The sequence below is a fragment of the Microbacterium sp. genome, assembly GCF_047971895.1.
GTDB lineage: Bacteria > Actinomycetota > Actinomycetes > Actinomycetales > Microbacteriaceae > Microbacterium.
Window position 1 is genome coordinate 1 of sequence record NZ_JBKEAF010000105.1, and the last position, 41,398, is coordinate 41,398.

Sequence of the window (41,398 nt, forward strand, 5' to 3'; positions counted from 1 at the left end):
AGCGCCCCGCCGAGCACCTTGTCGAGGTCGTAGGACTTGTAGCCCGTGCGGTGGTCGGCGATTCGGTTCTCGGGAAAGTTGTAGGTGCGGATTCGCTCGGAGCGGTCCATCCCGCGGATCTGGCTGCGCCGGGCGTCGGAGGCCGCCGCATCCCGTTCCTCCTGCTGTTTGGCCAACAGGCGCGCCCGCAGCACTCGCATCGCCGCCTCGCGGTTCTGGATCTGCGACTTCTCGTTCTGCATCGACACGACGATCCCCGTGGGCACGTGCGTGATGCGCACCGCCGAGTCGGTGGTGTTCACCGACTGACCGCCGGGGCCGGACGACCGGTACACGTCGATCTTCAGGTCGTTCGGGTCGATGTGGATCTCTTCGGGCTCGTCGACCTCGGGGACCACGAGCACCCCCGTCGTGGAGGTGTGGATGCGCCCCTGCGACTCGGTGGCCGGCACCCGCTGCACGCGGTGCACGCCGCCCTCGTACTTCAGGTGCGCCCACACGCCCTGGGCGGGGTCGCTCGAGGAGCCCTTGATCGCGACCTGCACGTCCTTGTAGCCGCCGAGGTCGGACTCATTGCGCTCGAGCAGCTCGGTCTTCCACCCCTTCGAGGCGGCGTACTGCAGATACATGCGCAGCAGGTCGGCGGCGAACAGGGCAGACTCGGCACCGCCCTCGCCCTGCTTGATCTCCATGATCACGTCACGGGCGTCGTCCGGGTCGCGAGGGATGAGCAGGCGCCGCAGCTTCTCCTGCGCCTGCGCGGCCTGCTCCTCGAGCCCGGGGACCTCGGCTGCGAACGTGTCGTCCTCGCGCGCGAGCTCGCGCGCGGCATCCAGGTCGCCGGTCGCCGCGACCCACGCAGAGTGGGCCGCGACGATCTTCGACAGCTCGGCGTAGCGCCGGTTGACGCGCTTCGCACGCGTCGCGTCGGCGTGCACGGCGGGATCGGAGAGCTCAGTCTGAACGGCCTGGTGCTCGGCGATCAGCCCCTTGACCGACTCGAACATGCGCGTCAGCGGATGCTGTTGTCGTGCCCGTGCGAGTGCCCGCCAGCAGGCGGTGTCGGGATCGACTTCTGCATCTGCACGAGGAACTCGACGTTCGACTGCGTCTCCTTGAGCTTGCCGAGCACGACCTCGAGCGCCTGCTGCGGGTCGAGGCCGGCGAGCGCACGGCGCAGCTTCCAGGTGATCTTGACCTCGTCGGGGCTCAGCAGCATCTCCTCGCGACGCGTGGACGATGCGTTGACGTCGACGGCGGGGAAGATGCGCTTGTCGGCGAGCTGCCGCGACAGGCGCAGCTCGCTGCTGCCGGTGCCCTAGAACTCCTCGAAGATGACCTCGTCCATCTTGGAACCGGTCTCCACGAGCGCCGTCGCCAGGATCGTGAGCGACCCGCCGTTCTCGATGTTGCGCGCCGCGCCGAAGAAGCGCTTGGGCGGGTAGAGCGCCGAGGCGTCGACACCACCGCTCAGTACACGGCCCGAGGTCGGCGCCGAGATGTTGTAGGCACGGCCCAGACGCGTGATCGAGTCGAGCAGCACGACCACGTCGCGGCCCAGCTCGACCAGACGCTTGGCGCGCTCGATCGCGAGCTCGGCGACCGTCGTGTGGTCCTCGGCGGGGCGGTCGAACGTCGAGGCGATGACCTCCCCCTTGACCGTACGCTGCATGTCGGTGACCTCTTCGGGTCGCTCGTCCACGAGCACGACCATGAGGTGCACCTCGGGGTTGTTGATCGCGATGGCATTGGCGATCTGCTGCAGCACAATCGTCTTGCCGGCCTTGGGCGGTGCGACGATCAGGCCGCGCTGGCCCTTACCGACGGGAGCGACCAGGTCGATGATGCGCTGCGTCAGCTTCTCTGTCGCGGTCTCCAGGCGCAGGCGCTCCTGCGGGTACAGCGGCGTGAGCTTGCCGAACTCGACACGGCCTGCCGCGTCGTCGACCGAGAGTCCGTTGATCGAGTCGACCTTGACCAGCGCGTTGTACTTCTGCCGGCCGGTCTGCTCGCCCTCGCGCGGCTGTTTGATCGAGCCGACCACCGCGTCGCCCTTGCGCAGGTTGTACTTCTTGACCTGTCCGAGCGACACGTAGACGTCGCTGGTGCCGGGGAGGTAGCCGGTGGTGCGCACGAACGCGTAGTTGTCGAGCACGTCCAGGATGCCGGCGATCGGGATGAGGACGTCGTCCTCGCTGATCTCGGTCTCGAACTCGTCGCCCTGGCCGCCCTGGCCGCGACGCTTGTTGCGCTGCCGGCCACGACCGTTGCCCTGCTGCTCGTCGCCGTCGGAGTCCTGCTTGGCCGAGCCGTCCTGACCGGACGGCGCGTTCCCGCCGGCGTTGCGGCTGCGGTTGCGGTTGCGGTTGCGACCGCGACGGCCGGATGACTGCTGGTCACCGTCGGACGACTGCTCGGCCGCACCCTGTTCGGCCTCGCCCTGCTCGCTCGCGGCGTCGGCGTCGGCTGTCGTCTCGGCGTCGCCGCTCTTCTGATCTGCGGTGTCAGCGGCCTGTTTCTTGTCGGTGGACCTGCGGCCGCGACCCTGCTTCGCTGCGGGCTTGTCGTCGGCGGCCTCCGCTGTGGTGGCCGCCCCGGCGGACTCGACCGGTGCCTCCGCGGCGTCGGTCGTCGCGGGATCCTCGGCCTCGCCTGCAGCGGCGAAGGCGGCGAGCACCTGCTCGGCGAGCTCGACGGCCACGGCGGAGGCCGGGCTTGCCACCGGCGAGCCGAGCTCGGCCAGCTTGTCGAGCACGGTGCGCGAGTCGACGCCGGCCTCGGCTGCCAGTTCGTGCACGCGGCGACGGCGCGCAGGCTTCTTCGCCCGGGCCGGCTTCTCAGCGGCGGGCTCCGGCTCGGCAACGGGCTCAGGCGTGGTGACCGGCTCTGGCTCCGCGACGGGCGCAGCCTCGGCAGCGTGCTCCGGCGCCGGGTCGGTGGCGGGCTCCGGCTCGGGCTCGGGTGCGGGGGCCTCCACCGCGACCTCGGGGGCGGCGGTTACCGTGTCTTCGGTACGGGGTGTGGCGTCGGCCTGCTCGCCCTCGACGGGGACAGTGCCGGACGGGATGTCGGAGATCGACTCCACGAGTTCTCCTCTGTAGATACGTTGTCATTCTGCACGCGACGCGGGCGCGTCGACGCGCATCCTGCGTCGACCGGGGGTCAGCGGGATGGGTGTCGTGCAGAGTTCGCAGATTGCGACGAAGGCCAGATTCACGGCCGCGAGAGCGGCACGTGGAACCCTTCGCTTAGTCCCTAATTGTACCACCCTTGACGTCGACGGCGAGCATGAGCGCCTCCCAGGGGCTGTCCACGGCCGACGCAGCCAGCTCCGCCGCCTCCAGGCGGGCGCCGGGGCCGTCGGCCAGCACGAGCACACTCGGGCCCGCGCCGGAGACGACGGCCGCGAACCCTCGCGCACGCAGCGCCTGGACCAGCGCCGTGGTCCGCGGCATCGCCTGGGCACGGTAGTCCTGATGCAGACGGTCTTCGGTCGCAGCCAGCAGCAGCTCGGGGCTCTGGGTGAGCGCCGCGATCAGCAGTGCCGAGCGCGACACGTTGAACACAGCGTCCTCGCGCGGCACCTGCGCCGGCTGCAGGCTGCGAGCCACCTCGGTCGACATCGTGAAATCGGGCACGAACAGCAGCGGCGACACGCCGCGGTGCACCATCAGCTTCTTGTGCGCGGGGCCCGCCGGCGTGGTCCACGCGATCGTGAGCCCGCCGAACAGTGCGGGGGCCACGTTGTCGGGGTGCCCCTCGAGCTCGGTGGCCAACCGCAGCAGGTCGGCGTCGTCGAGCGGCACCTCGTCGGCGAGCAGCGCCTGTGCCGCCCGGACGCCGGACGCCACCGCGGCCCCGGACGAGCCGAGTCCGCGACCGTGCGGGATGACGTTGTGCGCACGCAGGTGCAGGCCCGGCATCCGTCGTCCCACGCGCTCGTACGTGTGCGCAATCGCCCGCACGACCAGGTGCGAGTCGTCGCGCGGGACATCTGCGGCACCGGAGCCTTCGACGTCGATGATCAGCTCGTCGCCGTCGAGCACCGTGACGGTCAGATCGTCGTACAGCGACAGGGCGAGCCCGAGTGTGTCGAAGCCGGGGCCGAGGTTGGCGCTCGTGGCGGGCACGCGCACGGCGACGGTCTGGCCCACCGCTTATGCCTCCCGGCGCTGCAGGCCGAGCACGGCGGCGACCTCGCTCGTGGCGGCGTCGACGACGGTCGGCGTGACCTCGCCGCCGTCGAGATCGCGCAGCGCCCACTGCGGATCCTTCAGGCCGTGCCCGGTGACGGTGAGCACCACGCGGGACCCGGCGGGGATGACACCGGCCTCGGCACGGTCGAGCAGACCCGCGACGCTGATGGCCGAGGCCGGCTCGACGAAGATGCCCACCTCGCCGGCGAGGATCTTCTGCGCGGCCAGGATGCGGCGGTCGTCGATCGCACCGAACCAGCCCTGGGTCGCATCGCGCGCCTCGAGCACGAGAGCCCACGACGCGGGGTTGCCGATGCGGATCGCGGATGCCACGGTGTCGGGGTCCTTCACGACCTCGCCGCGCACGAGCGGCGCGGAGCCCTCTGCCTGGAAGCCGAACATGCGCGGCACGCGCGCGGCGACCCCGCGCTCGGCCTCCTCGCGGTAGCCGCGCGCGTACGCCGTGTAGTTTCCGGCATTGCCGACGGGGATGAAGTGGAAGTCCGGCGCGTCGCCGAGCACCTCGACGATCTCGTAGGCGGCGGTCTTCTGCCCTTCGATGCGATCGGGGTTGACGCTGTTGACGAGGTGCACGGGGTAGTGCTCGGCCAGCTCGCGGGCGATCTCGAGGCAGTCGTCGAAGTTGCCGCGCACCTGGATGAGCTGGCCGTTGTGGATGACCGCCTGGCTGAGCTTGCCCATCGCGATCTTTCCCTCCGGCACGAGCACCGCGGCCGTGATCCCGGCGTGCGCCGCGTAGGCGGCCGCCGAGGCCGACGTGTTGCCCGTCGACGCGCAGATGACGGCCTGCGCGCCGTGCTCGACAGCACGCGAGAGCGCGACGGTCATCCCGCGGTCCTTGAACGACCCGGTCGGGTTCATGCCCTCGAACTTCACCCACACATCGGCTCCGGTGCGCTTCGACAGCGCCGGCGCGGGCAGCAGCGGCGTGCCGCCCTCGCCCAGCGTCACGACGGTCGACGTGTCGGTCACGCCCAGCCGGTCTGCATACTCGCGCAGGACTCCGCGCCACTGATGTGCCATGTCAGTCTCCTTCTACTCGCAGCACGGACACCACCCGCTCGACCACGTCACTGGCAGCGAGTCGGTCGACCGTGTCGCTGAGGTTCTGCTCCTGCGCCCGGTGAGTGCCGATGACCAGGTGGGCCACGCCTCCGCCGTGCACGGTCTGCTCGACCGTGGCGATCGATACGCCGCCGTCGCTGAGGAGGCCGGCGACGATCGCGAGCACGCCTGGGCGGTCGTCGACCTCGAGCGTGATCTGGTACCGCGTCACGACGTGCCCCACGGGTGCGAGGGGCAGGTTCGCGTGGGTGGACTCGCCGACGCCCACTCCCCCGGCGATATGCCGACGGGCGGCCGAGACGACATCGCCCAGCACGGCCGACGCCGTCTGCACGCCGCCGGCGCCCGCGCCGTAGAACATGAGGTCGCCGGCGGCCTCGGCCTCGACGAAGACGGCGTTGTTCGCACCGTGCACGCTGGCCAGGGGGTGCTCACGACTGACCAGCGCCGGGTACACGCGCACCGAGATCGACTCGACACCGTTCTCGGGGTCGGTGAGCCGCTCGCACACGGCGAGCAGCTTGATGACGAATCCGGCGCGGCGGGCCGTCTCGATCATGCCCTTGTCGATGCTCGTGATGCCCTCGCGGTGCACGGCGTCGAGCGGCACCGCGGTGTGGAACGCGAGGCTCGCGAGGATCGCGGCCTTCTGCGCCGCGTCGAAGCCCTCGACGTCGGCGGTGGGGTCCGCCTCGGCGTAGCCGAGCGCCTGCGCCTCGGCCAGCACGTCGGCGAACTCGGCGCCCTCCAGGTCCATGCGGTCGAGGATGTAGTTGGTCGTCCCGTTGACGATGCCCATGATGCGGCGCACCCGGTCGCCGGCGAGCGAGTCGCGCAGCGGGCGGATGATCGGGATCGCCCCCGCAGCGGCCGCCTCGTAATACACCTCGGCGCCGACCCGGTCAGCCGCCTCGAACAGCTCAGGCCCATGGGTGGCCAGCAGCGCCTTGTTCGCCGTGACCACGTCGGCGCCGGCGTTGATCGCCTGCAGCAGCTGCGTCTTGGCCGGCTCGATGCCGCCCATCAGCTCGATGACGATGTCGGCGCTCACGATGAGCTCGTCGGCATCGGTGGTGAGCAGATCGCGCGGCAGGTCGGCGTCGCGGGGCGCGTCGACGTCGCGCACGGCGATGCCGACGAGGTCGAGGGTGGCTCCGGCGCGGTCGGCGAGCTCGTCGCCGTGCTGCAGCAGCAGCGCGGCAACCTGCGAGCCCACGGCACCCGCACCCAGAAGCGCGACCCGCAAACGGCGGTGATCGGCAGTCACTTCGACTCCCTTCGGTCACTCAGTACAGGCATCGGTTCCCTTCAGAGGTCGGGGTCAGGCCTGCGTCGCGGGCGAGCAGGTCGGCGATCGTCTCACGGTGCACGATCACCCGCGCCCGTCCGTCGCGCACGGCGACGACGGCGGGTCGAGGCACGTGGTTGTAAGAGCTGGCCAGTGAGTAGCAGTATGCACCGGTCGCCGGCACCGCGAGCAGATCGTCCTCTGCGACGTCGCCGGGCAGGTACTCTGCGTCGACGACGATGTCGCCCGACTCGCAGTGCCGGCCGACGATCCGGGTGAGGGTGGGCTCGGCCGTGCTGGAGCGCGATGCCAGGCGCGCCGAGTACTGGGCGTCGTACAGCGCATGGCGCGCATTGTCGCTCATGCCGCCGTCGACGCTGACGTAGATCCGGGTCGCCTCGTCGCTCACGCGCACGGGCTTGACGGTGCCCACCTCGTAGAGGGTGACCCCGGCCGGGCCGGCGATGTATCGCCCGGGCTCGAACGCGAGCCGGGGAATCGGGATGCCGCGCGCCGCGCACTGGGCGGCGACGGCTGCGACGATGCCGTCGGCGAGCGCCTCGATGGGATCGGGGTCGTCGACGGAGGTGTAGGCGATGCCGAAGCCGCCGCCCAGGTTCAGGATCGGCAGCGGATCGATCTCGCTCAGCTCGGCGTGCAGCGCGACGATGCGGGCGGCCGACTCGCGGAAGCCGTCGATGCCGAAGATCTGCGAGCCGATGTGGCAGTGCACCCCGACCAACATGAGGCCCGGCTGTGCGCGCACGAGCGCCGCGATCTCGGGGGCGTCGGCGAGCGCGAAGCCGAACTTCTGGTCTTCATGGGCGGTGGCGAGAAAGTCATGGGTCTCGGCGTGGACGCCGCTGTTGACGCGGATGAGCACGGGTTGACGGATGCCGCGGGCCGCCGCGACGGCCGCCAGCCGCTCGACCTCGGTCACGCTGTCGACGATGACGGTGCCCACCCTGGCGTCGACGGCCGCCTCGAGCTCGACGCGAGACTTGTTGTTGCCGTGGAAGCCGATCCGCACGGGATCGACCCCGGCGGCGAGCGCGACGGCCAGCTCGCCGCCGGTGCACACGTCGAGGTTGAGGCCCTCCTCGGTCACCCAGCGGGCCACCTCGGCCGACAGGAACGCCTTGCCCGCGTAGTAGACGCGGGCCTCGGTGCCGCGGGTGGCCGCGGCATCCTGGAACGCATCGCGCACCCGGCGCGCGCGTGCCCGCAACTCGCCCTCGTCGACCACGTACAGCGGCGTGCCGAAGTCGTCGCGCAGCGCGGTGGCGGCGACCCCGCCGATCGTCAGCACGCCGTCCGCGTCGCGGCAGGCGGAGTGCGGCCACACGGCGGGGGCCAGGTCGTTCGCGTCGCGCGGAACGGCCAGCCAGGCCGGAGCGAGAGACGCGTTCAAGGACACTTCGACCCAATCGTGGAACGCCGCGGCAGCAGGCGGAAATGGATGTCACGGCCTCGGGATGGCACGGACCGGGGACTGGTGGAGAGTCTAGCGTCTCACTCGCAGGTGCCCTTCGCCCGCAGTTGCGGGTCGACGCCGATGCGTCCGTCGATGTCGGCGTGCGCGACGAGCGCGGTACCCGTGACGTCCACGGCGGTCAGGGTGACGCCCGCGGGCAGCTGATCGGCGATGCACACGCTCCAGTCCTCCAGCAGGGCGTCGGCGAGGGCGCCGAAGCGACCGCGCAGGTTGTCGGCGGTGATCTCCGCATCGCCGAGGACGAACGCACTCGGCGACAGCACGAGGTGCCCGTCGGCGGCGCTCGGTGCGAGCACCGCACCGACGGGCATCTCGACGCCGAGCGCCTGCAGCGTGTAGGTCATGCGCACCCCGGGCGCCTCGATGGTCGCCGAATCGGCCGGGAACCCCTCGACAGTGCTCAGCAGCGACCGCAGCTGGGCGGTGTCGAGCTCGATCGTGGCCTCGGCCGAGCCCATCGTCTGCTCGCCGCGCGTGGCCACGTCGGTGGCGTGCACACGCACGTCGCCGCTGACCTGGTCGAACGTGGCGTCGCCGGCCGTCAGCGTCACCTCGTCGAGGCGGCCCTGGGCGAGCTGGAGCAGGATGACGCCGGGCACCTCGACCTCGATGTCCTCGCTGTCGGCGACCCCCAGCTGCGACGAGACCGCGTTGCGGATGGTGTTGGTCGTCACCTCGCGCGCCAGCCACTCGCCGGCGACGGCGGCGATGCCCAGCAGCACAAGCAGCACGACGACGGCGATGATCCATCGGCCGGGGTGTCGTTCACGCCGGCCCGTGTCGGGCACCTGCAGCTCCCAGCGGTAACCGGGCTGGGGTTCGGGCAGTCCGGTGTTCATGCTTCCGTTCTACATGCGCTCCGGGGCCGACACGCCGAGCAGATCGAGTCCGTTGCGCAGCACCTGGCCGGTGGCGTCGTTGAGCCACAGCCGCGTGCGGTGCAGATCGGTGACCGGGTCATCGCCGAGCGGGATGACCCGACAGTTGTCGTACCAGCGGTGGTAGAGCCCGGCGAGCTCTTCGAGGTAGCGGGCGACGCGATGCGGCTCGCGCACCTCGGCGGCATATGCGACGATCCGCGGGAACTCCTGCAGGGCGCCCAGCAGTGCCGCCTCGGTGTCGTGGGTGAGCAGCTCCGGCGCGAACGCGGTGTGCTCGATGCCGGAGGCCGCGGCGTTGCGTGCGACGTTGTGCGTGCGCGCATGCGCGTACTGCACGTAGAAGACGGGGTTGTCGTTGGTGCGCCTGCGCAGGATCTCGGGGTCGAGCGTGAGCGGCGAGTCGGCCGGGTAGCGCGCGAGCGAGTACCGCAGCGCGTCGGTGCCGATCCAGTCGCGCAGGTCGTCCAGCTCAATGATGTTGCCGGCCCGTTTGGAGAGCCGGGCACCGTTGACCGAGACCAGCTGCCCGATGAGCACCTCGATGTCCTTGTCGGGGTCGTCGCCGGCCGCGCCGGCGAGCGCCTTGAGCCGGTGCACGTACCCATGGTGGTCGGCACCGAGCAGATAGATCTTGTGCGCGAAGCCGCGGTCCCCCTTGTTGAGGTAGTACGCGGCGTCGGCGGCGAAGTACGTGTACTCGCCGTTCGAGCGGCGGATGACCCGGTCCTTGTCGTCGCCGAAGTCGGTGGTGCGCACCCACACCGCGGAGTCGTCGTCGAAGATGTGCCCCTGCCGACGCAGCCGCTCGACGGCCTGATCGACGAGGCTGGGGCCGCCGTCCGCAGGGCGGGCGTGCAGCACGCGCTCAGAGAACCACACGTCGAAGTGCACGTTGAACTTCTCGAGCGAGGCCTGCAGGTCGCCGAGCTGCAGCGCATAGGCCATGTCGGTCGCGATCTCCCGCTGCTGTGCGTCGTCGAGCGCGAGCAGATCGGGCTGCGCGTCGAGCACGCGCCGCGCGAGGTCGCCGATGTACGAGCCGGGGTAGCCGTCCTCCGGCGTCGGCTCACCCTTCGCGGCGGCGAGCACCGATCGGCCGAATCGTGTCATCTGCGCGCCGGCGTCGTTGATGTAGAACTCGCGCACGAGGGTCGCGCCCGACGCCAGTAGCAGGCGCGCGATCGCGTCGCCGAGCGCCGCCCACCGCGTGTGGCCGATGTGCAGTGGCCCGGTCGGGTTGGCGCTGACGAACTCGAGATTGATGCTGTTGCCGCGCTGCGAGTCGTTCGCACCGAAGGAGGCACCGGCATCCACGATCTCCTTCGCAAGCGCGCCGGCGGCGGCCGCCTCCAGCCGCACGTTGATGAACCCGGGGCCGGCGACGTCCACGCTCGCGATGCCGGGGACGTCGGCAAGGGCCGCGGCGATGTCGCCGGCGAACTCTCTCGGGTTCGCGCCCACCTTCTTGGCGAGCTTGAGCGCCGCGTTGGACGCCCAGTCGCCGTGATCGCGGTTCTTCGGGCGTTCGAGCGGAAGATCGGATGCCTGCAGCCCGTCGGTCGACCCGGGTCGGCGCGCCTCGGCCAGTGGACGGACGACGTCGAGCAGAGCAGAGGCGAGGGCATCAGGGTTCATGGCCTCCCCAGTCTAGTTTCCGGTCATGATTCCGCCGCGCCATGGCTTGTGCTGTGCGGGATGGCGTCCGCGGCACCCGAACGTGTACGACGAGGGTCCGGTGGGCGAACGACCCCGGGTGCACGGTGATACCCTCAATCGGTACGCCTCCGTAGCTCAGGGGATAGAGCGTTGGTTTCCGGTACCAAAGGTCGCACGTTCGATTCGTGTCGGGGGCACAGTGCCTGAAGCGTGCCCATGGACGACATCCACGGCGATCCTGCCGTCGTCGCTCGGCTGCACGAGCTCGAAGCGCAGGCGGCCCCGGCATCCCGCGACCAGCGGACACGAAGAACGCCCCCGGTGCCGAAGCATCGGGGGCGTTCATCATGCGATCTGCGGTTTCCGTTGCCTGCTCTTGCGAGCCTTCTGTTTCTGTTTTCTCTTCGCACGAACGAATCTACTCGCCACGCCGATGACGTCAAGAGTTTCCCTCGAAGTCACCTCGACGTCATGTTGAAGGTGATACTCCGTCCCCTACTCGAACGCCTCCGGCGGCGGGCACGCGCACACGAGGTTGCGATCGCCCCACGCGTTGTCGATGCGGCGCACCGGCGGCCAGTACTTCCCCGTCACCAGTGAGCGCACCGGGTAGACCGCGACCTCGCGCGAGTACGGATGCGTCCACTCGCCGACGGCGATCGCCTGTGCGGTGTGCGGCGCGTTCACGAGCGGATTGTCGTCGGCGGGCCATTCGCCCGCGGCCACCGCGAGCGCCTCGGCCCGGATCGCGATCATCGCCTCCACGAAACGCTGCAGCTCGCCGAGGTCTTCGGACTCGGTGGGCTCGACCATGAGGGTCCCCGCCACGGGGAACGACATGGTCGGGGCATGGAACCCGTAGTCGATCAGGCGCTTGGCGACGTCATCGACCGTGATGCCGGTCTGCTCGCGCAGCGGACGCAGGTCGAGGATGCACTCGTGCGCCACCAGGCCGTTCTCGCCCGTGTAGAGCACCGGGAAGTGCTCGCGCAGCTGCGCGGCGATCCAGTTCGCGGCGAGCACTGCCGCGCCCGTGGCATCCCGCAGCCCTTCGGCCCCCATCATGCGCATGTAGGCCCACGAGATCGGCAGGATGGATGCCGACCCGTATGCCGCCGCCGACACCGGGCCGCCGTCGAACACGAACCCACCGGCGTGGTCGGCACGCTGCGACAGCGGATGCGATGGCAGGTATGGCGCCAGGTGCGCCTTGGCGGCCACCGGCCCCACACCGGGCCCGCCGCCTCCGTGCGGGATCGCGAAGGTCTTGTGCAGGTTGAGGTGCGACACGTCGCCGCCCAGGTCTCCGAAGCGGGCGTAGCCGAGCAGCGCGTTGAGGTTGGCGCCGTCGACGTACACCTGGCCGCCGGCGTCGTGCAGGGCCTGCGTGATCTCGACGACATCGTGCTCGTACACGCCGTGCGTCGACGGGTAGGTGATCATGAGCGCCGCCAGCTCTGTCGAGTGCAGGGCGATCTTGGCGCGCAGGTCGTCGAGTTCGACGTTGCCCGCGTCGTCGCATGCGACGACCACGACCTTCATGCCGGCCAGCACCGCCGAGGCGGCGTTGGTGCCGTGCGCCGACGACGGGATGAGGCACACGGTGCGCTCGGGTTCGCCGTTGGCGTGGTGGTAGCCGCGGATGGCCAGCAGGCCGGCGAGCTCGCCTTGCGAGCCTGCGTTCGGCTGCAGCGACACCGCGTCGTACCCGGTGACCTCGGCGAGCCACGACTCCAGCTGCTCGATGAGCGCGAGATACCCGCGCACGTCGGCCTCGGGCGCAAACGGGTGCACGCGGGCGAACTCGGGCCACGACACGGCGGCCATCTCGGTCGCCGCGTTGAGCTTCATCGTGCACGAGCCGAGCGGGATCATGCCCCGGTCGAGGGCGTAGTCCGTGTCGGCGAGGCGCTTGAGATAGCGCATCATGGCGGTCTCGCTGCGGTGCGTCGAGAAGACCGGATGCGTGAGGTACCCGTCGTCACGGCGCAGCCCGCCGGGCACGCCGGCCAGCGGCACGGCGTCGGCGTAGGGCAGCCCCGAGCCTGCCTCGCTCCCCGAGCCTGTCGAGGGGTCGAACGCCCACGCGACGGCGGCGAGGTCGTCGGCGGTCGTGGTCTCGTCGACCGACACGCCCACGCTGGCCTCGTCGACCCAGAAGAGCTGGTATCCCTTCGACCGCGCCCGGTCGATGACGGTCTCGGCCGGCCCCTGCGTGACGACCCGGACGGTGTCGAAGAACGCATCGTGCATGACCGTGAGCCCGTAGGATCGCAGCCGTGCGGCCAGCGCCTCGGCCTTCTTCGCGACGTCGACGGCGATCGCGCGCAGACCTTCGGGGCCGTGATACACCGCATACATCGCGGCCATGACTGCCAGCAGCACCTGTGCGGTGCAGATGTTCGACGTCGCCTTCTCGCGGCGGATGTGCTGCTCCCGGGTCTGCAGGGCGAGCCGGTAGGCCGGGTGTCCGGAGGCATCCTGCGACACTCCCACCAGCCGTCCCGGCAGCTGGCGCTCCAGTCCCGCGCGCACCGCCATGTATCCGGCGTGCGGGCCGCCGAAGCCCATCGGCACCCCGAAGCGCTGTGTCGTACCTACCGCGACGTCGGCACCGAGCGAACCCGGAGAACGTAGCAGCGTCAGCGCCAGCAGGTCGGCGGCGACCACGACGATGCCGTCCTGCGCGTGCACCGCCGTGATGACCTCGGACGGATCCCAGACCCGCCCGGACGCCGCCGGGTACTGGATGAACGCCCCGAACACATCGAGGCCGGACGGGACCGCATCGAGGTCGAACGCCGTGTAGTGCAGCGTGATCCCCAGCGCGGCAGCGCGATGTTCGAGCAGCGCCTTGGTCTGCGGCAGCGCGTCGGCGTCGACGAGGAACACGTCGCCCTTCGACCTCGCCGCGCGGCGAGCCAGCAGCATCCCCTCGACCACGGCGGTCGCCTCGTCGAGCATCGACGCATTGGCCGTGTCGAGCCCGGTGAGGTCGGCAACCATCGTCTGGAAGTTGATGAGCGCCTCCAGGCGCCCCTGCGAGATCTCGGGCTGGTACGGCGTGTACGCGGTGTACCACGAGGGGTTCTCGAACACGTTGCGCGCGATCACGGCGGGGGTCAGCGTGTCGTAGTAGCCCAGCCCGATCATCGAGCGCGCCGGCCGGTTCTGCGCGGCGAACGCGCGCAGCTCGGCCAGCGTCTCGGCCTCGGTCGCCGCGGGCGGGATCGACCCCTCGGCGGGCTCGGGGAGCGGGGAGGGAAGGAGGATGGATGCCGGCACGGCCGCCTCCACGAGGGCTTCGACGCTGTCGTAGCCCAAGGCGTCGAGCATGCGGCGCTGAGCCGCGGTATCCGTCCCGATGTGCCGGTCTGCGAAAGAGGCGGTCATGCGCCCTCGCCGGTGAGCGCGAGATACGCCTCGCGATCCATGAGCGCCTCGACGGCGGCGGCCTCGGCGGCGAGCTTCACGAGCCAGCCGGCGAACGCATCGGCGTTGATCAGCGACGGGTCGTCGACGACGGCGTCGTTGATCTCGGCCACCTCGCCGCTCAGCGGTGCGAACAGCTCGCCCACCGACTTCGTCGACTCGATCTCGCCGCACACCTCACCAACCACCAGAGCGGTGCCGACGGCGGGCAGGTCGACGTAGACGACGTCGCCGAGCTTGTCGGCGGCGTAGGCGGTGATGCCGACGGTGGCCAGCCCCGTGGCCGGGTCGAAGTCGACCCACTCGTGTTCGGCGGTGTACTTGAGGCTGTCGAGATCGGTCATTTCTTCCTCCGGTAGAAGGGTGTGGCGGTCACGGTGGCGGGAATGCGGGTGCCCCGCACGTCGATGGCGAGTTCTGTGCCCTCGGCGGCGACGGCGGGTGAGACGTAGGCGAGGGCGATGGGGTGTCCGAGCGTGGGACTGAGCGCACCGCTGGTGACCTCGCCGACGACGGTTCCCCCGGCGTCGGTCACGGGATATCCGGCCCGTCCCGCGCGGCGGCCCTCGGCGACGAGCCCGACGAGCACGGCGGCGTCTGCGGCGACGACCGTCTCGAGCGCCGCCTTGCCGACGAAGTCGTCCTTGTCGAGCACGACGACCCAGCCGAGCCCCGCCTGCGCGGGAACGATGTCGCGGCTCAGCTCGTGGCCGTACAGCGGCATGCCGGCCTCCAGTCGCAGCGTGTCACGGGCGGCGAGGCCGGCAGGCACGAGACCGGATGGCTTCCCCGCGGCCCGTAGCGCGTCCCACAGCGCCGCCGCCGCCTCGTTGGCGATGAGCAGCTCGAAGCCGTCTTCGCCGGTGTACCCGGTGCGGCACACGAGCACCGACGTGCCCTCGAACGCGGCGCCGCGGGCGGAGTAGTACGACAGGTCGCCGACCGTCCACGGGGTACCCTCGGCATCCACCTGCACAGGCGGGTCGACCAGCGCGAGCCCCTCCGTCGCGGTCAGGATCTCGGCGGCGCGGGGGCCTTGCACGGCGATGAGCGACAACGCGTCCGACACGTCTTCGACGCCCGCGTCGAATCCGGTGACCCGCTCGTCGAGCGCGGCAGCAACGGCGTCGTGGTTGCCGGCGTTCGCGATCACGACGAACCTGTCGTCGCCCAGCCGGTACACGATGACGTCGTCGACGATGCCGCCGTCGTCGGCAAGCAGCAGGGAGTACTTGGCCTTGCCGAGCCTCATCGTCGACAACCGCCCGGCGAGCGCGAAGTCCAGGAACGCGCCGGCGCACGCTCCCGTCACGAGGAACTCGGCCATATGCGAGATGTCGAAGAGCCCGGCGGCCTCGCGCACAGCGCGGTGCTCGGCGAGGTCGGACGTGTAGCGCACGGGCATCATCCACCCGCCGAAGTCGGTGAAAGAGGCGCCGAGCGCTTCGTGGCGGTCGCGCAACACGGTGGAGCGCGGGGAGGTGGGGGCTGTCATGAGTTCTCCGGAGTCGGATGACGGATGCCGGGGCGGCATCCGCGAACTCCCCCTCTGTCATTGGCCTGAGAGCTTCACCCGCGGCGGGGCTTTCACCTTCGGCAGATCCGCCGGGCATCGTCGCGCGCGCGGGTCTTTTCCAGAGTGGCCGGGCTCGTGCGGTATGCAGACCTGAGAGATTGGCGGGGAGGCTTGCTCCTTCGGTGCCCCGATGCGGCTGGGGCTCTCCCGCACGAGTCATGCGGCCATGTGTTCGGTTTGAGCACAGCATACCCGTCGACCCTGGGTTGCACTTCAGGTAGATGTGACTCTAAGATGCTCCACGGAGGTTAAAGTCACTATGACACGAACGCGAGGGATCGCACGTCCACAGACATCGCCGTCTGCGGACGACGTCGCGCGCCTCGCCGTGTCGACCGTGATCTTCAGCCTCCGCCGACGCCCGGGCGACGAGCTGCCGACCCTCGTCCTGCCGCTCGTGCCCCGCACCCGCGACCCGTTCGCAGGACTCTGGGCACTCCCCGGCGGCTGGCTGGACGGACAGGAGAGCCTGGATGCCGCGGCCAGCCGCACCCTCGCCGAGACCACCGCGCTGACCCCCAGCTACCTCGAGCAGCTGTACGCGTTCGGCGCCGTCGACCGCTCCCCCACCCGGGTCGTGTCCATCGTGTACTGGGCGCTGCTGCGCGCCGACGAGGTCGACGCGAGCGCCGCGGACGCGCCGGAGAACGTGGAGTGGTTCGCCGCGGCATCCCTCCCCCGTCTCGCCTTCGACCACAACGACATCGTCGACTACGCGCTGTGGCGCCTGCGCAACAAGGTCGGCTACAGCCGCATCGCGCACGGGCTGCTGCCCGACCGGTTCACCCTCGCCGATCTGCGCGAGGTGAACGAGGCGATCCTGGGGCGTCGCCTCGACCCGGCGAACTTCCGCCGGCAGGTGGAGAACTCGGGCACGTTGATCCCCACCGATGACTTCCGCACCGGCAGCCACCGGCCGGCGCGCCTGTACACCTACAACCGGGATGTCGAGCTGGCCGACCGCGGCCCGCTCGACATGCATTGACCGCGGTCCGGGCCACAGGATCCGCACAAGGAAGGACGCCATGCCTGCCACCAACATCGCGCCGCAGCCGGTCGATCCCAGCATCGACCACGAGATCCAGGCGATCATCGCCGGGGTGCTCGACGCCGAGGTCTGCAACACCGATCTCGTCGCCGCACCGTGGAACTTCGACACGCGCCCCGGGTACGGCCCGGGTTCGTCGATGGGCGATGTGATCCCCGTCGGCGCGCCGCGACAGGGCGAGCTGCCGCAGGAGTATCGCGATGCCTCGGAGGACGAGCTCGCCGAGCGCATCCTCGCCGCGAAGCAGGCTCTCGGCGACCGCGTCGTCGTGCTCGGGCACTTCTACCAGCGGCAGGAGGTCGTCGTGCACGCCGACTACGTCGGCGACTCGTTCCAGCTCGCCAACGCCGCGAAGGCGCACCCCGAGGCCGAGGCGATCGTGTTCTGCGGCGTGCACTTCATGGCCGAGACCGCCGACCTGCTGTCGGGCCCGGATCAGGCCGTGATCCTGCCGAACCTCGCGGCCGGGTGCTCGATGGCCGACATGGCCTCGATCGACGAGGTCGAGGAGTGCTGGGAGCAGCTTGCCGACGTGTACGGCCCGCTGGACGAGCCCGATGCGGACGGACGCGTACCGGTGATCCCGGTGACGTACATGAACTCGTCGGCGGCGATCAAGGGGTTCGTCGGCCGCCACGGCGGGATCGTCTGCACCTCGTCGAACGCGCGCACCGTGCTGGAGTGGGCGTTCGAACGCGGGCGCCGCGTGCTCTTCTTCCCCGACCAGCACCTGGGCCGCAACACCGCGAAGGCGATGGGCGTGCCGCTGGAGCAGATGCCGATGTGGAACCCGCGGCGGCCGCGGGGTGGTGCTTCGGTCGAGGGTCTGCGCGATGCGCGGGTGATCCTGTGGCACGGCTTCTGCTCGGTGCACCGCCGATTCAGTGTGGCGCAGATCGACCAGGCCCGGGCGGAGCACCCCGGCGTGCGGGTGATCGTGCACCCCGAGTGCCCGATGGAGGTGGTGGATGCCGCGGACGAATCCGGCTCCACCGACTACATCCGCCGTGCGATCGAGAGTGCGACCGAGCCCACGACCTTCGCGGTCGGCACCGAGGTGAATCTCGTGCAGCGCCTCGCCGCCGACAACCCGCAGCACACGATCTTCTGCCTCGACCCCGTGGTATGCCCGTGCTCGACCATGTATCGCATCCACCCCGGCTACATGGCGTGGGTGCTCGAGGGTCTCGTGCGCGGTGAGGTGCTCAACCGCATCACGGTTTCGTCAGACGTGGCCGACCCCGCACGCCTCGCGCTGGAGCGGATGCTGGCGGCCAAGCCTCCGGCCGGCACGGTCGACGTCGTCGCCCGCACCCCGCTCTCCGAGCCCGTGAGCCCGCTCTCCGAGCCCATGAGCCCGCTCTCCGAGCCTGTCGAGGGGGACGCATGACGCACGTCGTCGTGGTGGGCTCGGGCATCGCGGGCCTGATGACGGCCCTGCACGCGGTGCAGCACGACTGTCGGGTCACGCTCGTGACGAAGGACGTCCTCGAGCACGCCAACACCCGCTTCGCCCAGGGCGGGATCGCCGGTGTGATGTTCGACGACGATGCCGTTGACGACCACGTGCGCGACACGCTCATCGCGGGGGCCGGGCTATGCGACGAGGCCGCCGTGCGCGTGCTCGTCGAAGAGGGACCCGCGCGCATCCGCGAGCTCGTCGACCTCGGCGTCGCCTTCGACCGCGGCGCCGACGGGGAGTACGTCAAGGGCCTGGAGGCGGCGCACTCATACCCGCGCATCCTGCACGCCGGCGGGGATGCGACGGGCACCGCGATCGAGAAGGCCCTCGTGGCACGCCTGCGTGCGAGCGAGGTGCGTGTCATCGAGCACGCCTTCCTCCTCGACCTCGTGCTCGAAGGCGGGCGCGTCGCGGGTGTCGACCTGCTCATCGGCGATGTGCCCGGCGGCACCCCGCTCCCCGAGCCGGTCCCGCTCCCCGAGCCGGTCCCGCTCCCCGAGCCTGTCGAGGGGAGGCGCGAGACCATCGCGGCCGATGCGGTGGTGCTCGCCACAGGCGGCGCCGGGCAGCTCTACGCGCACACCACGAACCCCCCGGTCGCCACGGGCGACGGCATCGCCGTAGCGCTGCGCGCCGGCGCCGCGGTCGCCGATCTCGAGTTCTTCCAGTTCCATCCGACGATCCTGGCCGCGGGCGACGCGTTCCTCGTGTCCGAGGCGGTACGCGGCGAAGGGGCGACGCTGATCGATGAGCAGGGCCGCCGGTTCCTGCCCGAGGTGCACCCCGACGGCGAGCTCGCCCCCCGCGACGTCGTCGCCCGGGCGATGGCGGAGCGCATGGCTGCGCAGGGCGGACGTCCGGTGCTGCTGGATGCCACGCGCCTGCGTGCCACGCCCGAGCAGACGGCATCGTTCCTGGCGGCGCGATTCCCGACGATCGACACCGCGGTGCGCGACCGCGGCCTGGACTGGGCGCGCAGCCCCCTCCCTGTCACGCCGGCGGCGCACTATCTCATGGGCGGCGTCGTCACGGATCTGCACGGGCGCACGAGCCTCCCGGGGCTCTACGCGGTCGGAGAGGTCGCGCGCACGGGGGTGCACGGCGCCAACCGCCTGGCATCCAACTCGCTGCTCGAGGGCGCCGTCTTCGCGGCCCGCACCGCCACCGCCCTCGCCTCCCCGCCGACCGCGTCGCGAGACGTCTCCTGCGCGCAGAAGTCGCCGCGGAGCGCAGTGGCGGACGCGCAGAGGCCACGTCTCATAGAGCACCGCGGCACGGAGGCACCGACGTTCACACGGAGGGCGCTGCAAGAGCTGATGTGGCGGCGTGTGGGTCTCGTGCGCGACGAGGACGGGCTGCGGGATGCCGCGGCCACCCTCGCCGGGTGGCGCGCCGAGCCCCGCACTCCACACACGGAGCGCGAGTTCGAGGACGAGAACCTGCTCATCGTGGCCGAGGCGCTGGTCGCCGCCGCGCGCGCCCGGCCGGAATCGGTCGGTGCACACTTCCGCAGCGACGCCCCGGCCCTCATCGAAACCGGAGCCGCCTGATGCTCACCGCCGCCACGATCGACCGGGCCGTCGCCGCCGCCCTCGCCGAGGACGCCCCCTGGGGCGACCTCACGAGCGAGGCGTTCCTCGTCGAGACGGCGACCGCGCACGCGCAGCTGATCGCACGCGAACCGGGCGTGTTCAGCGGGGGCGAGGTGTTCGCCGCCGCGTTCCGGCTGACCGAACCGGCGATCGAGGTCGCGCTGCGCGCCGAGGACGGCGCCTCCTTCGAGAAGGGCGACGTGCTCGCCGATGTCTCGGGCCCCGCCCGGGCGGTGCTCACCGCCGAACGCATCGGCCTGAACTTCGTGCAGCGCATGTCGGGGGTCGCCACGCTGACCGCGCGCTACGTCGCCGAGGTCGCGCACACGGGAGCGCGCATCGTCGACACCCGCAAGACCACGCCGGGCCTGCGGGCGTTCGAACGGCACGCGGTGGTCAACGGCGGCGGCCGCAATCACCGCTTCTCGCTGTCGGACGCGGTGATGGCCAAGGACAACCACCTCGCCGTGCTCACCGCCAAAGGCGTGTCGGTGACCGAGGCAATCCGGGCCGCGCGCCAGTTGCTGCCCCATACGACGCGCATCGAGGTTGAAGTCGACCGGCTCGATCAGATCGAGCCGGTGCTCGCGGGCGGTGTCGACGTGATCATGCTCGACAACTTCTCGCTCGACGACCTGCGCACCGGTGTCGCCCGCATCGCCGGGCGGGCTGTCGTCGAAGCGTCGGGCGGCGTCTCGCTCGACACGGTGCGCGCCATCGCCGAGACCGGCGTCGACGTGATCTCGGTGGGCGCCCTCACGCACTCCGCGCACGCGGTCGACCTGGGCCTCGACATCCGGATCGCCGCCGGAGACTGACGTGCGCTACCTCGACCACGCCGCGACGACGCCGGTGCGCCGCGAGGTGCTCGACGCGATGCTGCCGCACCTCACGCGCTGGTTCGGCAACCCGTCGAGCCATCACACCGTCGGAGAGGCGGCGGCGAGCGCGCTCGCCGAGGCGCGAGCGCGCGTCGCACACGTGCTCGGGATGCGGCCGGGCGACATCGTGTTCACGTCGGGCGGCACCGAGGCGAACAATCTCGCGGTCAAGGGCATCGCCGTCGCCGCTCAGCAGCACCGAGGTGCCCGTCATCTCGTCACGAGCCCGATCGAGCACGAGTCCGTGCTCGAGTCGGTCGGCTACCTCCGCCGTGTGCACGGCTTCGACGTGACCTTCGTGCCGGTCGACGGTGAGGGCCGCCTCGACCCCGATGCCGTGGCGGCGGCGGTGCGCGACGACACGGCGCTGGTGAGTGTCGGGTACGCGAACAACGAGATCGGCACGGTGCAGGATGCCACGGCGATCGCCGCAGGGGTGCAGGGACGCGGCATCCCGCTGCATCTCGACGCCGTGCAGGCCGCCGGCTGGCTGCCGCTCGCCGGCACCGGCGCCGACGCGATCTCGCTCGCCGGGCACAAGCTCGGGGCACCGAAGGGCACCGGCGTGCTGGCGGTGCGCGGTCGCATTCCGCTCGAGCCGCTGCTGCACGGCGGCGGGCAGGAGCGCGGGCGCCGCAGCGGCACCGAGGACGTCGCGGGGGCCGTGGCGTTCGCCACCGCCCTCGACCTGGCCGAGGCCGAGCGCGCCGCGTCCGCCGAGCGTGTCGGCGCGTTCGTGCGCGCGTTCGTGGCACGGGTGCTCGCGACCGTGCCGACGGCGCGGCTCACCGGTGACCCCGTGCACCGGCTGCCGGGCACGGCGAGCTTCACATTCGCCGGCACGAGCGGTGAGGCCGTGCTGCTGCAGCTGGAGCGCCTCGGCATCGTGTCGTCGAGCGGTTCGGCGTGCGCAGCAGGCAGCGATGAGCCGTCGCACGTGCTCGTCGCGTGCGGCATCGCGCCGGAGGTCGCCCAGACCACCGTGCGCTTCACGTTTCCGCACGATCTCGCGCAATCGCTCGACGACGTGGCGACGGCCGTGGCCGCATCCGTAGCCGCTGTCGCCTCCTGACGTGCGACGTAGGATCTGCATGTGGCCGCTCCCGTCATCACCGTGATCGTCCCGGGCTTCGACGTCGCCGCGTACGTCGCCGACGCCCTCGGCTCGCTGCGCGCCCAGACGCGGCAGGACTGGGTCGCGATCCTGGTCGATGACGGGTCGGCAGATGCCACGGGTGCCCTGTTCGACGAGGCTGCCGCCGCCGACGCGCGCTTCCGTGTCGTGCACCACCGCGAGCGCCGCGGACTGGCGGCGGCGCGCAACACGGGGATCGGTCTCGTCGAGACGCCGCTGGTCGGCTTCCTCGATACCGACGACAGGCTCACCCCGACGGCGCTCGAGCGCCTGGTGGGCACGATCGAGCGCAGCGGCAGCGACATCGCCGTGGGCGCGTACGTGCGGCTGCGGCCCGGTGCCGACGGCGCCTACCGCGCGGGTGCGGTGCAGCCGTGGGTCGCCGCGGCCACCGACCCGGAGCGCACGGCCATCGCCCTGGCCGACCATCCCGCGCTGTCGGGCAACATCGTCGCGTGGTCGAAGGTGAGCCGCATCGACCTGTGGCGACGGCTGGATCTGCGCTTCCCCGAGGGGCGCCTGTACGAAGACCAGGTCGTCGCGCAGCGGATGTACACGCGGGCACGGGCGATCGATGTCATCCCCGACATCGTGGTCGAGTGGCGCGAACGCGCCGACGGCACGTCGATCACGCAGCATCAGGACGCCCTGCCGGTGCTGCGTGAGTACCTCGACGCGCTGCGCGGCGGCATCGAGGTGCTCGACCGTGCCGGACACCCTGCGGCGGTGCAGTCGCGCATCGCGCTCGTCCTCACGATGGACCTGCCGCCGCTCGTGCGCATCGGGCAGAGCCATCCGGATGCCGCCTACCGGCGGGCCGTCGGGGTCTTCGCGCGGGAGCTGTGGGGCCGTGCCGACGTCGCCCGCGAGGAGCTCGACGAGGTATCGACGACGCTGTTGTCGGCCGCGCGGCTGTGGTGACGCCGCCTCACCGGCCTGGTGGCACGACCTCGTCGGGGGCACGGTCGGCGCGACGCGCGGGGTGGTCGGCGGCGGCATCCCTCTCCTCGGTCTCGAGGATGCGCGACGCGGCGAGCTGTTCGGCCGCCAGTTCGGCGTAGAGTCCCCTGGCCGCCAGCAGCTCGGTGTGCGTTCCCGACTCGACGATGCGCCCGGCATCGACGACATGGATGACGTCTGCCCCGATCACGGTCGAGAGCCGGTGCGCGATCGACAGTGTCGTACGACCGCGGGCCGCGGCATCCAGCGCCTCCTGCACGACGCGCTCCGACACGGTGTCCAGTGCCGACGTCGCCTCGTCGAGCAGCAGCACGGGCGGGTCCTTCAGCAGCACCCGGGCGATGGCGATGCGCTGCTTCTCCCCGCCCGAGAGGCGATAACCGCGCTCGCCCACGATCGTGTCGTAGCCGTGCTCGAACCCTTCGACGATGTGGTGGATGTTGGCCGCGCGGCAGGCCTCCTCGAGCTCGGCGTCGGTCGCCTCGGGCTTGGCGTAGCGCAGGTTCTCGCGGATCGTCGCGTGAAAGAGGTAGGTCTCCTGCGAGACGATGCCGATCTGATCGATGACCGACTCCTGCGTGAGGCGGCGCACGTCGGCACCCGCGAAGAGCACCTCCCCCTCGGTCGCCTCGTACAGTCGCGGGGTGAGGTAGAGCACGGTCGTCTTGCCGGCACCGCTCGGCCCCACGAACGCCACGTGCTGCCCGGGCTCGGCGGTGAACGAGACGCCGTGCAGCGTCGCGCGCGCGTCGGGTGAGGCATCCGGGTAGCGGAACACCACGTCACGGAACTCGATACGCCCCAGTGGCCCGGGCGCCTGGGTCGCCGGCACGGCGTCGGGGGCGTCGGCGATCGCCGGCACCAGGTCGAGGTACTCGAAGATGCGCGCGAACACGGCGCTCGAGGTCTGCAGATCGAGGGCCACCCGCATCAGCCCCATGAGCGGCATCAGCAGTCGCGCCTGCACCGTCGTGAACGCGACGATCGTGCCGGCCGTGATCGTGTCGACCCCGCCGGTGACGAAGAACCCAGCGACCAGGTAGATCACCGCGGGCACGCTGGCCATCATGACCTGCACGACGGCGAAGAAGCCCTGCCCGCTCATGGCCCGCTTGACCTGCAGGTGCACCTGGTTGGCGTTCTCGTCCTGGTAGCGGGCGGACTCGCTGCGCTGCCGGTTGAACGACTTCGACAGCAGGATGCCCGACACGCTCAGCGTCTCCTGGGTGATGGCTGTGAGCTCCGACAGCGACTCCTGCGTCTGACCGGCGATGCGTGCCCGCACCTGACCCACGCGGCGCTGCACGACGACCAGCACCGGCATCATCACGACGGCGATGATCGTCAGCCGCCAGTCGATGAGGATCATCGCCACCAGCGAGGCGATCACCGTGACAACGTTGCCGAGGATGCTCGTGACGGTGTTCGTCAGCACTCCCGCCACCGCCCCGACGTCGTTCTGCAGACGGGATTGGATGACACCGGTCTTCGTGCGGGTGAAGAAGCCCAGTTCCATCGCCTGCAGGTGCTCGAAGAGCCGTACCCGAAGGTCGCCGGTGACGCGGTTGCCGACCGTCGAGGTGAGCCAGGTCTGCCCGACGCCGAGTGCGGCCGACAGCAGGAACAGCACGATCATCAGCGCGACGAGGCGGATCAGCAGCGGGATGTCGGGCCTCGCCGCGTCGACGGGGAACAGCGCGTCGTCGAACACCCGCTGGACGATGAGGGGCGGGATGACGGCGACCGCCGCGCCGACGACGACCAGCAGGCCGGTCAGCGCCAGACGCGTGCGGTAGGGCAGAAACAGGGCGACCACGCGGCGCCCGAGGTGCGCGACGCGAGGGGCCTGGGCGTTCAGTCTGCGCTGCGCGCGGGCGTCGACGCCGCGGAACTCCGCCCCGCCGCCCCCGCCTCGCCCTGCGCCCATGCTCACGTCCGTCAGCGTAGCCCCGGCGAGGAATCGGCGGGACGGGAATCGGATGTCGGTGCGCACCGTTAGGCTCGTATGGCGATTCCCGAGGGAGCGCCGTACCCTCAAGGAGCACACGCGTGAGCACCGACACCGCAAGCGATCCGCTGCCCGTGCGCGCAGACGGCCTGAGCCGCCGCGAGGCGAGCGTCATCTGGCTGCTGCTGGGTGCCGCCTTCGTGGCGATCCTCAACGAGACGACGATGGCGGTGGCCATCCCCCACCTCATCGCCGACCTCGGCATCACCGCGCTCATGGCGCAGTGGCTGACCACGGCGTTCATGCTGACCATGGCGGTGGTGATCCCGATCACCGGGTTCCTGCTGCAGATGTTCCCCACGCGGGGCGTGTTCCTCACCGCGATATCGCTGTTCTCGACCGGCACGCTGCTGGCGCTGGTGGCTCCCGGCTTCGAGATTCTCGTTGTGGCGCGGGTGGTTCAGGCATCCGGCACCGCCATCATGATGCCGCTGCTGATGACCACCCTCATGACCGTGGTGCCCCCGGCGAGCCGTGGACGCATGATGGGGCGCGTGTCGATCGTGATGTCGCTCGCACCGGCCATCGGCCCCACCCTGTCGGGCATCATCCTCGACACGCTGAACTGGCGCTGGATCTTCGGCATCGTCCTACCGATCGCCCTCGCCATGCTGGTGGTCGGCGCGCGCTGGATGACCAGCATCGGCGAGACGCGCAAGGCGCCCATCGACGTGCTGTCGGTGATCCTCTCGGCGCTCGGCTTCGGCGGTGTGGTGTTCGGCCTGAGCCAGATCGGCGGTGCCGCGGAGTCCGGCGCGACGGCCGGCGGCAGCACCGCGCTGACGCTCGCGGTCTCGTTCGCCGTCGGCGGCGCGGCTCTCATCCTGTTCGTGTGGCGTCAGCTGCGGCTGCAGCGGATCGATGACGCACTGCTCGATCTGCGCGTGTTCCGCGCCGCGAACTTCACGCTGTCGATCGTGCAGGTGCTGCTCATGTCTGTGGCGTTCTTCGGCACGATCACGATCCTTCCGCTGTTCCTGCAGGACGTGCTGGGGCTCTCTCCCACCGAGAGCGGGCTGATGGTGCTGCCCGGTGCGGTGGCGATGGGTCTGCTCGGCCCGGTGATCGGGCGCATCTACGACCGTGTCGGCACGCGCGTGCTGCTGGTGCCCGGAGCGGTCGTGACGAGCGCGATCCTCTGGTTCTATACGACCATCGGTGAGAGCACGTCGCCGTGGCTGCTGCTCGTGGTGCAGACGGTGCTGTCGATCGGTCTGGCGATGTCGTTCACGCCGTTGTTCACGGCCTCGCTGGGGTCGCTGCCACGACGGCTGTACTCGCACGGCAGCGCTGTGCTGGGCACCATTCAGCAGGTCGCGGGCGCCGCGGGCATCGCCTTGATGTTCACGATCATGTCGGCGACCATGGCCGGTGCCGTCACGGGCGGGATGCCGCAACTCGCCGCCGAGGCGACGGGCTTCCGCGGCGCGTTCCTCATCGCCGCGATCATCTCGGTGCCGATGATCGTCGTCGCGCTCTTCGTGCGCAAGCCAGCCGACGACGTGGGCGAAGAGCCCGTCGCGAACTGAGCCGCGGTGTTACTCGGCGGTGCCGCAGCAGCCGCCGCCGCCACAGCACGTCGCACCCTCGTCGACGACGGCGATGAGGTCCTTCTCATCGGTGAGCGGCTGAAGCGTGGGCGTGGGCAGGTTCGAAGTGGCCATGCCCCCATGCTAGCCGCATTCGTCGGCGAGAGGGTCGTGGCGGACGCCATCAGGCGTAGGACGCGCGCAGCGAGGAGCCGGGCATCCACCCCCGTCGCCATGCGCGGAGCGCCCACCCAGAGTAGGTGAACGCCCGGCAGGCTTCCGGCCGCGTGACACCCGCGTCGATGCCGGCAGCGGCTCGGTGGGCACCGTCGAGCCCTTCGAGAAGCACGGGTTCGAGAAGGTGCTGCTCACCACCGCGCACGCCGGTCGCCGAGAACTGTGGCTCGTGCGACGCGAGCCGGGGTGACGGTCAGTCCCAGCCGAGATAGGCCTCGATGATCACAGCCGTCTCGCCCGGGTGGGTCGCCGGAAAGAGGTGCCCGGCACCGGCGATGGTGGCGACGCTCACGCGTTCGGGCGCAGCATCCCGCACCCTCTCGCCGTTGGTGACCGGCGTCTCGACGTCGTCGGCACCCTGGATCAGCAGCACGGGCAGCGCATCGGGCAGCGGAATCTGCTCCTCCTCCACCCCGAGCACCAGCAGCCCGCCGATGCGGTCCTGGTGCTCTGCGGCCACCAGCCGCGCCACGGTGCCGCCGAACCCATGGCCGCCCACCCAGGCACGGCCGAGCCCGACGTGATCCAGCACGTCGACGACATCCTGCGCCAGGTCGCGCCGCTTCACGGCATCCGCACCGCCGCGCAGCCCGACCCGCAGGACGCGGAAGCCCTCCTCCTCCACGAGGAAGTGCGCGACCGTGCCCAGGGCATCGCCGTCGAGCCCGCGATCGACGACCAGCGCGAGCGTCGGCCCGTCGCCGCCCTCGGCGATGTAGCGGACCGCGCGGCCCTCGGGCTCGAAGATGCTGAGCTCGGTCACGTCCTGCTCCTCCTGGGTCATCGCTGAAGCGTGGTCACGAGAGTCACGATCGGATAGACCGCCAGCACGATCGCCACGAAGATGTCAGTGTACGTGGTGATCGACTCGTTCCGGTTCTTGCCCTTCTTCGCGACGTGACGCAGACCCGCGAACCCGAGAAAGAACGCGCCCGCGAGCGCCGCCGCGAGAATCCGCCTGCACGTGATGGAGTCTCAACTCCGCCTCCAATTTATCTTGACATCAAGATAAATCTACCGGCGACGGAGAAGTGCGGATGCGCCCGGGCCAACCGCTGAATCGGAAGGTGATCACACATTGAAGCGGAACTCCACCGAGTTGCGTCACGGATAGGCATCACGCCGTCGGATCAGCGAATCTCTTCGACCACGCTCGTACCCGTCTCCGGTCGGGATTCCCAAGCCCACGATTCCTCGAAACGGACACGACCATCCGAAAGCACCTGGATCACGCTGTCGCAGACACCGCTCGCGGTGGCACCGTCTGTCGCGAGGTGCACGTACCGGAAGGAGAGTCGGTCGCCATCACGCGTGCCCACGAGATACCCGCGCACGATCTCCCCACCGTCGTATTCCGCCCAGACGACACTGCCATCCTCGTGATAGCGGAACCGCGTGGCCGAACTGACTTGACCAATGGCCGCGTTGCTGACACCGGCGAAGACCCGGCCCTCCAACGAAACCGAGGCCGGTCTGGGAACGGAATCGAGTGAAGCACTCATCTCGGCAGGATAGCCGCCACGCACTCCCCGCAACCAATCGGTCGACTCAGCCTCAGTGTCAGCGGTGCGGTGGCCAGCCGTTCAAAGGTCGAGACCAGACACGCGCAATCGACTCAACAGTCCCCCGACGAGTACGGCACGACCTCGCCGGTCAATCGATATCCCAACGCCGTCCAGAAGGGGCTGGCGATCTCGGCATTCGTGTCAACCGCCGAGAGCCGGAGCGTGCGAATCGACGGATGCGCTCGGAGCAGCTCCAGAACGGCCTTGTGCATCGGGCAACCGAGCCCTTGGCCTTCGCGTGTTCCGTCTGTCACGAGCAAGCCGATAGATCTTTCGAGACGCATCCACACCGGGCGGTAACACCGTCAGCACCTCCTGCCCGGCATCCGGGGTCGTGGCTGCGCCGCTGACACGCTGCGAATACCCTGCGTTCGATCAACGACCGGATGGGGTCAGACGTTGAATCTGAACTCCACCACGTCGCCGTCCTGCATGATGTAGTCCTTGCCCTCGAGGCGCGCCTTGCCGCGCGCCCGTGCCTCGACCACCGAGCCGGCGTCGACGAGGTCGTCGAACGAGATCACTTCGGCCTTGATGAAGCCCTTCTCGAAATCGGTGTGGATGACACCGGCGGCGGCAGGCGCCTTCCAGCCCTTGCCGATCGTCCACGCGCGTGCCTCCTTGGGCCCCGCGGTGAGGTAGGTCTGCAGGCCGAGCGTGTCGAACCCGATGCGGGCGAGCTGGTCGAGCCCCGATTCGTCCTGACCCGTGGACGCCAGCAGCTCGGCCGCGTCCTCGGGGTCGAGGTCGATCAGCTCCGACTCGATCTTCGCGTCCAGGAAGAGGGCCTGTGCGGGCGCCACGAGGGCCGCCAGCTCGGCCTTGCGCGTGGCATCCATCAGCACTTCTTCGTCCACGTTGAACACGAAGATGAAGGGCTTGGCCGTCAGTAGGCCGAGTTCGCGAATCGGCGAGAGATCGAGGCCGGCTGCCGACAGCAGCACACCCTTCTGCAGTGCCTCTTCGGCGGCGCGCGCGGTCTCGAGCACCGAGGCATCCAGCTTCTTGCCCTTGACCTCCTTCTCGTAGCGGACGATCGCCTTCTCGAGCGTCTGCAGGTCGGCCAGCTGCAGCTCGGCGTTGATCGTCTCCATGTCGCTCGCCGGGTTCACCGTGCCGTCGACGTGCACGACGTCGCTGTCGCTGAATCCGCGCACGACCTGCGCGATCGCGTCGGCCTCGCGGATGTTCGCCAGGAACTGATTGCCCAGTCCCTCGCCCTCCGACGCACCGCGCACGATGCCGGCGATGTCGACGAACGACACCGCCGCGGGCAGGATGCGCTCGGAGCCGAAGATCTCGGCGAGCTGCTGCAGTCGCGGATCGGGCAGGTTCACCACCCCGATGTTGGGCTCGATGGTCGCGAACGGGTAGTTCGCCGCGAGCACCTGGTTCTTGGTCAGGGCGTTGAAGAGGGTCGACTTGCCGACGTTCGGGAGGCCGACGATTCCGATGGTGAGAGCCACGGGCATCCAGTCTACGGGCGCCGGGCGACGGGCGGGGTGCCGTCGGCGAGCATGGCCTCGGCCGACGAGCCGTGCGCAGCTGATCCGCGTGATGCGGCGGCGGCCTCTCGGCCAGCGGTGTCTCGACCGCTGGAATCGAAGGAGTGGTGTGCATCGAGACGGCCCAGCATCGGTCGTGGCGCGGCTTCTCGGGTGTGCGGCGCGCCTCGAGCATCGCCGGTGCCGTGCGAGCGACCCTGGAACCGTGCCTCTGGACTTCACCGCCATCGACTTCGAGACGGCGAATGCCAGCACGGCTTCGGCGTGCGCGGTGGGGCTGGCTCGCGTGCGCGGCGGCCGTGTGGTCGCCACCGCCGGGTGGCTGATCCAGCCGCCCCCCGGACACGACGAGTTCCGCGCGCTGAACACGCGCATCCACGGCATCCGTGCCGGCGACGTACGCGATGCGAAGCGCTGGACCGATCAGCTCGACGACCTCGCGGGGTTCGCGGGAGCAGACGTGCTGGTCGCGCACAACGCCGGGTTCGATGCGAACGTGCTCAAGCGCGCATGCGATGCGACCGGCGACGACTGTCCGCCGTATCGCTACGTGTGCAGCCTGCAGGTGTCGCGCAAGGTGTACGACCTGGACTCGTACCGGCTGCCACTGGTGGCCGCCGAGGCGGGCTTCACCGGCTTCGCGCACCATGACGCGACCGCCGACGCGCTGGCCTGCGCGCAGATCATGATCGATGCTGCGCGGCGCGTCGGCGCGCCCGACATGCACGCCCTGGCGCAGACCGTCGGCGTCAAGGTGTCGCAGATCGCCGTGCCCGCTCCGGCGGACGTGGCGCGCGTCGCCTGACCGCAGGATGTCGGAGGCCCCCGCCACACTGAAACCGAAGAGGGAGGCGCCATGGATGTACTGCCGATCGCGATCGGTGCGCTGGTGTGTGTGGGGGCGGGGCTGCTCGCGGGATGGTTCGCGCACGGCGCGAGAGCCGCGCGCGGGGAGTCCGCGCTGCGCGAGCGGGCAGCGGGCGCGGATGCCACGGCCACGGCACTGCGCGAGACGGTCGCCGCCCAGGCGGCGCACGTCGAAGAGCTGCTCGCGCGCATCGACCATCTGCGCGACCTCGAGGCCACGCGGGCTCAGGAGGACGGGCGGGTGCTCGCGGCGCTGAGCCCCGTCGCCGAGCAGATGCGGTCGGTGCAGACCCAGGTCACCGCGCTCGAGCAGCAGCGGCAGCGGCAGCACGGCGAGCTCAGCGCCCAGCTGCGGCAGGCCGGTGAGGCCGATGAGCGGCTGCGCAGCACGACCGAGGCCCTTGCGGCTGCGCTGCGCTCGAACAGCACCCGCGGAGTGTGGGGCGAGACGCAGCTGCGCAGCGTCGTGGAGGCGGCCGGCCTGCTGCAGCGGGTGGACTTCGATCTGCAGGCGAGCATCGTCACCGACGCCGGCGCCGCACGCCCCGACATGGTCGTGCGCCTTCCCGGCGGCAAGAGCATCGCCGTCGACGCGAAGGTGCCGTTCGCCGCCTACCTGGAGGCCAGCGCGATCCCGGCCACGGCCACCGGCGCCGAGGCGGCCCGCCGCGAGCGGCTGCTCGCCCAGCACGTGAAGGCGCTGCGCGACCACGTGACGGTGCTCGGCGCGAAGGCGTACTGGTCGGGGCTCGAGGTCAGCCCTGAGCTGGTGATCGCCTTCATCCCCAGCGAGGGTCTCGTCTCGGCGGCGCTCGAGGCCGACCCGTCTCTGCTGGAGTATGCCTTCTCGAAGCGCGTCGCCCTGGCTTCGCCGGTGACCCTGTGGTCGGTGCTGAAGACGGTCGCGTTCAGCTGGCAGCAGCAGGCGCTCACCGAAGACGCCAAGCGCCTGTTCGATGTGAGCCGTGAGCTGTACTCACGGCTGTCGACGACGGCCGGGCACCTCGACAAGCTGGGCCGGTCGCTCAAGGGCGCCGTGTCGGACTACAACCGGTACGTCGGGTCCATGGAACGGCAGGTGCTTCCGTCGGCGCGCCGCCTCGTCGCCATCGATGAGGCGACCGTGCTCGATGGCTTCACCGAGCTCGAGGACGTGCCCCGTCCGCTGGCGGCTGCCGAACTCGTCGATGGGATCGAGGAGGTGCGGCGGCGGATCGGCGCAGCCCCCGAGACCGAGGTCAGTGACCGCCCGGAACGAAGCTCAACAGCGTGATGACGCCCGCCGACACGACGAGGAACGCCCCGACCATCCACCACGAGCTCAGCTCATGCCCCTGCTCGCGCCGCACCCGGAACAGCACGTCGGCGCGACGCGCTGGGTCGGTGGCATCGGCGATGACCGCCTGCGCGCCCGTGCGGGGCGAAGAAGACGTGACACCGTTCGGGGTCATGGCGAGTTCCCTCCGGATCGTCGAGAGTCAGCACCCGTCACAGCCGACGAGCACTCGAATTCTGCCAGAAGCCCCTGAGAATCACACCTGACGCGCCCGAAGGGCGCTCAGAGCCACTTCGAGACGAGGTGCTCCGACGACACGCGCCGCAGCGTGCCCGATGCGCTGCGCAGCACGACGCTCTCCGTGTACACGTACCCGCCGTCGCGGCGCACTCCGGCCACCAGGGCGCCGTCGGTGACCCCGGTCGCGACGAAGAGCGTGTTGTTGCCGTGCACCAGCTCGTCCGCCTCGTACACGTAACCGTCGAGCTGCAGGCCCGCGTCGATGCCGCGCTGTCGCTCGTCGTCGTCGCGCGGCCACAGCCGGCCCTGGATGTGCCCGCCGAGCGCCTTGATCGCGCACGCGGTCACCACACCCTCCGGGCTGCCGCCCACCCCGACGCACATATCGGTGCGGTCGTCATGCCGCGCCGCGTTGATGCCCCCGGCGACGTCGCCGTCGGTCATCAGCCGGGTGCCCGCCCCCGCGGCACGGATCTCGGCGATGAGGTCGTCGTGGCGCGGCCGGTGCAGCACCGCCACCACCACCTCCTCGACGGGCTTGCCCAGCACCTTGGCGAGGCGCCGGATGTTCTCCCCGATCGGTAGCCGGATGTCGACCACCCCCACGCCGGCGGGCCCGGTGACGAGCTTGTCCATGTAGAAGACCGTGGACGCGTCGAGCATCGTGCCGCGGTCGGACACAGCGATCACCGAGATCGCGTTGTTGCGGCCCGCAGCCGTGAGCGAGGTGCCGTCGATCGGGTCGACGGCGATGTCGCACTCGGGCCCGCGCCCGTTCCCGACGAGCTCGCCGTTGAACAGCATCGGGGCGTTGTCCTTCTCGCCCTCGCCGATCACGATGCGACCGTCGAAGTTCACCGTGCGCAGAAACGCCCGCATCGCGTCGACGGCCGCCCCGTCGGCCTTCTCCTTCTCTCCCCGCCCGATGAAGGGCACCGAGCGGATCGCCGCCGCTTCGGTGGCCCGTACCAGCTCGAGTGCGAGATTGCGGTCAGGGCGAAGCGAATTCATGTCCGCAGTCAGGCTCACCATACGTCGAGCCTAGCCAGCGGCATCCCTTCCCCGGCGTTCTCCACGCCGGATCTCGCCGAAGGAATCGAGGTTCTTTACGGTGCGACAGATCACGCGGGCCGCGCAGGGGCTTCGCTAGAGTGACAACGAGAACGTCGCGCCACGAACAGGAGCACTCATGCCCGTCGCCACTCCCGACCAGTACGCCGACATGCTCGCCCGGGCCAAGGCCGACAGCTTCGCGTACCCGGCCATCAACGTGTCGAGTTCGCAGACCATCAACGCGGTGCTGCAGGGCCTCACCGAGGCGGGCTCCGATGGCATCCTGCAGGTCACCACCGGAGGCGCCGACTACTTCGCGGGCCACACCGTCAAGGGCCGGGCGACCGGCGCCCTCGCGTTCGCCCGCTACGCCACCGAGGTCGCCAAGAACTACCCGATCACCGTCGCGCTGCACACGGACCACTGCCCGAAGCCGGCGCTCGAGGACTTCGTGCTGCCGCTCATCGCCGCTTCGGAGGAAGAAGTGCGAGCAGGCCGCGACCCGATCTTCCAGTCGCATATGTGGGACGGATCGGCCGTGCCGCTCGACGAGAACATCGAGATTGCCCGCGAGCTTCTGCCGCGCATGAAGAACATCAACGCGATCCTCGAGGTCGAGATCGGCGTCGTCGGCGGCGAGGAGGACGGCGTGCGCCACGAGGGCTCCAACGACGCGCTGTACACGACCGTCGCCGATGTGACGAAGGCCGTCGACGCGCTCGGCCTGGGCGACAAAGGCCAGTGGATCGCCGCGCTCACCTTCGGCAACGTGCACGGCGTGTACAAGCCCGGCAACGTGAAGCTGCGCCCCGAACTGCTCGGGGAGATCCAAGAGGGCATCGCTGCACGGTTCGGCACCGAGCCCAGGCCGCTCGACCTGGTGTTCCACGGCGGCAGCGGTTCGTCGGCCGACGAGATCGCTACGGCGGTCGGCAACGGCGTCATCAAGATGAACATCGACACCGACACCCAGTACGCGTTCACCCGCTCGGTCGCCGGTTACATGCTGTCGAACTACGAGGGCGTGCTGAAGATCGACGGCGAGGTCGGCAACAAGAAGCTCTACGACCCGCGCGCGTGGGGCAAGGTCGCCGAGTCGGCGATGGCCGCCCGCGTCGTCGAGGCGACGCAGCAGCTCGGATCGCACGGCAGGTCGCTCGGCGCGTAGGGCGCCGGCGGCTCAGGCCGGGCCGCGGTAGATGTCGAGAACCGTCGGCGCGTCCGCCGGCCGGTGCACGACCTCGATCGCGTCGCCTGCGGCGATGCGTCCGGTGGCCGTGACCCGCAGATAGGCGCCGAGGCGCCGGGCGCGAGAGAAGCGCCTGACCCAGCCGCGCTCGTCGTCGCCGCCCACCCAGCGCGCGAACGTCTGGCAAGGGGTGCGCGGCATCGTCACCTCGACCTCGACGGCGCCGCCGATGCGCCAGCGCTCGCCGACCCGCGCATCGTTCACGTCGAGGCCGGCCACACGCAGGTTCTCACCGAACCAGCCGGCCGGCAGCTCCCGGCCGAGCTCGCCTTCCCAGAACCGCGCGTCGTCCTGACCGTACGCGTACAGCGCCTTGTCCAGGCCGCCGTGACGCTTGCGGTCGGCCTGCACGTCGGCATAGACGCCGTATGCCCCGACGCGCACGGGCCCGGAGACCGGCTGCTTGTCGATCGCGGTGACCCCCACGGCACCCGCATCGGGTCGCAGCTGGTGGACGACGCAGACGGCGAGCAGGTGTGGCATTCCGTCAGCCTAGAGGCCCGGCGTGCCCGAGGTGGCGTAGCCGATGAAGGCGGGGTCGCCGAGCAGCGGGATCGCCAGGCACACGTAGACGACGAGGTAGGTCGCCACGGCACCGACCAGCGGCAGCCACCAGGTGATGCGGCCCGCGCGCAGTCGACGCACCGACAGCAACGCCGTCACGACGAAGCCGGCCACGAGCACGATGGCGGCGATCGGGCCCCACAGTCGCGCGGCCGCGAAGTTCGTGAACTCTTCGGTCACGCCGAGGATCCGCAGTGCCTCGTTCGCCACGTCGGCCAGGTTCAGGAACGACATCGCCGAGAAGATCACGTTGAAAGCTCCGTAGGCCAGCAGCACGATGGTGACGATGCGGTCGACGGGGTGCGGCGCGCGCGCCCGCCCGGAGATCGGCTCGCCGTCGCCGGGCGCGACCGGTGGCGGCGGAACCGGCGGGACGCCGGCGGCCGGTGACAGCCCGAGGTCGAGGGCGGTGGATGCATCGGGGTCCTTGATGCGGGCCTGCTGCTCCTCCCGCGTCGCGTACTCGCCGAACTGCGGCCGCGGTCGCGGATCGGGCATCGCCTCGCGTGCGTCGTCGCTCATGAGCGCACCCGCCCGCCGCGGCGGCCCGTGGTGTCTTGCCGCAGCTCCTTGGGGAGCGAGAAGACGAGGTCCTCCTCCGCGGTGCGCACCTCTTCGACCTCGCCGTACCCGGCCGCGGCGAGGTCGGTGAGCACCTGACGCACCAGCACCTCGGGAACGGACGCGCCGCTGGTCACCCCGACCGTGGCGACGCCGTCGAGCCATTCCTGCCGCACCTCGTCGGCGTAGTCGACGCGATACGCGGCCTTGGCACCGTGCTCGAGGGCGACCTCGACCAGCCGCACGCTGTTCGACGAGTTCGCCGAGCCCACGACGATCACGAGGTCTGCCTCGCGGGCGACCTTCTTGATCGCCACCTGGCGGTTCTGCGTGGCGTAGCAGATGTCGTCCGACGGGGGATCCTGCAGCTCGGGGAACCGCGCCCGCAGCCGACGCACGGTCTCCATGGTCTCGTCGACCGACAGCGTGGTCTGCGACAGCCACACGACCCGCGACGGGTCGTTCACATGAACGCTGTCGGCCTCGTCCGGCGAGTTCACGATCGTCACCCGGTCGGGTGCGTGCCCGGCCGTGCCCTCGACCTCTTCGTGCCCGTCGTGGCCGATGAGGAGGATCTCGTAGTCGTCGCGGGCGAAGCGCACGGCTTCCCGGTGCACCTTGGTCACGAGCGGGCAGGTCGCGTCGATGGCGTGCAGCCCGCGATCGGATGCCTCCGAGACGACCATCGGCGAGACCCCGTGCGCGCTGAACACGACGTGCGCGCCCTCGGGCACCTCGTCGACCTCGTCGACGAAGATCGCACCGCGCGCCTCCAGCTCGGTGACGACGTGGATGTTGTGCACGATCTGCTTGCGCACGTATACGGGCGCACCGTACCGCTCCAGGGCCCGCTCGACGGCGACCACCGCGCGGTCGACACCCGCGCAGTATCCGCGCGGGGCGGCCAGCAGCACACGCTTGTGTCCGACCACCGGGTTATCCTGGAGCGGGCTGCGGCGCACGCCGTCCTTCGGGGGGATGCGGGGCACGGGAAGGCCGATCACAGGGGTGCTCACGCCCCGATTCTACCGGGGCGCACCCGCACGGGCCCTGGGAGCGAAGGAGGCGCATGACCGAGTTCCGCGCACAGCCGCGCCCGGGCGAGACCCCCGATCCCGAGGCCGTGCACCCCCGTGACTCGAGCGCCGAGGCACCGACGTCGGTGGCGCGGCTCAACCGCACCATCCGGGGCTTCGTCGAGAACTGGGGCTCGGTGTGGGTCGAGGGCGAGATCACGTCGTGGAACGTGCGCGGCGGCAACGTCTTCGGCCGCCTCAAGGATCTCGGCTCCGACGCGCTGATCGCGATCCGCGTGTGGTCGAAGACGCTGCAGCGAATGCCCGACGACCACAAGGTCGGCGACCGCGTCGTGGCGTGTGTGAAGGCCGACTATTTCGTGCGGCAGGGCGATTTCTCGTTCACCGTCTCGGCGATGCGCCCCCTGGGCCTGGGCGATCAGCTCGAGAGGCTCGAGCGCCTGCGCGCGCAGCTGCGAAGCGAGGGCCTGTTCGACGCCGCACGCAAGAAGCCCGTCCCGTTCCTCCCCCAGTGCATCGGCCTGATCACCGGCGAGCGCTCCGATGCCGAGAAGGACGTGCACCGCAACGCCGAGCTGCGCTGGCCCCGGGTGCGCTTCCGCACCGTGTATGCGGCGGTGCAGGGCGAGCGGTGCGTACCCGAAACGATCGCGGCGCTGCAGACGCTGGATGCCGACCCCGACGTCGACGTGATCGTCATCGCCCGCGGCGGCGGCGACCCGCAGCACCTGCTGGGGTTCAGCGACGAGCTGCTGCTGCGCGCGGTGGCCGCCGCATCCACTCCCGTCGTCAGCGCCATCGGGCACGAGAACGACCGTCCGCTGCTCGACGACGTGGCCGACGTGCGCGCGTCGACGCCCACCGATGCGGCCAAGCGCCTGGTTCCCGACGTCGCCGAGCAGCGCGCGCTGGTGCAGCAACTGCGCACGCGTGCCGCCGGCAGGCTCACCCAGCGGGTCGCGTACGACATCGCGCAACTGGAGCAGCTGCGCACCCGCCCGGTGCTGCGCAACCCCGAGTCCATGCTGCAGGGGTACGAGCACGAGCTGTTCGTGCTCGTCTCACGCGGGCGCGACCTCGTGCAACGGACGATGGATACCGGTGCCCGCCGCACCGACGAGCTGCGCGCCGCCCTGCGGGCCCTGTCCCCCGGGGCCACGTTGGCCCGCGGCTACGCCATCGCGCATCTGGACGACGGGGCGATCGTGCGCGACGCCGCCCAGGCCCCTGCGGGCACGCCGATGGTGGTGACCGTGGGGCGCGGATCGATCGCCGCGCTGGCACGGGGCGAAGTGGCCGAACCGCCCGGCCCGCTGGACACGGCACAGAGCGAACTAGGCTAGGGCGTATGACCGCGCCGACCCCCGCCCCCGATGTCGCGTCGCTGAGCTTCGAGCAGGCGCGCGACGAGCTCGTGCGTGTCGTCGCCGAGCTCGAGCAGGGTGCGCCGACGCTCGAGCAGTCGTTGACCCTGTGGGAGCGGGGCGAGGCGCTGGCGGCGCGGTGCGAGGAGTGGCTGGTGGGCGCCAAGCGCCGTCTGGATGCCGCGCGTGCCGACGCCGACGGAAGGGCCGAGGCGTGATGGCGTCGTCGCCCCGGGTGGTCGCCGAGCTCGGACGCCCCGAGACCCCGGCCGAGACCGCCGACCGCAAGGCCGAGGCGTCTCGCGCCTACCGATCGAGCCAGAACACGCGCAACCTCATCGCGGCCCTGCTGGCGACACTCGCCGTCGTCGCCGTGATCGTGCTGGGCGTTCCGCGCGGCGAGGCCCCCGAGCGACCGCCGATCGACGTGGTCGCCGTCGCCGCCGATGTCGAGGCGACGCACGGCGTCGACGTGGTCGTTCCCACGGTTCCCGCGGACTGGCGCGTCAATGTCGCCGAGATCGACCCCGGCGACATCTCGACGTGGACGGTCGTGTACGCCCTGCCCGCCGACGCGGACTTCCTCCGCGTCGCACAGGGCTTCGGCGCCGACGAGGCCTGGGCGTCCCGCGTGCTGCGCGGCGAGGCCCCGGTCGACACGGTCACGATCGACGGCATCGTGTGGGATCGCTACGAGATCGCCGACCCGGCCTCGACGGGCAATGTGACGGCCGCCCTCGGCACCGCATACGGCGACGATCACGTGCTCGTCTACGGCGCCACGCGCATCGATGACCTCGAGACGGTCGCCGCATCGCTCGCGACTCAGCTGCGCACACCCGCGGGGTCGACCGGATGAGCCCGCACCGGCTGCCCACCCCGCAGCGGGCGTGGGACGAGATGGTCCGCGGAAACGCCCGGTTCGTGTCCGGCGGCCCGCGGCATCCCCGCCAGGATGTCGAGCGCCGCCACGAGCTCACGCATACGCAGCATCCGCACGCCACGATCTTCGGCTGCTCGGACTCGCGCCTGGCCGCCGAGATCATCTTCGACAAGGGCCTGGGCGACCTGTTCGTCGTGCGCAACGCCGGCCAGGTGGTCGGCGAGTCGATCGTCGCGAGCCTGGAGTACGCGGTCTGCATCCTCGAGGTTCCGCTCATCGTCGTGCTCGCCCACGACAGTTGCGGGGCCGTGCAGGCGGCCATCGACGGCACGGCCATCGACGCCGCACCCCTCCCCCCGCACATCTGGAAGCTGATCGCCCCGATCGTGCCGGCGGCACGCAAGGTGCTCGCCGAGGGCGGGGGCTCGCGCCCGGCCGACATCGACGCAGAGCTGGTCGGCAGCGAGCACCTGCGCAACACGGTCGCCGACGTCCTGCAGTCCTCCGAGCTGATCAGCGAGGCCGTGGCTGCGGGCCGTCTGGGCGTCGTCGGCGCCAACTACCGGCTCGCCGAGGGCACCGTGGTGCCGATCGTGGCCGAGGGCATCGACCTCACCGGCTGAGCCGATCCGCAGCCGTCCCCATCCGCAACCGTCACAGTCAACCCGAGTAACGAAGGAGCCGCCGTGGCCGACACCGAGTACCGCATCGAGCACGACACCATGGGTGAAGTGCGTGTGCCCAAGGACGCCCTCTACGCCGCGCAGACGCAGCGCGCCGTGGAGAACTTCCCGATCTCCGGCGACGTCCTCGAGCCCGCGCAGATCGTCGCCCTGGCGCGCATCAAGAAGGCCGCCGCGCTCGCGAACAAGCAGCTCGGCACCCTCGACGGCGCGATCGCCGACGCCATCGCCGGCGCCGCCGACCGCATCATCGCCGGCGAGTTCGCCGACCAGTTCCCCATCGATGTGTATCAGACCGGCAGCGGCACCTCGTCGAACATGAATATGAACGAGGTGCTCGCGACGCTCGCGACGCAGTCGCTCGGTGCGCCCGTGCACCCGAACGACCACGTGAACGCATCGCAGTCGTCGAACGACGTGTTCCCCACGTCGGTGCACATCGCCGTCACGCAGGAGCTCATCGACGAGCTGATCCCCGCGCTCGACCACCTCGCGGTGGCGCTCGAGGCGAAGGCCGAGGAGTGGAAGTCGGTCGTGAAGTCGGGCCGCACACACCTCATGGATGCGACGCCGGTCACCCTCGGGCAGGAGTTTGGCGGGTACGCCCGCCAGGTTCGCCTCGGCATCGAGCGGGTCCGGTCGGTGCTGCCGCGCGTGGCGGAGGTGCCCCTGGGCGGCACCGCCGTCGGCACCGGCATCAACACCCCGCTCGGGTTCCCGCAGCGTGTCATCGAGCTGATCGTCGCCGACACCGAGCTGCCCATCACCGAAGCGCAGGACCACTTCGAAGCCCAGGCCAACCGCGACGCGCTCGTCGAGGCGTCCGGCGCGCTGCGCACCATCGCGGTGTCGCTCACGAAGATCAACAACGATCTGCGGTGGATGGGCTCGGGCCCGAACACGGGCCTCGGCGAACTGCACATCCCCGATCTGCAGCCGGGGTCCTCGATCATGCCCGGAAAGGTCAACCCGGTCGTTCCCGAGGCCGTGCTCATGGTGTGCGCGCGCGTGATCGGCAACGACGCCACCGTGGCCTGGGGCGGCGCCTCGGGCAGCTTCGAGCTGAACGTCGCGATCCCCGTGATGGGCACGGCGGTGCTCGAGTCGATCACCCTGCTGTCCAACGCCGCGCGCATCCTCGCCGACAAGACGATCGACGGCCTGCAGGCGAACCTCGAGCGGGTGACCGCGCTGGCGGGCATGTCGCCATCGATCGTCACGCCGCTGAACAAGGTCATCGGCTACGAGGCGGCGGCCAAGGTCGCCAAGCACGCGGTGGCCAACGGCGTGACCGTGCGCGAGGCCGTGCTGACCCTGGGATACGTCGACCGGGGCGAGATCACGCTGGAGCAGCTGGATGAGAAACTCGACCTGCTTTCGATGACGCACCCGGGGTGACCCGCCCGCCTGTCGCATCATCGAAGCATGAAGCAGAGATCGAGGCCGATCTCTGCGCGGGTTCGAATACTCGGGGCACTGTCTAGCCGTCACGCTCGCCGGGCTGCCCACCATCGACGGATTCGAGGTGCTCACGAGCATGCGCGGCATCGGCTACCGCTGGGAGTAGGGTCTCAGGCCAGCTCCCCCGATTCGAGCAGGTCGGTCACCAGCGCGGCGATCGCCGAACGCTCCGAGCGCACCAGCGTCACGTGGGCGAACAGGTCGTGGCCCTTGAGCGTCTCGATCACCGATGCCACGCCGTCGTGTCGGCCCACGCGCAGGTTGTCGCGCTGCCCCACGTCGTGAGTGAGCACGACGCGCGAGTTCTGGCCGATGCGGCTGAGCACGGTCAGCAGCACGTTGCGCTCCAGCGACTGCGCCTCGTCGACGATCACGAACGCGTCGTGCAGCGAGCGCCCGCGAATGTGCGTCAGCGGCAGCACCTCGAGGATGCCGCGGGCCATCACCTCTTCGATGACGTTGCCCGACACGACCGAGCCCAGGGTGTCGTACACGGCCTGACCCCAGGGGCTCATCTTCTCCTGCTGGTCGCCGGGCAGGTAGCCGAGCTCCTGGCCCCCTACGGCGAACAGGGGACGGAAGACGATGATGCGCTTCTGCTGCTGGCGTTCGAGCACCGACTCGAGCC

36 protein-coding genes, 1 tRNA gene, 1 pseudogene and 1 riboswitch are annotated in these 41,398 nt (G+C 70.5%); of the genes and pseudogenes, 16 read left to right on the plus strand and 22 right to left on the minus strand.

Features of this window, described 5'->3' with window-relative positions:
• The 8 genes and pseudogenes from prfA to ACK5IN_RS08410 all read right to left on the minus strand — a co-directional run.
• The coding region (prfA, locus tag ACK5IN_RS08375) for a peptide chain release factor 1 (protein ID WP_416895734.1) at positions 1-1,007 on the minus strand (1,007 nt) is incomplete at its 3' end.
• Between the two features lie 5 nt (positions 1,008-1,012).
• Positions 1,013-3,085 (minus strand): annotated as a pseudogene (gene rho / locus ACK5IN_RS08380) (transcription termination factor Rho).
• Positions 3,086-3,248: 163 nt separating this feature from the next.
• Positions 3,249-4,154 (minus strand): homoserine kinase, encoded by a 906-nt coding sequence (thrB, locus tag ACK5IN_RS08385; protein ID WP_416895735.1) that lies wholly within the window; start codon positions 4,152-4,154, stop codon positions 3,249-3,251.
• A 3-nt stretch (positions 4,155-4,157) separates the two neighbouring features.
• A complete protein-coding gene (gene thrC / locus ACK5IN_RS08390; protein ID WP_416895736.1) occupies positions 4,158-5,240 on the minus strand; it encodes a threonine synthase in 1,083 nt (360 codons plus the stop codon).
• Between the two features lies 1 nt (position 5,241).
• Complete coding sequence (locus ACK5IN_RS08395; RefSeq protein WP_416895737.1) at positions 5,242-6,549, minus strand: homoserine dehydrogenase; 1,308 nt, start codon at positions 6,547-6,549, stop codon at positions 5,242-5,244.
• Between the two features lie 19 nt (positions 6,550-6,568).
• Positions 6,569-7,981, minus strand: a complete 1,413-nt coding sequence (gene lysA / locus ACK5IN_RS08400) for a diaminopimelate decarboxylase (protein WP_416895738.1) — start codon at positions 7,979-7,981, stop codon at positions 6,569-6,571.
• Positions 7,982-8,082: 101 nt separating this feature from the next.
• Positions 8,083-8,904, minus strand: coding sequence for a DUF2993 domain-containing protein (locus ACK5IN_RS08405; RefSeq protein WP_416895739.1), 822 nt, complete (start codon positions 8,902-8,904; stop codon positions 8,083-8,085).
• A gap of 9 nt (positions 8,905-8,913) precedes the next feature.
• The gene (locus ACK5IN_RS08410) at positions 8,914-10,581 is read right to left on the minus strand and encodes an arginine--tRNA ligase (RefSeq protein ID WP_416895740.1); all 1,668 of its coding nucleotides are present in this window, start codon (positions 10,579-10,581) and stop codon (positions 8,914-8,916) included.
• 145 nt (positions 10,582-10,726) lie between these two features.
• On the opposite strand from ACK5IN_RS08410, the gene ACK5IN_RS08415 reads away from it, so the two are divergent.
• Positions 10,727-10,799: transfer RNA gene (locus ACK5IN_RS08415), tRNA-Arg, on the plus strand.
• A 298-nt stretch (positions 10,800-11,097) separates the two neighbouring features.
• On the opposite strand, the gene gcvP is transcribed toward ACK5IN_RS08415, so the two are convergent.
• From gcvP to gcvT, 3 genes are read right to left on the minus strand one after another with little or no spacing between them, the layout of a single operon-like run.
• Positions 11,098-13,995, minus strand: coding sequence for an aminomethyl-transferring glycine dehydrogenase (gene gcvP, locus ACK5IN_RS08420; protein WP_416895741.1), 2,898 nt, complete (start codon positions 13,993-13,995; stop codon positions 11,098-11,100).
• Positions 13,992-14,378, minus strand: a complete 387-nt coding sequence (gcvH, locus tag ACK5IN_RS08425; RefSeq protein ID WP_416895742.1) for a glycine cleavage system protein GcvH — start codon at positions 14,376-14,378, stop codon at positions 13,992-13,994. The genes gcvP and gcvH overlap by 4 nt, the downstream gene beginning before the upstream one ends.
• Positions 14,375-15,529, minus strand: a complete 1,155-nt coding sequence (gene gcvT, locus ACK5IN_RS08430) for a glycine cleavage system aminomethyltransferase GcvT (protein ID WP_416895743.1) — start codon at positions 15,527-15,529, stop codon at positions 14,375-14,377. The genes gcvH and gcvT overlap by 4 nt, the downstream gene beginning before the upstream one ends.
• 149 nt (positions 15,530-15,678) lie before the next feature.
• A riboswitch (glycine riboswitch) is annotated at positions 15,679-15,770 on the minus strand.
• Positions 15,771-15,869: 99 nt separating this feature from the next.
• Between gcvT and ACK5IN_RS08435 the strand changes: the two genes are divergently transcribed.
• Genes ACK5IN_RS08435 through ACK5IN_RS08460 form a run of 6 tightly spaced genes read left to right on the plus strand, consistent with a single transcriptional unit; the run spans position 15,870 to position 22,649 of the window.
• On the plus strand, positions 15,870-16,595 hold the full coding sequence (locus ACK5IN_RS08435; RefSeq protein ID WP_416895744.1) for an NUDIX hydrolase: 726 nt from the start codon (positions 15,870-15,872) through the stop codon (positions 16,593-16,595).
• Between the two features lie 40 nt (positions 16,596-16,635).
• Positions 16,636-18,048 (plus strand): quinolinate synthase NadA, encoded by a 1,413-nt coding sequence (gene nadA, locus ACK5IN_RS08440; protein WP_416895745.1) that lies wholly within the window; start codon positions 16,636-16,638, stop codon positions 18,046-18,048.
• Complete coding sequence (locus ACK5IN_RS08445) at positions 18,045-19,670, plus strand: L-aspartate oxidase (protein ID WP_416895746.1); 1,626 nt, start codon at positions 18,045-18,047, stop codon at positions 19,668-19,670. The genes nadA and ACK5IN_RS08445 overlap by 4 nt, the downstream gene beginning before the upstream one ends.
• Positions 19,670-20,530, plus strand: a complete 861-nt coding sequence (gene nadC / locus ACK5IN_RS08450) for a carboxylating nicotinate-nucleotide diphosphorylase (RefSeq protein WP_416895747.1) — start codon at positions 19,670-19,672, stop codon at positions 20,528-20,530. The genes ACK5IN_RS08445 and nadC overlap by 1 nt, the downstream gene beginning before the upstream one ends.
• Before the next feature lies 1 nt (position 20,531).
• A complete protein-coding gene (locus tag ACK5IN_RS08455) occupies positions 20,532-21,665 on the plus strand; it encodes a cysteine desulfurase family protein (protein WP_416895748.1) in 1,134 nt (377 codons plus the stop codon).
• Positions 21,666-21,686: 21 nt separating this feature from the next.
• On the plus strand, positions 21,687-22,649 hold the full coding sequence (locus tag ACK5IN_RS08460) for a glycosyltransferase family 2 protein (RefSeq protein ID WP_416895749.1): 963 nt from the start codon (positions 21,687-21,689) through the stop codon (positions 22,647-22,649).
• A 7-nt stretch (positions 22,650-22,656) separates the two neighbouring features.
• Here ACK5IN_RS08460 and ACK5IN_RS08465 read toward each other — a convergent pair whose 3' ends face one another.
• On the minus strand, positions 22,657-24,615 hold the full coding sequence (locus ACK5IN_RS08465; protein ID WP_416895768.1) for an ABC transporter ATP-binding protein: 1,959 nt from the start codon (positions 24,613-24,615) through the stop codon (positions 22,657-22,659).
• A gap of 122 nt (positions 24,616-24,737) precedes the next feature.
• Here ACK5IN_RS08465 and ACK5IN_RS08470 point away from each other — a divergent pair, with 122 nt between their 5' ends.
• Complete coding sequence (locus tag ACK5IN_RS08470; protein WP_416895750.1) at positions 24,738-26,225, plus strand: MDR family MFS transporter; 1,488 nt, start codon at positions 24,738-24,740, stop codon at positions 26,223-26,225.
• Between the two features lie 9 nt (positions 26,226-26,234).
• On the opposite strand, the gene ACK5IN_RS08475 is transcribed toward ACK5IN_RS08470, so the two are convergent.
• The 4 genes from ACK5IN_RS08475 to ychF all read right to left on the minus strand — a co-directional run bounded on the left by ACK5IN_RS08475 (position 26,235) and on the right by ychF (position 29,493).
• A complete protein-coding gene (locus ACK5IN_RS08475) occupies positions 26,235-26,360 on the minus strand; it encodes a hypothetical protein (RefSeq protein WP_416895751.1) in 126 nt (41 codons plus the stop codon).
• Between the two features lie 295 nt (positions 26,361-26,655).
• On the minus strand, positions 26,656-27,246 hold the full coding sequence (locus ACK5IN_RS08480) for an alpha/beta fold hydrolase (protein WP_416895752.1): 591 nt from the start codon (positions 27,244-27,246) through the stop codon (positions 26,656-26,658).
• Positions 27,247-27,592: 346 nt separating this feature from the next.
• Positions 27,593-27,964: a hypothetical protein gene (locus ACK5IN_RS08485; protein WP_416895753.1), complete on the minus strand. Its 372-nt coding sequence runs from the start codon at positions 27,962-27,964 to the stop codon at positions 27,593-27,595.
• A 455-nt stretch (positions 27,965-28,419) separates the two neighbouring features.
• Positions 28,420-29,493, minus strand: a complete 1,074-nt coding sequence (ychF, locus tag ACK5IN_RS08490) for a redox-regulated ATPase YchF (RefSeq protein WP_416895754.1) — start codon at positions 29,491-29,493, stop codon at positions 28,420-28,422.
• Between the two features lie 244 nt (positions 29,494-29,737).
• Here ychF and ACK5IN_RS08495 point away from each other — a divergent pair, with 244 nt between their 5' ends.
• Positions 29,738-30,337, plus strand: a complete 600-nt coding sequence (locus tag ACK5IN_RS08495; RefSeq protein WP_416895755.1) for a 3'-5' exonuclease — start codon at positions 29,738-29,740, stop codon at positions 30,335-30,337.
• Positions 30,338-30,388: 51 nt separating this feature from the next.
• Positions 30,389-31,672 carry a DNA recombination protein RmuC gene (locus tag ACK5IN_RS08500; protein ID WP_416895756.1) on the plus strand — a complete coding sequence of 428 codons (1,284 nt, stop codon included), beginning with the start codon at positions 30,389-30,391 and terminating at the stop codon, positions 31,670-31,672.
• On the opposite strand, the gene ACK5IN_RS08505 is transcribed toward ACK5IN_RS08500, so the two are convergent.
• A complete protein-coding gene (locus ACK5IN_RS08505) occupies positions 31,638-31,850 on the minus strand; it encodes a UDP-N-acetylmuramyl pentapeptide phosphotransferase (RefSeq protein WP_416895757.1) in 213 nt (70 codons plus the stop codon). The two genes, ACK5IN_RS08500 and ACK5IN_RS08505, sit on opposite strands and share 35 nt — an antisense overlap.
• Positions 31,851-31,957: 107 nt before the next feature.
• Positions 31,958-32,947 carry a class II fructose-bisphosphatase gene (gene glpX / locus ACK5IN_RS08510; protein ID WP_416895758.1) on the minus strand — a complete coding sequence of 330 codons (990 nt, stop codon included), beginning with the start codon at positions 32,945-32,947 and terminating at the stop codon, positions 31,958-31,960.
• A 157-nt stretch (positions 32,948-33,104) separates the two neighbouring features.
• Between glpX and fbaA the strand changes: the two genes are divergently transcribed.
• Complete coding sequence (fbaA, locus tag ACK5IN_RS08515; RefSeq protein WP_416895759.1) at positions 33,105-34,136, plus strand: class II fructose-bisphosphate aldolase; 1,032 nt, start codon at positions 33,105-33,107, stop codon at positions 34,134-34,136.
• Positions 34,137-34,148: 12 nt separating this feature from the next.
• Here the strand turns inward: fbaA and ACK5IN_RS08520 are convergent, their stop codons facing one another.
• Genes ACK5IN_RS08520 through ACK5IN_RS08530 form a run of 3 tightly spaced genes read right to left on the minus strand, consistent with a single transcriptional unit; the run spans position 34,149 to position 36,331 of the window.
• Positions 34,149-34,700, minus strand: coding sequence for an MOSC domain-containing protein (locus tag ACK5IN_RS08520; protein ID WP_416895760.1), 552 nt, complete (start codon positions 34,698-34,700; stop codon positions 34,149-34,151).
• A gap of 9 nt (positions 34,701-34,709) precedes the next feature.
• Complete coding sequence (locus tag ACK5IN_RS08525; RefSeq protein WP_416895761.1) at positions 34,710-35,303, minus strand: DUF6264 family protein; 594 nt, start codon at positions 35,301-35,303, stop codon at positions 34,710-34,712.
• Positions 35,300-36,331 carry a 4-hydroxy-3-methylbut-2-enyl diphosphate reductase gene (locus ACK5IN_RS08530; protein ID WP_416895769.1) on the minus strand — a complete coding sequence of 344 codons (1,032 nt, stop codon included), beginning with the start codon at positions 36,329-36,331 and terminating at the stop codon, positions 35,300-35,302. The genes ACK5IN_RS08525 and ACK5IN_RS08530 overlap by 4 nt, the downstream gene beginning before the upstream one ends.
• An 80-nt stretch (positions 36,332-36,411) precedes the next feature.
• On the opposite strand from ACK5IN_RS08530, the gene xseA reads away from it, so the two are divergent.
• The 5 genes from xseA (at position 36,412) to ACK5IN_RS08555 (ending at position 40,707) form a co-directional block, all read left to right on the plus strand.
• Positions 36,412-37,722: an exodeoxyribonuclease VII large subunit gene (xseA, locus tag ACK5IN_RS08535; RefSeq protein ID WP_416895762.1), complete on the plus strand. Its 1,311-nt coding sequence runs from the start codon at positions 36,412-36,414 to the stop codon at positions 37,720-37,722.
• Positions 37,723-37,727: 5 nt separating this feature from the next.
• On the plus strand, positions 37,728-37,961 hold the full coding sequence (locus ACK5IN_RS08540; protein WP_416895763.1) for an exodeoxyribonuclease VII small subunit: 234 nt from the start codon (positions 37,728-37,730) through the stop codon (positions 37,959-37,961).
• A complete protein-coding gene (locus ACK5IN_RS08545; protein ID WP_416895764.1) occupies positions 37,961-38,602 on the plus strand; it encodes a DUF4245 family protein in 642 nt (213 codons plus the stop codon). The genes ACK5IN_RS08540 and ACK5IN_RS08545 overlap by 1 nt, the downstream gene beginning before the upstream one ends.
• On the plus strand, positions 38,599-39,249 hold the full coding sequence (locus ACK5IN_RS08550) for a carbonic anhydrase (RefSeq protein ID WP_416895765.1): 651 nt from the start codon (positions 38,599-38,601) through the stop codon (positions 39,247-39,249). The genes ACK5IN_RS08545 and ACK5IN_RS08550 overlap by 4 nt, the downstream gene beginning before the upstream one ends.
• Before the next feature lie 63 nt (positions 39,250-39,312).
• Positions 39,313-40,707 (plus strand): class II fumarate hydratase, encoded by a 1,395-nt coding sequence (locus tag ACK5IN_RS08555; RefSeq protein ID WP_416895766.1) that lies wholly within the window; start codon positions 39,313-39,315, stop codon positions 40,705-40,707.
• 173 nt (positions 40,708-40,880) lie between these two features.
• Here the strand turns inward: ACK5IN_RS08555 and ACK5IN_RS08560 are convergent.
• Positions 40,881-41,398: PhoH family protein (locus ACK5IN_RS08560; RefSeq protein WP_416895767.1), on the minus strand; the 518-nt coding region annotated here is incomplete at its 5' end.

What these genes read in the sequence shown, in the direction of transcription:
- thrC (WP_416895736.1), bottom strand. Translation starts at nt 5,240, where the DNA reads ATGGCACATCAGTGGCGCGGAGTCCTGCGCGAGTATGCAGACCGGCTG.
- ACK5IN_RS08405 (WP_416895739.1), bottom strand. Translation starts at nt 8,904, where the DNA reads ATGAACACCGGACTGCCCGAACCCCAGCCCGGTTACCGCTGGGAGCTG.
- ACK5IN_RS08410 (WP_416895740.1), bottom strand. Translation starts at nt 10,581, where the DNA reads ATGAACCCTGATGCCCTCGCCTCTGCTCTGCTCGACGTCGTCCGTCCA.
- gcvP (WP_416895741.1), bottom strand. Translation starts at nt 13,995, where the DNA reads ATGACCGCCTCTTTCGCAGACCGGCACATCGGGACGGATACCGCGGCT.
- gcvH (WP_416895742.1), bottom strand. Translation starts at nt 14,378, where the DNA reads ATGACCGATCTCGACAGCCTCAAGTACACCGCCGAACACGAGTGGGTC.
- gcvT (WP_416895743.1), bottom strand. Translation starts at nt 15,529, where the DNA reads ATGACAGCCCCCACCTCCCCGCGCTCCACCGTGTTGCGCGACCGCCAC.
- ACK5IN_RS08435 (WP_416895744.1), top strand. Translation starts at nt 15,870, where the DNA reads ATGACACGAACGCGAGGGATCGCACGTCCACAGACATCGCCGTCTGCG.
- nadA (WP_416895745.1), top strand. Translation starts at nt 16,636, where the DNA reads ATGCCTGCCACCAACATCGCGCCGCAGCCGGTCGATCCCAGCATCGAC.
- ACK5IN_RS08445 (WP_416895746.1), top strand. Translation starts at nt 18,045, where the DNA reads ATGACGCACGTCGTCGTGGTGGGCTCGGGCATCGCGGGCCTGATGACG.
- nadC (WP_416895747.1), top strand. Translation starts at nt 19,670, where the DNA reads ATGCTCACCGCCGCCACGATCGACCGGGCCGTCGCCGCCGCCCTCGCC.
- ACK5IN_RS08465 (WP_416895768.1), bottom strand. Translation starts at nt 24,615, where the DNA reads ATGGGCGCAGGGCGAGGCGGGGGCGGCGGGGCGGAGTTCCGCGGCGTC.
- ACK5IN_RS08475 (WP_416895751.1), bottom strand. Translation starts at nt 26,360, where the DNA reads ATGGCCACTTCGAACCTGCCCACGCCCACGCTTCAGCCGCTCACCGAT.
- ACK5IN_RS08480 (WP_416895752.1), bottom strand. Translation starts at nt 27,246, where the DNA reads ATGACCCAGGAGGAGCAGGACGTGACCGAGCTCAGCATCTTCGAGCCC.
- ACK5IN_RS08485 (WP_416895753.1), bottom strand. Translation starts at nt 27,964, where the DNA reads ATGAGTGCTTCACTCGATTCCGTTCCCAGACCGGCCTCGGTTTCGTTG.
- ACK5IN_RS08500 (WP_416895756.1), top strand. Translation starts at nt 30,389, where the DNA reads ATGGATGTACTGCCGATCGCGATCGGTGCGCTGGTGTGTGTGGGGGCG.
- ACK5IN_RS08505 (WP_416895757.1), bottom strand. Translation starts at nt 31,850, where the DNA reads ATGACCCCGAACGGTGTCACGTCTTCTTCGCCCCGCACGGGCGCGCAG.
- glpX (WP_416895758.1), bottom strand. Translation starts at nt 32,947, where the DNA reads ATGGTGAGCCTGACTGCGGACATGAATTCGCTTCGCCCTGACCGCAAT.
- fbaA (WP_416895759.1), top strand. Translation starts at nt 33,105, where the DNA reads ATGCCCGTCGCCACTCCCGACCAGTACGCCGACATGCTCGCCCGGGCC.
- ACK5IN_RS08520 (WP_416895760.1), bottom strand. Translation starts at nt 34,700, where the DNA reads ATGCCACACCTGCTCGCCGTCTGCGTCGTCCACCAGCTGCGACCCGAT.
- ACK5IN_RS08525 (WP_416895761.1), bottom strand. Translation starts at nt 35,303, where the DNA reads ATGAGCGACGACGCACGCGAGGCGATGCCCGATCCGCGACCGCGGCCG.
- xseA (WP_416895762.1), top strand. Translation starts at nt 36,412, where the DNA reads ATGACCGAGTTCCGCGCACAGCCGCGCCCGGGCGAGACCCCCGATCCC.
- ACK5IN_RS08540 (WP_416895763.1), top strand. Translation starts at nt 37,728, where the DNA reads ATGACCGCGCCGACCCCCGCCCCCGATGTCGCGTCGCTGAGCTTCGAG.
- ACK5IN_RS08545 (WP_416895764.1), top strand. Translation starts at nt 37,961, where the DNA reads ATGGCGTCGTCGCCCCGGGTGGTCGCCGAGCTCGGACGCCCCGAGACC.
- ACK5IN_RS08550 (WP_416895765.1), top strand. Translation starts at nt 38,599, where the DNA reads ATGAGCCCGCACCGGCTGCCCACCCCGCAGCGGGCGTGGGACGAGATG.